Here is a 55,322-nt window from a genome sequence, read left to right on the forward strand (position 1 = left end):
CAGCGTTCAATCTGAGCCATGATCAAACTCTTCAATTTAAGTTTGGTTGCTTCGAAAAGCGGCTCAATGAATTGCTGAATTAACTGCTGCAACTTTCGTTGCTTTGGTCACTTCATCAGACATTGAAAATCAAAAATTGTTTTTGATGCTCGATGCTGTGAGTGCCCACACAGATTGCTTGATTCAAATTGTTAAAGAGCAGGGTCTGAAACTATAACCCTAACCAGCTTGCTTTGCAAGGCTGACCAGACGCGCACTGCGCCGTGCTGATGGAGGCGCATTATAGGGATATGATTCTCGCTGACAAGCGAAAACTCCGTGTTTTTTTGAAAAAGACGTTCAAGTGTTTAACTAACCACCAATCAGGATAAAAAGCACTCCAGCAATAACCCAAAAGAGGCCCACTCCGGCTATTTAGCGTTACCGCCTGGTATGGCCATCCCACTACAGACATGCCAAGACGGCACAGATGCAGAAACGAAAAGGGCCCCTTGGGGCCCTTCGATATCACGGGTATCTCTATATCTCAGATAGAGAAGCTGGAACCACAGCCACAGGTGGTAGTTGCATTGGGGTTGGTCACGGTGAAGCGGGAGCCTTCCAGACCTTCGGTGTAATCCACACTGCCGCCAACCAGATACTGCAGGCTCATGGGATCGATCACCATGGTGACCCCGCTCTTCTCGACCACGGTATCCCCTTCGTTGATCTTCTCATCGAAGGTGAAACCATACTGGAAACCGGAGCAGCCACCGCCCGTGATGTACACCCGCAGCTTGAGCTCGGGATTTTCTTCTTCGGTGATCAGGGTCTTCACCTTGTTGGCTGCCGCATCCGTCATCTGGATGGGCAACGGGGCTTCTGCTACTGCACTCATTACTGACCTCACAACCGTTAAATCCACAAACATGGAAACCGCGAAATTATCCAATACCCGACCATTCAGTTCAAGTATTCACCAAGCTTCTTACTGTGCGGCCGGCACCGGTGCCGGTGGAGCGACCACCAGCGGCTTGATCACCTCGCCCCATTCGGCCAGCAGCTCCTGGGCCGGTTGCCGGCCATCCTTGCTGATGGTGATCCGTACCCGGTCCGGTACAAAGCCTTCCGGCAACTGCCAGTTGCCTTCCAGCAGCTGGAAGTAACGCAGTGCATAGCGCCCCTCTCCTACCTTCATTCCCAGCTCACGGCTGCCGAGGGTTCTGGGCTTGTCACCCTGGCTTCCTTCCACCTTTATCTGTACCTGACCGCGGAACAGCTCGCGCTTCTTGGCGGGCTGGGTCAGCGCCAGCCGATAGTGATAACGGCCAGGGATACTGGTCTCCTGCAGGGTGAGGTTGTCGATCACCACCCCCACCTGCTCGCCGGTGGGACGCATGATCCGCTCGAAGAAAGCCAGCTGGCGCTTCTGCTCCTGCACCTGGGCTTCCTGATCCTTGAGCGCCTGTTGCAACTGCTCGAATGCTGCCTTCTGGGTAGCCAGCAGGGTCTCCTTGATGCCGAGCTCGCTCTTGAGCTGGCCAATGGCCTTGGCCTGGCGTTCCAGCGTCTCCTGCTGAACCGTCAGCAGGCTGCTCTGGGCCAGCTCCTGGCGATTACCGACGAAATAGCCGATGAGCGCCCCCACCATCAGCACTGCCAACCACTTCATTATCTGGGACATAAGGCCTCTTTTGTTACTGCGCATACTGCGGCCACGCTCCCTTCACTATACGCGACACAAGCAGATTCAGGCCGGCAGACAAAGAGTTAACCGGCACTGGCGCCGCTTTCTCCCCGCTTTTGACGCGCCGCGAGCCGTAAAGTTCGCTCCAGGATCTGGGAATAGATGGGGCGGCCCCCCAACCACTGAGCCACCAGGGTCGCACCGACCGTGGTGATCATCATGGGCAGGATCAGCTGATAGTTGTCGGTCATCTCGGTCACCAGCACTATGCCGGTGATGGGCGCACGCACGGTGGCAGCAAACAGCGCCCCCATACCGGCGATGGCAAAGGCGCCCGGTTCGATGCCAAGTTCGGGGAAGGCCGAGTGGAACAGGTGACCAAACACCACCCCGAACAGGGTGCCCAGCGCCAGGGTCGGCGCGAATACCCCACCCGGCGCGCCGGAGCAGAAACAGACCAGAGTGGCGACCAGCCGGATGGAGAAGATGAGGAACAGGGTGGCCATCGCATACTCCCCGCCCATCAGGTGAGGGATAAGCTCGGTGCCGCCACCGGTCACCGCCGGGGCGAACAGCGACAGCACGCCGAAGGTGCCCGCCACCAGCATGCCGATGGCCACGAAGCGATGGCGCTTGTTTTGATGCAGTGCCAGATAACCATCCTGGCAGGCCAGCACCAGCTTGTTGAAGACGAACCCCAGCACGCCGAAAGCGGCCCCCATGAAGAGGAACAGCCAGAGCGCCTTGAGAGCCGGTGCATCGTAGTGAGGCAAGCTGATCACGGCCCCCTGCCCCTTCATGTTCTGCAGCATCAAGGTCGCCATGATGGCGGAGATGCCCACCGCCTTGATGGCCAGAAAGGAGTAGCGAAACTGCGGTCGCATCTCCTCCATCACGAACAGGATCCCCGCCAGCGGCGCATTGAAGGCGGCGGCCAGACCGCCGGCCGCACCGGCCGCCAACAGGGCATGGCCGTGCTCCTTCGGCAGCCGGAAGATATCCGCCACCATCTTGCCGAGGTTGCCGCCGATCTGCACCGAGGGCCCCTCCCGCCCCAGCACCATGCCGGAGCTCAGGGTGCAGATACCGCCGAAGAACTTGACCGGCAACACCCGCCACCAGCGCACCGGCCGCAGTTCGTCCATGGCCCCCTCGATCTCGGGAATGCCGGAGCCCCCCGCCTCCGGCGCAAAAGTATGGGTCAGGAAATAGCCGATCATCCCCAGTAGGGCGCTGAAACCGAAGCCGAGCAGACCGAGCTGCCACCAGGGGCGATCGGCCAGCAGATCGACACGCTGCTGCGCCAGCCAGTGGACGCCGGACTCGAACAGTCCACAGACCAGCCCGGCCAGGGTTCCGACCAGTGCCGCCAACAGCAGCACCAGTAGAGGCATCTTGTCTTGATGAATGATCCGCCGCAGGACGGGGCCACGGGGAGGCGAGAGCGGTTCGGCAGAGGATAAAGCTTGTTGCGACATGAAAAAAACCACATTCGTTTGCTGACGGAGGTGACGACATCCAGCCTGCTGCCCGGCTGCCCAGCACCGGGCCTTTCTGCTATAGTCGGCCCGTTTCATTTAACACGGGGCAGTCCTTGGCCAGGGAGTCAAGAGCGCAAGCATACTCCAGCTCCCCCCGACTGCCGAGCCGCAATCGGCCACCTGCACCTGTGTGACGACCAAAATCCCATTAAGGATGATCCATGTCAAAATCAGATCAGCTGTTTGAACAGGCCCGCCAGACCATTCCGGGCGGCGTCAACTCACCGGTCCGCGCCTTCAATGGGGTCGGCGGCACACCCCGCTTCATCGATCACGCCGATGGCGCCTACCTCTATGACGTGGACGGCCAGGCCTACGTGGATTACATCGGTTCCTGGGGCCCCATGCTGCTGGGTCACAACCACCCGGCCATCAAGGCCGCCGTCATCAAGGCCGTCGAGAAAGGGCTGAGCTACGGCGCCCCCACCGAGATCGAAGTGCTGATGGCCGAGAAGGTACGCCAGATCGTCCCCTCCATGGAGCAGGTGCGGATGGTCAACTCCGGCACCGAGGCCACCATGAGCGCCATTCGCCTGGCCCGCGGCTACACCGGCCGCGACAAGATCGTCAAGTTCGAAGGCTGCTACCACGGCCACGCCGACTCCCTGCTGGTCAAGGCCGGCTCCGGCGCCCTCACCCTGGGTCAGCCCAACAGCCCGGGCGTGCCTGCCGACTTTGCCAAGCACACTCTCACCTGTGTCTATAACGATCTGGACTCGGTACGCGAGGCCTTCAGCCAGTACGGCAGCGAGATCGCCTGCATCATCGTCGAGCCGGTGGCCGGCAACATGAACTGCATCCCGCCGGTACCTGGTTTTCTGGAAGGGCTGCGCGCCATCTGTGACGAGTTTGGCGCCCTGCTGATCCTGGATGAGGTGATGACGGGTTTTCGCGTCTCCCTGCGCGGCGCCCAAGGCCACTACAACATCGACCCGGATCTCACCACCCTCGGCAAGATCATCGGTGCCGGCATGCCGGTCGGCGCCTTCGGCGGCAAGAAGAAGGTGATGCAGCACATCGCTCCGACCGGCCCGGTCTATCAGGCAGGCACTCTCTCCGGCAACCCGGTGGCCATGGCCGCCGGCCTCACCATGCTGGATCTGCTGCTGGAGCCGGGCCTCTATGAGCAGCTGAGCGACAAGACCGCCCGGGTTGCCGAAGGGCTCAAAGCCGCCGCCGCCAAACACGGCATCCCGCTCGCCATCAACTACGTGGGCGGCATGTTCGGCTTCTTCTTTACCGAAGAGCCAGAGATCACCCGCTATGAGCAGGTGACCCGCTGCGACATGGAGCGCTTCAAGCGCTTCTACCATCTGATGCTGGAAGAGGGCGTCTATCTGGCGCCGAGCGCCTACGAGGCGGGTTTCCTGTCGCTGGCCCACGGCGACAAGGAGATCGAACACACCCTGGCCGCCGCCGAGCGCAGCTTCGCCAAGCTGGCCGGCTAAGTAGTCGCCATCTGTCGCACAAGGGCCCTTCACGGGCCCTTTTTCATTCTCCCCTCGCCATGCCCGCTGCCGGTGCAATCTGCCCGTCGGCAACCGTGATTTGTCACCAAACGGTGCAACCCCCACCACAGTCGTTGTCATAAAGCAGGCCCACAATTTGCAGCCGTCAGCAAGACCCACCCTTTGTGAGCAGGTAGGTATGGCGGAAATGAGCCCCATCGATGTGCTGCGACGCTATCAGGAGTACGAAGCCGAACTGGCCCCCCTGCTGCTGGGGCTGCTGACAGCGCCACCCGATTCACTCAAGGATTACCCCTTTATCCTGCATCAGGCGCCCAGCCGGGAACCGCTCGGGATCCTGCCGCCAGTGCCTGCGCCGCAAGCCCGTTTGCATCTGATAGTGAGAGGTCATGGCCGTGAACTGACCCTCTGCCTGAACCAGCTCATCGCCTGGCTGATGGGGGACAGGGAGCGGCGCTGGGCCATGCCCTGGTTCAAGGGGGTTTATGTGGTGCTGAGTCTGGCGCTGTTTCTGATCGTCGCGACGCTCATCTGGCACGGGCTGGAGCAGCTCTATCTGCTGCTGTGCGGGGCGCAGCAGAACCGGCTGGGGGCCTTCAGTGCCATCATCTTCCTGACCCTGGCGCTGGCGGTATTCGATCTGGGCAAGACCATTCTGGAAGAGGAGGTGCTGCTGCATAAGGACATCTTTCGCCACAGCGCCATTCGCCGCACCATTACCCGTTTCATCGCCGCCATTCTGATCGCGGTCTCCATCGAGGGGCTCTTGTTGCTGTTCAAGGGATCATTAGGCCAGAGCGAACTGCTCTGGCCGGCGGTGGGGGTGATGGGGTGCGCCGTGGGGCTGCTACTGGCCCTCGGGCTCTATGTGTTTCTCGGGGCCAGGGCCGAGGCGGCGTTGGTGCAGGCCAGCCTGCGACCTCTGCCAGCCGGGGTTGTGGCGCCCGTCGCGCCGCCCGCCAAGAAGCGGGCATGGTCCAGGAGGTATAGATAACGCTAAAGGCCTGCAATCACATCAATACTCCACGGCCAGCACCGGCACGCGCCGTACTGGCTAACCAGTGACGCCTGCCAGCCGGGGTTGTGGCGCCCGCCGCGCCGCCCGCCAAGAAACGTACCTGGTCCAGGAGGTATAGATAACGCTAAAGGCCTGCAATCACATCAATACTCCACGGCCAGCACCGACTCACGCCGCACTGGCTAACCAGTGACGCCTGCCAGCCGGGGTTGTGGCGCCCGCCGCGCCGCCCGCCAGGAGGCGTACATGGTCCAGGAGGTATAGATGACGATGAAGGCCACCAGCCATTTGAGCATCGCCATGTCCATGGATTTGACCAGCATGGCCGCCAGCACCACGCCGACCGGGCCGAAGATGGCCACCGCCAGCACAGCCTTGGCGTCGAAGGCACCCTTGCGGATGAAGGTGCCCGCCGAGAAGACGCTGAGCACGGCGGTGGAGCCCATCATGATGGGAAATGCCGCCAGCGGATTCATGCCGAGCAGATAGACCAGGGTCATGCAGGGGGCGAACAGGCCGATGCCCACGTTCATCAGCACACCGAAGAGGAAGTTGCCGGCGAGCGCGATCCCGAGCTTGTAACCGGTCAGCCCCATGGCATCGCCACCGAGGGGGAACAGCCCCAGCAGGCCCGCGAAGATGAGGCCAGCCACCACCAGCAGGGAGACCGCCATCACCAGCCGGATGGTCTGGCGATCGAACGAGGCGACGTGGCGCGCCCCCCAGGCCGCACCGGCAGCGGCGGCCACCATCATGCCAATGAGGGTGAGCGGATCCACCTGCACGGCGCCGATGAAGATCAGCGACTGGGTGACCGTCGGCAACACGCACTGGCCGTTGAGGGTGCCCGGCAGCAGCCGATCGTCGATCAGCTTGAACTGCTTGTAGCAGGCGGTCTTCACCGCGAAGCTGCCAACCCCCAGGGTATCGAGAAAATTGGCGACAAAACCGATGGCCGCCACCGGCCAGAAGGGGGTCGACTCCAGCGCACCCTGTTGCCGCTTGTGCCACCAGGCCCATACCAGCATGAAGATGAACGCCAGCGCACAGATGATGAATATCAGGCGCAAAAGATTAATTAACATACAGAGTTCTCCAGCAACGGGCGGCGATTCTAAGGCAGCAAAAATAAAAAATCTTGGCCCTGATCAAGCATTCAGCCCATGCAAACGATTCCTTGGAGAAACTCTTGTTAGGCACGCCCGAACGAATCTGCTAATACTTCTCTATGAGGGCCAGCAGGCCTGGGGCCGTCGGTGGTAGTCATGGTCATTTCGCGACGACCACAGTCACCGGCGGGAAGTAGACAAAAAGAAGGCCGGTATGCACCGACCTTCTTTTTTTATTGCTAACTCGCCGGTGTTTTACCCGCCAGCCACTGCCAGCCCGGCAGGCGTGGCAGCCGCTGGGCGATCCAGCCGACCAGCGCATCCGACAGCCCGGTCGACAGCAGCAGCGGCAGGCAGAGCAGGGTCAAGGAGAGGGCGCCGACATAGACATCCGTCAGCCAGTGGGCGCCGGAGAGGATGCGGGGCGCCGAGAACAGCGGCACCATCAGCAGCGCCGTCACCCCGGCCCAGCGCGGCAGATAGCGCAGGGCAAAACCGGCGAAGATCATCAGGAACAGGGCGTGATCGCCGGGGAAGCTGTCGCTGGACGAATCCTTGGTCGGGATCCCGCTGAGCTGGGTGACCCGCAGTGCATCCGCCACCATCAGGGTCGGGCTGGGCCGGCTGACCGGCAGCAGATGACCAAACTGGTTGATCACCAGGGCCCCCAGCAACATGACACACCCCATGGCCACCAACCGGCGACGCCCCTGCTCGTCCGCACGCCAGAAGCAGCGGGAGAGGATAAGCCCCATGCAGGAGAGCACCGCCAGATCGAACAACCGGTTGTTGGTCACCGCCACCAGATCGGCCCACCATTGGGCCTGACCCAGCCAGCCATTGACCAGATGGAAGACAACGAGATCCCACCGATCCCAGGGGCCGTGCTCAGGCAGAGCGGCCCAGCTGACGGCGATGAGACCACCCAACAGATAACAGGGTATAAATTTGCGCATACGGACTCTCCTCCCCGAAAAATGGGGCCGTATTTTAGAACATAAGAAGCGTGACGTGAATCACACAAATGAGGGGGGGAAGCAAAGTTCATGGGGAAAACAGAGCGGCAGATGGGGTTCCGTTTAAGCCCTTTCTGAAATGTTCCGATCCAGATGGCGGGCTTGGCCGTCCCTGACCTTGCGGCTAGTATGGAGCTCTTCCCTTTCGCGAGATGAACAGCAATATGCGCAGCTACCTCAGGATGATGCTGTTTGCCCTTGGCCTGCTGGCCGGCGTGCAGATCCCGGGTCTGATCGACCTCTACTACCAGCGGCTGGATGCCCGGCTGCAACAGGCCAGCCTCAGCCTTGCCCCCTTTCAGGAGACGGCAGACCAGCACTTCGACGGCGATCTGACGGCCCTGGTCAACCACTACCGCACCAACCCGGATCCGGTCTTCGCCAAGGATGCGGCCAGCCTGCAACTGCTGGTCAGCCAGCGTCAGACCCTGCAGCAGGAGAGCGTCTACAAGGACGCCCCCTGGTACCGGCAGCTCGCCCACCTGCTGCTGCGTGCCGAGCCCCAGCTCTGGCAGGATACCCTGCAAAACTACAGCTACGTGGTACCGCTCAAGCAGGCCGCCATCGTCTGCGGCATGGCGGCGGGCTTGCTCGCGGCCCTTGTCGGCGATCTGCTGCTCGGCCTTCTGCTGCTGCCGTTTCGCCAGCGCCAGCCCAGGGTACGCTACGGCCAGCGCTGATCCCTCAGCCAGTCCCCGCCAACAACAAGGGGGCCGCGGGCCCCCTTGTTGTCTCTTGCTCACCCCTACAGCTCGTAGGGCAAGCGCGATTCGCTGACCAGCCGGTTGAGCGCCTTCACCACCTCGGGATCGAACTGACTGCCTGAGCGCGACATGATGTACTCCATGGTCTGGGCCAGCGACCAGGGCTCCTTGTAGGGGCGTTTGCTGAGCAGGGCGTCGAACACGTCGACCACCGCCACGATGCGGGCCGACAGCGGGATCTGCTCGCCGGCCAGCTGCTCCGGATAACCCTTGCCATCGAAGTGCTCATGATGGCCGCGGGCGATCTCGGCCCCCAGCGACAGATAACTGGTCCCCTCCACCATCTCTCCCGCCTTGTGCAATATGCTGGCACCGATGTCCGCATGCTGCTCCATGATGGCCCGCTCGTCCGGCTCGAACCGCCCAGGCTTGTGCAGGATGTGGTCCGGCGTGCCCACCTTGCCCACATCGTGCAGTATGCTGGCCATGCCGATCATGTCGACGAAGCCGGGTGTCAGCTCGTCGGGATAGGCACCCGCCTGTTGCAGCTCCGCCACGATGGCATCGGAGAGTTTCTGCACCCGCAGCACGTGATCACCGGTATCCGAATCGCGAAACTCCGCCAGCGCCGCCAGCGCCACCACGGTGGCCTCCTGGGCGCGCAACAGCTGGTTGTAGAGATAGAGGTTGTCGTATGCCGCCGAGATGCGCTGACAGAACACATCCAACAGATCGCACTCGAGCGGGTCGAGCGGCTGGGTAGGGGTGAAGTTGAGCACGAACTCGCGCCCGTTCTGGGCGGCGATGTAGAGCGCATCCTGGGGATGCTCGAAGCGGTTGCAGCGATTGGCCAGCGCACTCATCACAGAGTCATGCAGAGCCGGGAAGGTAGTGAGCGGCACGTCACTCAGCAGGGATTCATAGTCGCCGGTAGCGGCCAGGATCTCCAGCTCCTGCGAGCCGGGTCGGCGCTCGGCGCAGATGGCCCCCTCGGTGCCCACATCGAGAATGGCGCTGATCTGCTTGAGCACGCCGGAGGCAAACTCCCGCAGCGAATGCAGGTGATAGAGATCCCCCGCCCCCTCCAGTATCTTGCCGAGCCCCTGCCGGCTCTTGTCGATGGCGCAGAGAGTCTCGTAGGAGCGCAGGGAGGCGATGACGGTGGTGTAGAGCTTCTGCACCGTCAGCTCGGTCTTGGTCTTGTAGTCGTTGATGTCGTAGTCGAGGATCACCCGCTGCTCGGGGGCCTGCCCGGGCTGGCCGGTGCGCAGCACGATGCGGACCAGGCCGTTCTTCATCTCGTTGCGGATCTGGTGCACCAACCGCAGGCCGGCGTCCTCGGTCTCCATCACCACGTCGAGCAGGATCAGGGCGATGCGCGGGTTGGCCTGCAGCATGCGGGCAGCCTCGGCACCGCTGTAGGCGTTGAGCAGGGCTAGCGGGCGGGATTTGTACTGAATGTTGGAGAGTGCCAGCCGGGTGGCATGATGAATGTCCGGTTCGTCATCGACGATCAGCACCTGCCAGGGATTGGCCATCCTGGTCACCACGGCCTCATCGTCATCCAGCTCGATGATGTCGTCATCCAGCCAGATCTCGTCCTTGTCTTGGGCACTGCTCATATCGTTCACGCCTCCAGGCGCTGCATGAGGGTACAGACAGTATGTACCATCAGGCCGCGATGGATCACAAGCCCCGCGCGATCCGCCTGCCACCATCCATGAACAGATGACTCACTCGAACGGTTCGAGATAGGCCTGGATCGCCTTGCGCAGCCAGGCCAGCACCCTGCCGTGATAGGCATTTTCCGACAGATAGACGCCGTAGTCCCGCCACTGCAGGCTGAACTTGTGCTTGAGGGTGATCAGAGAGCCTTGGCGCAGCTGACTCTGGATCAGCGGCGACGGCAGCACGGCCCAGCCGAGGCCGTCGAGCACCGCATCGCGCATCAGCTCGAAACTCGACAACCCGATGTGGTGGCCGCCGATGGGCAGCAGGCTCTTGACCGAGAATTCATCCACGTAGGAGAGGGTGACCTGGGTGTGGCCGGTCAGATCCTGCTGCAGTACCCGCTTCAAGCTGGCCAGCGGGTGGCTCGGCGCCACCACCATCAGGGTGCGGATCGGGTTGAGCACCTCGATGTTGAGGCCGCTGCGCTCCTGCTCCTCGGTGATGAGGCCAAAAGCGGCGTCCACAAAACCCTCCTCCACCAGCGCGGGCAGCTCGGGCGGCGAGGCCAGCACCAGCGAGATGCTGGTGCCGGGAAACCGGTGACGCAGCTGGCCCAGCATCTCCCGCCATACCGCCTCGGGAATGGCATCATCCCGCGCCACCCGCAGCGCCACCTCGGCGCCGGAGGCGTAATGTTCGCACTTGAGCTTGAGACTGTTGGCCGCCTGCAGCAGCCGCTTGCAGTCGTCCAGCACCTGCTCGCCAATCTCGGTCAACCGACTCTGGTTGGCCCCTCGTTCAAAAAGTTCGACGCCAAGCTCCACCTCCAGTGCCGCTATCGCCGTACTGACCGCACTGCGACTCTTGCCAAGCCGGCGCGCCGTGTTGGCAATGGAGCCGCTACTGGCTGATTCCACAAAGAGTTGTATCTGGTAGAGCTTCATGATCCGGGTCGAGAGCTGGGTATCCGATATTCACCTTACCTCGCCCGCTTCTGCCAAGGCAAACTGTCAGCGTCTGAATTGTCGACGCTCAGCGATTCCAGCCTCCCGCCGGGTGGCGGCTATCATGGCCCCCGTCGCAGCAACAAAAGGACATTTTATGTTATTCAATCGCATGCTCCTGGCCCGCATCTTCCTGACGGGCGCCATCCTGACCGAGGTCGCCGGCACCTCCAGCATGGCCATGATCCCGGAGAACGAAGCCGGCTGGCTCAACTACCTGCCCATGTGGCTGCTCATCTCCTTCTCCTACCTGTTGTTGGCCAAAGCCGCCAAAACAATCTCCATTGGCATTGCCTTCGCGCTCTGGGAGGGGCTGGGGATCGCGCTGATCACCGTCGTCTCCGTGCTGTTCCTCGACTACCAGCTGAATGCTCAGGAGTTGATCGGACTGGCGCTGGCCATAGTGGGGATTGTTCTGGTGACGATGGGCGAGCGCCACGATGAACCGGCCGCTCGCACACCCCGTGCCAACGAGGAGGCCGTATGCACCCGCTGATGATAGTGCTGGGCGCGGCCTTGCTGGATATCGGCGCCAACATGGCGATCAACCGTTCGGTCGGTTTTCGTCACAAAGGCTGGGGATTCCTCGGCATCCTGCTGGTGCTGTGTGCCTTCACCCTGCTGTCGGAAGCGGTCAGCACCGGCCAGATCGATCTGGCCGTGGCCTATGCCACCTGGGGTGCCATCGGCATCCTGGGCACCGCCCTCGGCGGCCTGCTGCTGTTTGGCGAGCGGCTCAAGCCCATCGGCTGGGTCGGCATGCTGGTGATGGCCGTCGCGGTCACCCTGCTCACCACCGCCTGATCCCGAGATTGCATCCATGAAAAGCAGCCGCCAGGTACACCGGGCGGCTGCTTGTTTTTGGGCATGGGTTCATGACGGCGAGCGCCCCAGCACTAGGCTTCGTAAAGCTCCAGCGGCAGGCCGTCGGGGTCGGCGAAGAAGGTAAAGCGGCGGCCGGTCAGCTCGTCCACCCGCACCGGCTCCACCTCGACGCCATGGCCCTGCAGATGGGCGATGACCCGGTCGAGATCCGAGACCCGAAAGGCCAGGTGGCGCAAGCCGCACGCCTCCGGCCGGGAGGGGCGCGGGGGCGGCGCCGGGAAGCTGAACAGCTCCAGCTGGCTGCCGTCCGGCAGCGCCAGATCCAGCTTCCACGACTGGCGCTCGGCCCGCAGGGTCTCGGCGATGATGGGCAGCCCCAGCACCTGGTGGTAGAAGTGGCGCGAGCGCGCATAGTCGCTGGCGATGATGGCCACGTGGTGGATGGCATCGAACAGGGGAAGGCTCATGAGCACTCCGGGCAGACGGGCAGCCAGGGCTGCCCGCCGCGGTCAGTTGAAGAAACCGTTGAACCAGTTGTCCAGCGCATTGACCGGGCTGGACACCGGGCTGGCGCAGCCCATGGGCTCGGCCAGTCCGGCCAGCTTGGCCGGTACCTGCAGACTGCCCGGGCAGTCGCTGGTGACCCGGGTGCCGCTGGCACGGGAGAAGCTGGCCCAGCTCACCCCCTGCGGCATGTTCATGGCCAGGCTGTTGACCCCGCGCTGGCTCATGTAGCCGCTGAACAGCTGCAGGGCACCGCTGGCGCCGGTCAGGCCGGCCGGGGTGTTGTCGTCGCGACCGACCCAGATGCTGACCAGCTCGTTATTGTCGAGGCCGGTGAACCAGGAGTCGCGCAGCTCGTTGGTGGTGCCGGTCTTGGCCGCCATGGTGGCACCGGGGAACTTGGCACCGAGCGCTCGCGCCGTGCCCTGGCTCACCGTCTTGGTCATGGCGAACAGGGTCAGCCAGCTGGCCTGTTCGTCGGTCACCCGCTTGGCCGCTTCGTCATGCTGATAGAGCTTGCTGCCGTCGCTGTTGACCACAGCCCGGATCGCCGACAGCGGCTGGGTCAGCCCCTGGTTGGCGATGGGCAGGTACATCTGGTTCACCTCCATCGGCGAGAGGGCTACCGCCCCCAGCACCAACGAGGGATAGGGCTGGATCTCCTGCTCTACCCCCAGCTTGTGCAGAGTGTCCACCACCTTGTCCAGCCCCACCTGCAGACCCAGATTGACGGTCGGTACGTTGAGGGAGCTGGCCAGCGCATCCATCAGCGGCACGCTCTGACGGAACTTGCGGTCGTAGTTTTGCGGGGTCCAGATCTGGCCATCCTTGCCGCGAATGCGGATCGGCTGATCCTTGAGCGGCGTGCCCAGAGTCAGGCCGTTGGAGAGGCCGGTCAGGTAGACCGCCGGCTTGACCAGGGAGCCTATCTGGCGGCGGGCATCCAGCGCCCGGTTGAAACCGGCGTAGCGCGGATCCCGGCCACCCACCATGGCCACCACCTCGCCCTTGTGCCAGTCGGAGACCACCATGGCCGCCTCCAGCTTCTTCTTGCCACGTTGCTTCTCGATGGTGGCCAGACCCGACTCCACCGCCTGCTCGGCGGCGTGCTGGGCGATGGGATCCAGGCTGGTGAAGATCTTGAGGCCGGACTGCTTGAGCAGATCCGGGCCGAAGCGGCTCTGGATCTCCCGCTTGAGCAGCCCCATGAAGGCCGGGGTGCGGCCATAACTCATCTGGCCGCGGGTGATGATGCCGAGCGGCTGCTTGCTGGCCAGTTCATACTCGGCCGGCTGCAGACTGCCGTGATCCATCAGCAGCTTGAGCACCAGATCACGGCGCGCCTTGGCCCGCTCCGGGAAGCGCCAGGGATCGTAATAGGAGGGGCCCTTCACCATACCCACCAGCAGGGCCACCTGATCGATGTCCAGCTCGTTGACCGGAATGCCGAAGTAGAAGTAGGAGGCGAGCCCGAAGCCATAGACCCCCTGGGAGAAGTTCTGCCCCAGATAGACCTCGTTGAGGTAGGCCTCCAGGATCTCGTCCTTGCTGTAGCGATAGTCGATCAGCACCGCCATGTAGGCTTCCTGCGCCTTGCGCCACAGGCTGCGTTCCCGGGTCAGGAAGAAGTTCTTGGCCAGCTGCTGGGTCAGGGTACTGCCCCCCTGCACGGTGCGCCCCGCCAGCAGGTTGGCCGCCATGGCGCGCATGATGGCCACCGGTGAGACGCCGCCGTGCTGGTAGAAGTCCCGATCCTCGGTGGTGAGCAAGGTCACCAGCAGGCTGTCCGGCACCTCGGCGAGGCGCACCAGCAGGCGATCCTCCCGATCCTCGGTGTTGAGGCGATCGAGCAGCACAGGGTCCATCTGGGCGTAACCGAGCTGATGCTGGTTCTCCAGCGACTGGATCCCCTCCAGCCGCGCACCGTTGAAGGTGAGGCGCAGGCCGCGGGCGCCGTCGGCCCCGTCATGGAAGGCAAACGGCCGGCGAACAAGCTCGATGCGATTGCCGCTCACCGCATACTCGCCCGGGGAGTGGGGCTGGCGCACCTGCTTGTAGCTCAGCATGTTGAGCTCGCGCAGCATCTGGGTCTGGGAGAGGCGCTGGCTGGGATAGAGCTCCAGCGGCCGGCTGTAGACCATCACTGGCAACTGCCACTTCTCGCCGTCGAAGCGTTCACGCACCTTGGTATCCAGGTAGATGCCAAACACCACCATGAAGGCCGCTCCCACCAGGGAGAGCTTGAAGCCCAGCCAGAACAGCGTGCGCCAGATGGTGCGTTTGGGCGCGACCTTCTTGGGAGTGCGCTTGCGTCGTTGCGTTGCCATAAATCCTCTTTGCTTCTCTTTCTACTTATGTTGTCGCATTCGCGAACGTCCGATCGGGCCTGACCAATCGAACCGGGATCCTGAGTTTCATTTCGCCAGACAAATGGCTGCCCCCTCATTCCCAACCCTTCTCCCATCTCTTTGAAAAGGGAAAGGAAAAAGGCGCAAACACCCAGCTCGATCGGTTTCCTCTCTGAGAGAGTCAGGGTGAGGGGCGTCTGCTGGCGCTGGGCTTCGCCATGCCCAGCAGCAATCTACAATCCCATCTTCTTCTTGGTGACCCTGGTCGGCATCGCTTCCAGCGGGTTGTCCGGCCAGTAGTGGCGGGGGTAGCGTCCCTTCATCTCTTTTTTCACCAGCTCGTAGGAGCCGGCCCAGAAGGCGGCCAGATCGGCGGTGATCTGCAGCGGCCGCTGGGCCGGGGAGAGCAGCTCTACCACCAGTGCCACCCGGCCGTCGGCTACGCACGGAGTCGTGGCCTGACCGAACATCTCCTGGATGCGCACCGGGATCACCGGCGCCTGACCAGGCTGATAGCGGATCCGCACCCGGCTGCCGGTCGGCGCGGTGAAGTGGCCGGGCAGCGCCTCGTCCAGCCGTCTTGGCAGGGGCCAAGGCAGAGACTGGCGCAGGATGTCGGCAAGGTCGAGCTTTTTCAACTGCTCCAGCCGGGTCATGCCGCTCACCGCCGGCAGCAGCCACAGCTCCAGATTGGCCAGCAGGTTGTCGTCGTCCATGGCGGGCCAACCCTCGTCAGGCAGCCAGTCGGCGGCGCAGCGCAAGCGGGCCAGCAGCCCCTCGCTGGCGTCATCCCAGGGCAGCACATGCAGCCCCTTGCGGCGGATCCCCTGCAGCAGGCAGCGTCCCTTCTGTTCATCGGAGAGATCCGTCAGCGGCCGCTGGCTCAGCACCAGCTCGCCGAGCACCTGCTGGCGTTCGGCCCGCACCCGCTCCTCGCGCTCGTCCCAGTCGAACCACTGGCGCTCGCCGACCAGCTCAGGCAGCTGGCGCACCAGCTCATCCAGCTCCACCGGCTCGGCGATGAAGATGCGGCTGCCGCGCTCGTTCTGGCCCATCTCGATGGCAATGAGCGCCCCCTGCCCCTGACAGGGGTGACCTTCTACCAGATCGCAGCTCACCCCGCCACTGAGCTGATAACGGCTGCCGCTGCGCAGCTTGCCGATGCGATCGGGCCAGGCGAGGGCACACAGCAGCCCCAGCCATTGCCCCTGTGCACTGGTGGGGCGAGCGCCGAGCCGCTCGAACCAGCGCGCTGCACTCTGGCGCAGGGCTCCCTGACGGCGGTGGAATAGTACCGAGAGGCGCTCCGATCCTCGCAGATCTTCTTCCAGCAGCGCCACCAGGAAAGCCGCATCGGCGACAATCCCTGTCAGACCCTCGGCTTCCAGCTCGCGGGCGCGCAGCAGCATGCGGGCAAGCCGGGGATGGGTACCGAAGGCCGCCATGGCGCGGCCGGCCGGGGTAAGTTGTTGCTCACCCTCCGGCTTCATGGCGCCGAGGCACACCAGCAGCCGCTGGGCGCTGGCCACGGCGGCGGCCGGCGGCATGTCCAGCAGCGGCAGATCTTCGACCTTGGCCCCCCACTGGGCAGCGTCCAGCAGCAGGCCGGTCAGCTCCTGGGTGAGGATGTCGGGGGGGCTCTGCTCGGCGAGGCGCTCCTGCACCTCGCTGCTCCAGAGCCGGTAGCAGACGCCGAGGCCGAGACGACCGGCGCGCCCCGCCCGCTGGGTGGCGGAGGCTTTGGCGATGGGGCGGGTCTCCAGCCGGGTGACGCCACTCTTGAGGTCGAAGGAGGCGCGCCGCTCCAACCCGCTGTCGACCACCACCGAGATCCCCTCGATGGTGAGGGAGGTCTCCGCCACATTGGTGGTGAGTACCAGCTTACGACGCCCAGCAGGCGCCGGCTCGATGGCCGCCTGCTGGGCCGCCATGTCGAGGCGGCCGTAGAGGGGGGCGAGGGTCACCTCGTCCGGCAGCCGTCCTTCCAGCCACTGCGCCAGCCGCTCGATCTCTCCCTGCCCCGGCAGGAACACCAGCAGGCTGCCGGCGTGGGCGGCCAGCGCCTCCAGCACCACGGCGCCGACCTGGGGCTCCAGCCACTGCTGGCGATTGGCGGGGCGGTAGTGGTAGTCGATGGGAAAACCGCGCCCCTCGGAGCGCACCACCGGGGCCTCCGGCAGCAAGGTCTCCAGCGCCATACCGTCCAGGGTGGCAGACATCACCAAGAGCTTGAGGTCATCGCGCAGCCCTTGCTGGCTTTCGATGGCGAAGGCCAGCGCGGTATCGGCGTGCAGGCTGCGCTCGTGGAACTCATCGAAGATGACCAGGGAGACGCCGGTGAGTTCGGGATCCTGCTGCAGCATCCGGGTCAGCACCCCCTCGGTGACGATCTCGAGCCGGGTAGCTGAACTGGTGCGGCTCTCGCCGCGTACCCGCAGGCCAATGCGCTCGCCCACCTTCTCCCCGAGCTGGCGCGCCAGAAAGCCCGCTATGTTGCGCGCTGCCAGGCGTCTGGGTTCCAGCATGATGATGCGACCGGGCAGCCGGTTCTGGCGCACCAGTTCCAGCGGCAGCAGGGTCGATTTGCCCGCGCCGGGGGGCGCCTGCAGGATCACGCTGGCATGGTTGTCGATGGCGGCAAAGAGTGCAGGCAGCACCGACACTATGGGGAGGGAAGACAAAGGGATCAGCACCTTCTTGTTGCAAGCCGTAAAACGGCGCCTATTCTGCCACAGCCTGCCCGGCCACCGTGAGTGGATGTCGGCCGGCGAGACAGGAGCGGACGGCTGCCATAGAATGGGCCACCCTGTCTGCATGAAAGAGGCACCCTCACCCGAATGGCCAAACTCTTCTTTGCCCTGCCCGCCGAGGCGCTGGCCACCGATATCGTTGCCTGGCGCGATCAACTGCCCTGGCCGGGCCAGCCGGTCCCCGCCGCCAACCTCCACCTGACGCTGGCCTTCCTCGGCGAAGCGGACGAGACCACCACCGCGCAGCTGATGGCCGCCGTCGAACGCCAGCACTGTCCGCCGCTCACCATAGCGCTCAATGAAACCGGCTGGTTCGGCCGTGCCAAGGCCGCCTGGATTGGCCCGAAAGAGTGGCCCAACGAGCTCACCGTGCTGGCCAGGGCGCTGCGTCGCCATGGCGAGAAGCTGGGGCTTGGCAACGGCGAGCAGGGCTATCGCCCCCACGTCACCCTGTCGCGCAAGGCGAGCGAACCGCCGGCGCTGCTGCCCGCCCCCGACTTTGTGCTGCGGGCCGACCGCTTCTGCCTCTATCAATCCCTCTCGACCCCGGACGGGGTGTGCTATGAGCCCCTCGCCTGCTGGCCGCTGCGGGCCAGAGAGAAGATGGCATCCTGACCGGCTGCCATGCCCAGACTCATCGATTAAGAGAGCCATACCATGATCTTCGATCCCCCCCTGCAATCCGGGCAGCTGGTCGCCCGCTACAAGCGCTTCCTGACCGACGTGCGGCTCGACAACGGCGAGGTGATCACCATCCACTGCGCCAATACCGGCGCCATGACCGGCTGTGCCGAGCCGGGTACCCGGGTCTGGTACTCCACATCAAGCAACCCCAAGCGCAAGCTGCCCCACAGCTGGGAGATCGCCGAGAGCCCGGCCGGTCACTTCATCTGCGTCAACACGGCCCGCGCCAACCAGCTGGCCCGGGAACTGATCGAGCAGGATGCCCTCGCCCCGCTGCGCGGCTATGCCCGGCTGCGCACCGAGGTGAAATACGGCGAAGAGAACAGTCGCATCGATCTGCTGCTGGAAGATGACCACCTGCCTGCCTGTTATATCGAGGTGAAATCGGTGACCCTGCTCGACGAGCGGGAACAAGCCGGCATGGGCTACTTCCCCGATGCGGTAACCACCCGTGGCGCCAAGCACTTGCGTGAATTAATGGCCATGAAGGCGGCAGGGCACAGAGCCGTGCTGTTATTTATGGTTTTGCACTCAGGAATCGTGAGAATGCGCCCGGCAGCGCATATAGATCCGCACTATAGTCTGGTTATTGAGCAAGCAATTGCGGCAGGGGTTGAAATTTTATGCTATCGACCCCATGTTGGGGTGCAGAGCATGGTGGCACAAGATTTTATCCCGTTTGAATCTTGTCACCTGCTACCCGAGGGCAGCGAATAAATGTTGGAGTGGGTAACATTATTGGTACGGCTTGTTTGCCTCCAAGTTACCCTTCTGCTATAGATGTCGCCCTCAATTTATGGATGGCACGGGTAGCGTGCTGAATTAGGAGACAGGGCATGCCAACAGGCGAAAACAGGAAATCTCTGGGCCCCCTGGCCATTGCGGGTGTGGCGCCTTACCAGGAAAAACCGGGTGAGGAGTACATGAATGACCAACAAAAGGCACATTTTCGCAAGATCCTGGGAGCCTGGCGCAACCAACTGATGCAGGAAGTTGACCGCACCGTTGACCACATGAAGGATGAGGCTGCCAACTTTCCGGATCCAGTGGATCGCGCCGCGCAGGAAGAAGAGTTCGCGCTGGAACTGCGTACCCGCGACCGCGAGCGCAAGCTGATCAAGAAGATCGAGAAGACCTTGCTGCTGCTCGAAGACGACGACTTCGGTTACTGCGAACACTGCGGCATCGAGATTGGCATCCGCCGTCTGGAAGCCCGTCCGACCGCCGACCTCTGCGTTGACTGCAAGACGCTGGCCGAGATCAAGGAAAAACAGATGGCCGGTTGATACCGACCTCTGGCATGACACAAAAAAGGGAGCTCGCGGGCTCCCTTTTTTATTGAGCTTTTGGCCGGGTCGTCCCAGAATGCTGCCTCAATGCCTTTTTTATCCGAATGACCATGTCCGTGAATGCCACCCCGTCATCCCCGCCCCTCCCTTATATAGGCCGCTTTGCCCCCTCCCCTTCGGGTCCGCTCCACTTCGGCTCCCTGATTGCGGCGCTCGGCAGCTTTTTGCAGGCCAGGGCACAACAGGGGCACTGGCTGGTGCGCATCGAAGATATCGATCCGCCGCGGGAGATGACTGGAGCCGCCGACCTTATCCTCAAGACCCTTGAGGCCCATGGCCTCGGGTGGGATGGCGAGGTGATGTACCAGAGCCGGCGTCACGCCCGCTACGACGAGATCATCGAGCAGCTCTACCGGGCCGGCGATCTCTACTGGTGCCGCTGTACCCGGCGCGAAATCATGGCGAGCGGCGGCTTTTACAACGGCCACTGCCGCACCCTCGGACTGAGCGCAGAGGGGTGCGCCGCCCGCCTGCGCCAGCATCACCCGGTCTACGATTTCGAGGATGGCTTGCAGGGTCATATCGCGGTGCCGGCGGCGCTGGCCGAGGAGGATTTCATCGTGCGCCGGCGCGATGGCCTCTACGCCTACAACCTGGCGGTGGTGGTGGACGACATGGACTGCGGCATCACCGAGATAGTGCGCGGCGCCGACCTGCTGGAGCCGACGGTGCGCCAGATCGCCCTCTACCAGACCCTGGGGGCGCCAGTGCCCGCCTGGGTGCACCTGCCGCTGGCGGTGCAGGCCGACGGCAACAAGCTCTCCAAGCAGAATCACGCACCGGCGCTGGCACAGGACGAGGTGCGCCCGGCCCTGTGGCGGGCACTGCACTTCCTCGGTCAATGTCCGCCCCCCGAGCTGCTGGCGAGCCGGGTGGACGAGATCATCGACTGGGGCATAAGCCACTGGCAACTGGCCAAGGTGCCCGCCAGCGAGAAGATCCCGCTGGCTGATGGCTGAGCCGAACCGGCCGTGTTTGTCTGATTGAACGTGAATCGCCTGAGGTTGGTCGTGATTTTACCGGGATAATCCGTTTCAAACGGGATCAATTGCCAGCACGGTTTTTCATTTGGTTAGACGTGAGCTATTGAATAGACCGCTATTTTTTGCGGCAATCCTGATTCAAACGGGATCAATTACCAGCACGGTTTTTAATTTGGTTAGGCGTGAGCTATTGAATAGACCGCTATTTTTTGCGGCAACACTGATTCAAACGGGATCAATTGCCAGCACGGTTTTTCATTTGGTGAGGCGTGAGCTATGATAGGCCGCTATTTTTTTGGCCTCCCGTCAATTTGAAGTCATAACGAGGTGTACCATTTTTTCCCAGATCGCAAACTTTTGCCGCAAGGTGCTCGGCAAGGAAGACGGCGAGCAGTCGGTGGAGTCCCCCATTCCGGCCCGTGTCGCCGGGCAACGTCGTACCTTAAGCCGTGACCAGCACCCGATTTCGCGCAAAGAGATCAGCGAGAATGCACTCAAGGTGCTCTATCGCCTGAACAAGGGCGGCTACGAAGCCTACCTGGTCGGCGGCGGGGTACGGGATCTGCTGCTCGGGAAGACGCCCAAGGATTTCGACATCGCCACCGATGCGACGCCGGAGCAGATCAAGTCACTGTTCAGCAACTGCCGCCTGATCGGCCGCCGTTTCCGGCTGGCCCACATCGTCTTTGGTCGTGACGTGATCGAAGTGGCCACCTTCCGCGGTCACCACCATCAGGTCAATACCAGCAAACATGTGTCGGCCCAGTCCGATGAAGGGATGCTGCTGCGCGACAACGTCTACGGCACCATCGAAGAGGATGCCGAGCGTCGCGACTTTACCGTCAACGCCCTCTACTACAGCGCCAAGGATTTCACCCTGCACGATTTCGAGGGCGGGCTGGAAGACCTGGCCGAACGCAAGCTGGAACTCATCGGCGACCCCGAGACCCGCTACCGGGAAGATCCGGTGCGGATGCTGCGCGCCGTGCGCTTCGCCGCCAAGCTGGACATGACCATCAGCCCGCGCACCGCCGCCCCCATCAAGGAGCTGGCGCCGCTGCTGCAGGATATTCCGGCGGCCCGCCTGTTTGAGGAGACCCTCAAGCTGTTCCTGGCCGGCGATGCGCTGGCCACCTACAAGCTGCTGCGCGAGTACGGCCTGTTCCAGCAGCTGTTCCCGCAGGTAGCCGCACTGTTCACTCCGCACGGCAACTCGCCCTACGAGCAGTTCATCGAGCAGGCGCTGATCGATACCGACACTCGCGTTCGTGAAGAGAAGCGCGTCACCCCCGCCTTCCTCTACGCCACCCTGCTGTGGGGCTGCGTCGAGGCCCGCGGCCGGGTGCTGGAGAACGAGAGCGGCCTGCCCTGGTATGACGCCTTCATGCTGGCGATCAACGAGGTGCTGGACAACCAGGTGCGGATCATCGCCGTCCCGCGCCGTTTCACCACCGATGTGCGCGACATCTGGGCCCTGCAGCAGCGGCTGACCCGCCGTCAGGGCCGCCACCCCGAGCGCGCCATGGAACACCCCAAGTTCCGTGCTGCGTTTGACTTCCTGCTGCTGCGCAACCGGGTCGAGCGCGGCCTCGGCGAGCTGGCCAGCTGGTGGGAACGCTACGTGGAGTCCAACCCGGACGTGCGCCCGCAATTGCAACGGGAGGCGACTCGCCGCCCGGCCAGCGGTGAGCGTGGTCAGAGCGGTGCGGCCCGCAGCAACGATGGCGAGAAACGCAGCAGCAACAGCCGCAACCGTCGTCGCCCCCGTCGTCGCAAACCGAAAGCGGCCGAGTGACAACTGACGTGATGACCGAGGTCTTCGTCGCCATCGGCTCCAACCTGGCCGACCCCGTCGGCCAGGCTCGCCGCGCCATCGCCGCGCTGGCGACCCTGCCGGATTCCGTGCTGGTGCAGGCCTCGTCGCTTTACAGCAGCCGCCCCATGGGCCCTGCTGATCAACCGGACTACGTCAATGCCGTGGCCCGGCTCAACACCCGGCTGGCGCCGCTGGCGCTGCTGGATCAACTGCAAAAAATCGAGCTGGAACAAGGACGTGTGCGCAAGGATGAGCGGTGGGGGCCGAGAACCCTGGATCTCGATCTGCTGCTGTTTGGCGATCAAGTGATCAACACAGAGCGCCTCATCGTTCCCCATTACGGCATGCAGGAGCGGGAGTTCGTGCTGCTGCCCCTGGCCGAAATCGCGCCCGCTCTGGTGCTGCCCTGCGGCACGCCGCTCGCACAACTGGTTGCCCGCTGCCCGCGCAATGGTCTTGCCATCATTGCGCCGAGTGCAGACGAACAGGAGCCTCTATGAGCAAGATCACCACCACCAACCTGCTGAAGATGAAGCAGGAAGGCCAACGAATCACCGCCATCACCGCCTATGATGCCACCTTTGCCAAGCTGTTCGACGACGAGGGCGCTCACGTGCTGCTCATCGGCGATTCGCTGGGCATGGTGCTGCAGGGTGGCCAGGACACCCTGGCGGTCAACATGGACGAGATGGTCTATCACACCCGTTGCGTGGTGCGCGGAACGACCAATGCCCTGGTGGTGAGCGACATGCCGTTCATGAGCTATGCCACCCCAGAGCAGACCTATCAGAACGCCGCCCGGCTGATGGCAGCCGGTGCCCGCATGGTGAAGATGGAAGGGGGCGACTGGCTGTGCGACTCCATCCGCCACCTGACCCGCAACGGCGTGCCGGTGTGCGGCCACCTCGGCCTTACCCCGCAATCCGTGCACGTGTTTGGCGGCTTCAAGGTGCAGGGGCGCGACGAGTTCCAGGCCCAGGAGATCTACCGTCAGGCCCTCGAGCTGCAGGCTGCCGGCATCCAGCTGCTGGTGCTCGAGTGCGTGCCCACTTCGCTGGCCGAGCGCATCAGCAAGGCGCTGCGCATTCCGGTGATCGGCATAGGTGCCGGCCCGGCCACCGACGGCCAGATCCTGGTGATGCACGACGCCTTCGGCATCACCTCCGGCTATGTGCCCAAGTTCACCAAGAACTTCCTGGCCGAGACCGGCGACATGCGCGCCGCCATCCGGCTCTATGTGAAGCAGGTGAGCGAAGGGACCTTCCCGGGCCCGGAGCACTGCTTCAACTGATGTGATGCCGTGACGAGAGCGGGGGCCTGCGCCCCCGTTTCGCCCTCCGGGGCAGAGTGAGCCCCCTCTTTTGATGATTCATCCCAAGGTAACCGCCGATGATGATGCCGCGCGTTGACACTTCGCGCTTATCCGCACGGGCTCCTGCCCGCCTCTCTTTGATCTTTTCGAAGGTGAACAGTTGATGTTGGTCGTTAACAATCCCGCCGCTCTGCGTGAACAGATCGGCCAATGGCGCCGTGAAGGGCGCGCCATCGCATTCGTGCCCACCATGGGCAACCTGCACCAGGGCCACCTTACCCTGGTGAAGGAGGCGCACAGCCACGCCGAGAAGGTGGTGGTCAGCATCTTCGTCAACCCGATGCAGTTCGACAAGGCCGAGGATCTCGCCAACTACCCGCGCACCCTGGAGCAGGATTGCGCCGCGCTGGAGGCGGCCGGTGTCGATATGGTGTTCACGCCGACCCCGGAGATCATGTATCCGCAGGGGCTGGCCAGCCAGACCTTCGTAGAGGTACCGGGCCTCTCCACGCTGCTGGAAGGGGCGCTGCGTCCGGGTCACTTCCGCGGCGTCAGCACCGTGGTCACCAAGCTGTTCAATCTGGTGCAGCCTGACGTGGCCTGCTTCGGCCAGAAGGATTACCAGCAGCTGGCGCTCATTCGCAAGATGGTGGCCGACATGGCGATGCCCATCCAGATCGTCGGCGTGCCCACCGTGCGGGCCGAAGATGGGCTGGCGCTCTCCTCGCGCAACGGCTACCTGACCGCCGCCGAGCGGGCCCTGGCCCCTGAGCTGGCGCGCACCATGAACTGGATCGCCGAGCAGATTGAAGCGGGTGACCATCACCTGCCCTCCCTGGTGGCCCAGGCCAGCCAGCGCCTCGACAAGGCCGGTTTTCGGACCGACGCCATCGACATCGTCGATGCCGCCACCCTGGAAGCGGCCACCGACGAGAGCGAGCAGCTGGTGATCCTGATGGCGGCGTATCTCGGCAAGGCCCGCCTCATCGACAACCGGGTGGTGACGCTGGCCCGCCCCTGAGCAGCTGCACCACTGACAACAAAGCCCGCATGCGCGGGCTTTGTTGTTTCTGAGCACTTCCTGCCTACTCGGCGCTGACCGGGTAACCCGCCCCTTTCCAGGCGAAGATGCCGCCCGGCACCCGATAGACCTGCTGATAGCCCTGGGTGACCGCCCAGGCGGCCCCGTTGTGGCTGCGGCCGCACTTGACGAAGCCGCAGTAGAACACCACAGGGCGGGTCTTGTCGTCTCCCAGCAGGGCCAGCAGCTGCTCGGGCGTGCCACTCCCCTCGACGATCTGGCTCCAGTCATCGCCGGACCTGGCCTCCTTCACGAAGGCAAAATTCCTGGCCCCCGGAATGTGCTCCTTCTTGTAGGAGTCCTCGAACGGCATGGTGTCGATGATCACCAGCGCCTCACCTTTGTCCATCCGGGTCTTCAGCTCGGCCACGGTCAGCAGCTGATAGCCCCCCTGCTGGGTCTCCTGGGAGAGCTGTACCGCCGCCTGCTCCAGTTTGGTCTCCTGCTCGAACTGGTTGTCGCCACAGCCACCGAGGGCAAAGCTGGCCGCAATCAGCGAGGCCATCAGGGTGCGGGATTGCAATCTCATCATGTCACTGCTCCTTTGGAACGGTAAAAACGGGGCGGGAGTGGCGCAGCAAGGCGCCAGCAAGCGTCAACAGCAGCAGATCCCGCAAGAGGGCCTGTGGCAGCGAGCCGAGATCAGCCCTGCCAAGACAGCCGCAAGAGATGTCGAGCCCGATGGCGATGCCATAGCCCAACACCGGAATAAACAGGGCGAGCAGCCCGATCACCAGCCACAGTCCCCAGCGCCGGTTGGCGATGACCGCCACGCCTGCGCAGAGCTCCAGCCCGATAAGCCCCCAGACGGCAAGGGGAATGAACGGCGACCAGAGCAGACCGAAGGCGCCGATCTGCTCGGCGAACAGCTCCGGCGCCGCCAGCTTGAACCCGGCGGAGACGACGAAAAATCCCCCCAGCGCCAACCTGGCCAACACCCGCAGATACACGGCCATGGACCACCTCTTTATGGATAGTCGCATATTCTATCAACAACAGATGGGGTCGCAATGACCTGGCTCAGGAGCTACGACAAATCCGATGTTGCTGACTTCGAACCGGTAAGGCAGTCGTTACACCCGGATGCTGCCAGCTTGCCTGGCTGCTGGTTCAGCCTCCTGAGACTGCCCCCGATCGTACTGGTGGGCCAGCAACTCGGCGGCAAGCTCGACGGCACGCTCCAGCAATATCAGCAGGCTCTCCAAAGTCAGGTGATCGAGCCACTCGCGAGTCCATATAAGGGTTTCACCCTGTTTGGTCTGGTCCAATAGAAAGGCCGGTTCGTCACCAAGATGATTGAGCAAAGGAGCATTGGGCATGGCGTGGCCCGGCAACAACAGATAGATCACCAGGTGTCCCTCATCCTCTGCCAGCGTCAATACCAACTCTTCGTTGATGGCGAGGGTGGTGACGGACTGGCCGCTGGCAGGCAAGGGTAAACCCAGTTCGGTAAAGAGGGTGGAGATGAGAGCGTGATACATGAATGAATCTCAGATTAGGGGAGAGAAGGACACCCTATGTGGTCGGCAAGTCGCTGCTTATCACCTAAGGCCAGCTTTTTTTAGGTTAGTGTCGGCTGAGAGGCGAGATATGCCGGAATTGTGAGCTGGCAGGCATCTTTAAAGGGGCTGTCCGAATCCTAAAAAAGGGGGGCCGAGAGTGACAGGGGAGAATGTCGGGCAGGCGTAGGCTGAAGATATACCTCTTTCCAAGTCAGGATCACTGCCATGCCCGAGATGAGAATTGCACCACAGGATTTGAATGCTGCTCGCACCCTGCCCAACGGGGACGAACCAGCTCAGCCAGCAACGGCGCACCTTGGCAACGTCCGATTGCGACTGCTGGATGCCGGCAACCGTGAGTTCGAACGTGGTATCCGTCGCGGGATCGGCCACATGCAGAGCCATGAACTCAAGGCTGTCAAACAAGCCGTACGCCAGTACCAGAATGGAAAGACTCCTTCGTTGGCCGGGCTGACCAAGATCGAGCAAGCGCTACAGTTCTGGATCGATTCAGGCAAAAACCGCTCCCGCCAGCAGGATCCCGTGCTGAAACAACTGGTGGCCGACATTGCCGCCCGTCGTCAGGCGTTGGGACAAACAGGAAGCGCCCCTTCGTTCCAGCTGTCCTGGCTCTGTAACGCACAGGGATTGGTCAATCAACCCATTGAGAGCAACCAGAAGATCCGCCAGTGGTGCAGTGAACTCGCCGGCCTGCAAAAGGAGGGGGCACACGATCTGTTCCATCACGAGCTGCAAAGAGGACTCGACCTGATGTACGGAGTGAGCGAGACCATGACGGCACGGCGGCTGGAGCGGGCTCCCACTCGGGAGGAGGTCGTCGACAGCCATGAGTGGAAGTGCTTCTGCGGCCTCTTGCGGGAGCGCTTCCCTGACGAGCTGACGCTCAAGCCGCAGGCCACCGCCGAGGAAAATGGTCGCGATATCCTGCTGACTCACAGCCAGTTGCTGGAGCTGACCCACCTCAAGGAGGTGTTGGCCCTCAGTATGGAGCAGAAGGTGAGTCAACAGGGAGAGATTGGCCTGCTCCGAACCGAGCTGCTGACGGCATTGGTCGATGGCCTGGATGAACCCTGGCTTGAACGCGAGGCTCAGGATAAAGCACTCTGGCAGAGGGAGGATAAGTCAGGAAAGCACTACCAGACCGGTGGGCGGGCCGAGATCAAGAACCCGCTAGAGACTGCCGGCAAGGAGCTGAAACCGGGCGAGCCAATGAGCCAGAAAGCCTTCAGCGGGCTGGGTCTGGTAAGCGCCAGTGCGCTGGTAGAAGCCTTTGCCAAAATCGAGATCGGCAAGTGGGAAGGTAGCCGTGATACTCCTGTGGGCGAATTTAGCGGCAAGGTAGCACTGACCCAGGAGAACAAGGCGAGTGCCAAGGCCGAGCTGGTGGTGGGCAAGGTGGAAGGCTCGTTGGCATTCAACCCAGCCACCCGCATCCTGAGTGAAACCGACGGTGATCGCTACAAGCCTGGCCCTCATGATGTGAGCCTACTACGCATCGGCGCCAGTGCCGAGCTGGTGAGCAAGCTGGGTCTCTCGGCCGAAGCCAGCTGGACGGTGGGCAATCTGCTCAACCTCAAGTTGGCAGGTACTGCCGAGGCAGGGATCAATGCCAAGCTGGAGGCGGGAGCGGCGGCAATTATGACGCCGGCGGGCCCTATCCTGAGCGCCACAGCCAATGCTTCGGCTTTTGTCGGTCTCAAGGCGGAAGGCAGTGCCCAGCTCAATCTGCTCAAGAGCCAGTATGCCGATGCCTATAGTCTCTCGGCCAAGGTGCGAGCATCAGCCAATGTTGGCGTCGGGGCATCGGCCGGAGCTACCGCGGCAATCGGACCTCAGGGGGCTAAACTCCATACCTCCCTCGGCGTAACGCTGGGGATAGGATCTGATGTGGGCTGGGAAGGCAGCGTCAACGCCATGGCGACCAAAGCCTATGCACTGGAGCTGGCGGCCCGCGCGGTGAATGCCTTTGATCAGCGCAAAGGGGAGATGCTTGAGGGGCTGGCGATGGCTTCCGGCAACGACCACCGCCTCTTCGAGCTGGCTCAACGAGTCGAAAGCCGGATCGACACACTCACGTCACAGCTTGACGAGTTGCAACTGGCAACCAGTGCAAACCGGATCAGGATGCAGGAAAGCCTTATCGATCCCGATATCGCCGCAGGCCGCAGCGCCATGGCCCAGGCCATCGATGACACCTTCGGGCTTGAGCGGGTCGATGAGCATGGGATCGTCACCGTGCCGGAGCGGGCAATTGAGCGCAATGAGAAACTTGAGCTCACCGCCCGGTTGCTCAAGGAGCATGCCATCAAGGTATAACGGTCCGCTAATGACAATGAACAAGAGGGGCTACCGCACGGGAGCCCCTCTGCTCTTCAGGTGATGGGATAGCGGGCCAGTTCGCAATACTCACCGTCTTCGTCACAGCGAAAGACGGCGGCGGTTTCGCCGCGCTGGCACCACTGCTGCCACTCCTCGGGCGGACAGTGCAGGCGGATGGCGAGACCGCAGCCGGCGCTGAGCCGGCGCGGCACGTCGCAGACCCGAAACGGGTGGGGCTGCTGCTCCAGCCGCTTGCGCAGCCTGAGTGTGCCGAGGGTGGAGTGGAACAGGTAGAGGAACTCTGCGTTCATGATTTGCCTCCCGTGCGGGCACGCGCACCGAACAGGGCCGCCCCCAGCGCACCGGCAAACTGGGCGTCCGGGTGGGTGGCCACGTCGCAGCCCAATCCTTGCGCCAGATAGTGGCGGAAGGTGGCGCAGTGGCTGACGCCGCCAGTGAAGAGCACTGTGGGTCTGGCACCAAGGCGGCCGATGAAGTTGGCACTGCGCCGGGCCATGGAGCGGACGATGCCGGCCAGGATCGACTCGGCGGGAATGCCCGCCGAACGCAGGCTGATCGCCTCCGACTCGGCAAACACGGTGCACATGCTGCTGATGTCGTGGGGCTCGGCCCCTTGCAGCAGCTCGTCGAGCTGTTCGACCCGCGCCCCCAGGGTGCGGGTGATCACCTCGAGAAAGCGGCCGGTACCGGCGGCGCACTTGTCGTTCATCAGAAAGTCGGTGAGGTTGCCCTCGCCATCGAGCTGGATCACCTTGCTGTCCTGGCCGCCGATGTCGATGACGGTGTGCACCGACGGACAGAGCAGGCGTGCCCCCAGCCCATGACAGGAGATTTCGGTGACCCGCCGATCGGCGAACGACGCCAGATCGCGGCCATAACCGGTCAGGGTCAGATGGGGGCGCTCCGGCAGCCCGGCCGAGAGCGTCTCCCAGCCTTGCTCGATGGCGGCCAGCGGACGAAAGGGGGTCGGCACCAGAAAGCGGCGGACGATGCGCCCGCCCTCTCTGTGGTCGAACAGGATCCCCTTGGTCGCGCTGGAGCCCGAGTCAATCCCGATGGTGAGTGACACGGCGCCTCCTCACAGCATCTCGATAAAGGCGGCCAGCCGGGTGGCCAGCTGTCCCTTGTCGGCGCTGGAGTAGTCGGTCTCGACCGCCATGTAGGGGATGCCGTGGCGATCGCGCACGTGGCGCTTGATGGCCAGCGACTCCACCGCATAGGTGTGACAGGCCTGCAGGATCACGTCGATCACCCCGTCCGCCTGATACTCCTCCACCATCTGGCTCAGCAACGTCATGCGCTGGTGGTTGGGGGAGATGCAGGAGCAACCGATGGCCAGATACTTGTCGGTCAGCGCATCGAACGGATCGCCCTCCTCGCTGACGCACTGCTCGGTCGCCTTGGCGCCGGTGCAGTTCTCGTAACCCACCACCCAGCCATCGTGCTCCTCGATGATACGCACCACCTTGTCGGCCGCGCCGCCGATGGGGCAGCCGGTGATGAGGATGCGCGGGCGGGCATCGAGCCGCTTGCCGTCGGCATAGTCGGCCTTGATGCGGCGGGTCATCTCCTGCAGCTCGCTGATGAGCTGCTCCTTGTCGAAGCGGAAGGTGGCGCCATAGACCACCTTGAGGATGTCGGTACCGCTCAGCGCCGGTGGGTTGAGCTGACCCAGCCGATAGAAGTCGGCCAGCGCGCGGCGCTCGCGGTTCTTCAGCACGATGGCGTCGCGCAGCACCTGCTCGCTGATGGGGTTGCCGAACTGCTGCTCCAGCAGCTCCTTGAAGCGGACGATCTCGCTGCGCCACAGGGTGCGGGAGGCCTCGTCATCGGCACGGTTGGGCAGCTGCATCACGTGCACCGGTTTGAACTCGGCCATGTACTCGTACATCTTCTTCTTGCCGTCGCAGGTGGTTTCCCCCACCACCAGATCGGAGAAGTAGAAGTAGGGGCACTTGTCGGTCTTGCCGAAACCGTAGCTGCTCTTGATGAGCGGACAGAGGTTGCGGGGCAGATCCTTTTCGGCCTCCTCGATGGTCTCGTCGCTGGTGGAGCAGAGCGAGACCACCACGGCGCCGGCGGCCATGGCCACCTCCTGCGGCATGAAGGTGCAGTAGGTGCCGACCAGGGGGATCTGTCGCTCCTTGAGTGCCATCACGGCCAGAAAGCCCTGCCGGCGGGCATCTGAAAAACTGTCGAAAATGGCTGGCAACTCGGTGATCAGTGACATAGGCGATCCTGCCCTGGTGAGAAAAAGAAGAGACGGAGGGCCCATTTTGCAGACCTTCCAACCGCGGGAATTATACCTTTGGGGGTAATCTGAAAATTGCGGTGGATCACAAGGTGCCGGATAAAACCTTGATATGAGGGTGGTTATTGACCCTGTTCGAGATGGGTCAGCGCAGGAGAGGTAAAAGAGGCAACAAAGAAACGGGCACCCCAGGGTGCCCGTTGCATTGCATCAGTGGCGCAGCCCGGTGCCGCGGGAGATGAGCCACCAGGCCAGACCGTAGAGAGCCACAATGAAGCCGATGATGATGAGGTAGGCGGTGCCGAGCGGCACGTCGGAGATCCCGAGAAAGCCGTAACGGAACGCGTTCACCATGTAGATGATCGGGTTCACCTGGGAGACCCCCTGCCAGAAGGGTGGCAGCAGGCTGATGGAGTAGAACACCCCGCCCAGGTAGGTGAGCGGCGTCAGCACGAAGGTGGGGATGATGCTGATGTCGTCGAAGGTCTTGGCAAACACCGCGTTGATGAGCCCCCCCAGCGAGAAGAGGATGGCGGTCAGCAGCACGGTGAAGCAGACGCTGAACAGGTGGTGGATCTGCAGCGGCACGAAGAACAGCGACACCAGGGTGACGATGAGGCCGACACAGAGGCCGCGCGCCACGCCGCCGCCGACGTAGCCGGCGATGATGACGTAGTTGGGCACCGGCGCCACCAGCAGCTCCTCCACGTTGCGCTGGAACTTGGCGCTGAAGAAGGAGGAGGCGACGTTGGAGTAGGAGTTGGTGATGACCGACATCATGATGAGGCCGGGCACGATGAACTCCATGTAGCTGAAGCCCCCCATGTCACCGATGCGGCCACCGATGAGGTTGCCGAAGATGACGAAGTAGAGGCTCATGGTGATGGCAGGCGGCACCAGGGTCTGGATCCAGATCCGGGTGAAGCGGCTGATCTCCTTGGCCAAAATGCTCTTGAAGGCGATGTAGTAAGTGGTCAGGTTCATGCTTTTCTCCCCTCCTCGACCAGGCTGACGAACAGCTCTTCCAGCCGGTTGGCCTTGTTGCGCATGCTCAGTACCTGCACCTGCTGGCTCGATAGCTGATCGAACAGGCTGTTGAGAGACTGGCTCTTGTCCAGATCCACCTCCAGGGTGCGTTCGTCCTGCATGCGGCCGTTGAACTCCGGCAGGTTCGGCACGGCGGAGCCCGGCGCCAGATCCAGCATGAAGGTCTCGCGGCCCAGCTTGCCCAGCAGCTTCTTCATGCTGGTGTTCTCGATGAGGCGGCCCTTGTCGATGATGCCGATGTTGCGACACAGCATCTCCGCCTCTTCCAGATAGTGGGTGGTGAGTATGATGGTGACGCCCTGCTCGTTGAGATCCTTGAGGAAATTCCACATGGAGCGACGGATCTCGATATCCACCCCGGCGGTCGGCTCGTCGAGGATCAGCAGCTTGGGCTCATGCATCAGGGCGCGGGCGATCATCAGCCGGCGCTTCATGCCGCCGGAGAGGGTGCGAGCCGGCATGTCGCGCTTGTCCCACAGGTCGAGCTGGCGCAGGTACTTCTCGGCGCGGATCTTGGCCTCGGCCCGCGGCACACCATAGAAGCCGGCCTGATGGGTGACGATCTGGATCACCTTCTCGAACTGGCTGAAGTTGAACTCCTGCGGCACCAGTCCGAGCTGGGCCTTGGCCTCTTCCAGGTGGGTGTCGATGTCGTAGCCGAACACCTTCACCTTGCCGGCACTCTTGTTCACCAGCGAGCTGATGATGCCGATGGTGGTGGACTTGCCCGCCCCGTTGGGGCCGAGCAGGGCGAAGAAATCCCCCTGTTTGACAGTGAGATCAATGCCTTTAAGGGCTTCGACGCCCCCCTGATAGGTCTTCTTCAGGCCGCTGATTTCCAGTGCGTTCATTGCAACCCCTGTGATGGCTCATCCCATCTCGAGACAGAAAAGGCGGCCAAGGCCGCCTGCAGACAGAAAATGGCGCTCTGCCACCTTGCCCGTTATATTCCTGAACCTTGCTTACTCTTGCGGTATTACCTTGCCGATGAACGGCAGATTGCGGTACTTCTGGGCATAATCGATGCCGCAGCCCACCACGAATTCATCGGGAATGGAGAAACCGATCCAGTCCACCGGCACCTGTACTTCACGGCGGGACGGCTTGTCCAGCAGGGTGCAGATGGCCAGGGATTTCGGCTCGCGCAGAGAGAGGATCTCGCGCACCTTGTTGAGGGTGTAGCCGGTGTCGATGATGTCTTCGACGATCACCACGTCCTTCCCTTTGATGTCGTCATCCAGGTCTTTCAGGATGCGCACGTCGCGGGTGCTGTGCATGCCGGAGCCATAGCTGGAGGCGGTCATAAAATCCAGGGTGATGGGCAGCTGGGTCTGGCGGCACAGGTCGGCCAGGAAGACGCAGGAGCCGCGCAGCAGGCCGATCATGACCACTTCATCAGAGCCCTGGTAACGGGCGGTGATCTCTTCACCCAATTTGGCGATCCGGGCGGCGACTTCAGCCTCGGAGATCATCACCTCGACAGTGTGTTTCATCACTTACTCCATAATGGCCAAAGCAAATTTGGCCGTTCATTAACGTCAAAACCGATGATTCTACCATTCAAGCCGAAGGGCGTCAGGCATACGTGATGCTTTTATCGGCTTATTTTAATTGATAGAGTTAGCAGGCCCTCGGGCATTATCGGTGACAATACTATAAACACCATAATCAATAACTATTAGATGAAAAAACTATGGAACCACGCGCAGAAATTAGACGTCGAACCCGGCTTTCGCCGGAGGCCCGACGCAATCAATTGATGGAATGTGCCATCGAGGTGTTCTCCCGTCGCGGCATCGGCCGTGCGGGTCACGCCGAAATCGCAGAACAGGCCAAGGTCTCGGTTGCTACCGTGTTCAACTATTTCAACACCCGTGAAGAGCTGGTGGATGAAGTGTTGGCCGAGATCGAACGTTTCGTGCATCAGATGCTGGAACAGGCCTACTCCGGCCAGGGCCCGGTCAGCGACAGCATTCGCCGCCACGTGAAGCTGTTTGTTGACGCCGCCTACGATCAGCCTGACCACGCCAGCATCTGGCTGGAGTGGAGCTCATCGGTGCGGGAAGAGGTCTGGCCCCGTTACGCCAAGCTGCTGGACAAGGCTCTGGAGCGCATTGCACCTCACCTGCAACGCGCCATGGATGCCGGCGAGATCCAGAGTGTGCTGTCGGCGCAGGATCTGGCCCGCTCCCTGACCGGCTTCGGCTACGTCATGATGCAGATGATCAATCAGCCACAACGCCCGAGCCGGGAAGAGGTGACCGATTTTCTGTTCAAGTACGTAACCGCCCCCATCCAGGCAGCCTAATCCGCTCCAGCAAAAAAGCGGCGCCGAACTGTTCAGGTCGGCGCCGCTTTTGTTTGTCCGCTATCCGCTCATCTCACCCTTTGGCGTAGCCCCAGCGGCGGGTCAGCGCGTGCTCGATCCCCAGATGATCGAGGATCCGCGCCACCATGAAGTCCACCAGATCCGCGATGCTTTTCGGCTCATGATAAAAGCCCGGCGCCGCCGGCATGATGGTCACCCCAAGGCGGGCCAGTTTCAGCATGTTCTCCAGGTGGATCGCCGAGAAGGGGCTCTCGCGGGGCACCAGAATGAGCTGGCCGCGCTCCTTGATCACCACGTCCGCCGCCCGCTCCAGCAGGTTGTCGGAGGTGCCGTTGGCAATGGCCGAGACGGTGCCCATGGAGCAGGGGCAGACCACCATCTGTCTGGGCGCTGCCGAGCCCGAAGCCACCGGCGAGAACCACTCCTCCTTGCCACAGGCGACGATCTGCCCCTCCTTGGCGCCATATTGGCGACAGAGAAAGGCAGAGAGCTCTTTCGGCGAGCCCGGCCACTCCTGCTGCTGCTCGGTCTTGAGCACCACACGAGCCGCCGAGGAGGCGAGCAGGTAGACCCGATAGTCCGCCTGTACCAGGCATTCCAGCAGGCGCAGGGCATAGGGGGCGCCGGAGGCACCGGTCAGCGCCAGGGTGATCGCTTTGTTCATAGCTGGCCGTGATAGTCCTTGAGGCGGGCGATCAGCTTGTCATGAATGCCGCCGAAGCCGCCGTTGCTCATGATCAGAATATGATCGCCATCGCGGCACTCGGCCACCAGCCGGTTGATCAGGGTCTCCAGATCGTTGAACACCTTGGCCGGTCGGGTCATGTGGGCGGTCACCTCGCCGAGATCCCAGCCGATGTTGGGCGGCTGGAAGAAGAACACCTCGTCGGCGCCATCGAAACAACCTGCCAGCTCTTCCTTGTGCACTCCCAGCTTCATGGTGTTGGAGCGGGGCTCCAGCACCGCCAGGATGCGGGCCTTGCCCACCTTGGCGCGCAGGCCGCCGAGGGTGGTTTCGATGGCGGTGGGGTGGTGGGCGAAGTCGTCATAGATGCTGATGCCGGCCACTTCCCCCTTGAGCTCCATCCGCCGTTTGGGAGACTTGAACTGGCAGAGGGCCGCAATGCCGTGCTCCACCATGACACCGGCATGGCGGGCGGCGGCGATGGCCATCAGGCCGTTGTTGACGTTGTGCTCGCCGATGCACTCCCAGTGCACTTCGCCCTGTTTCACGCCATCCAGCCACACCTCGAAGGCAGAGCCGTCGTCGGCCAGCTTGACCGCCTTCCACTTGGCATCGTCCTGACCCACCAGCTCCACCTCGCTCCAGCAGCCCATCTTGCGAACGGCGGTGAGGTTCTCGTCCCCCTTGGGGAAGAGCACTCGACCGTTGCTCGGCACGGTGCGCATCAGGTGGTGGAACTGACGCTGGATGGCGGCCAGATCCGGGAAGATATCCGCGTGGTCGAACTCCAGGTTGTTCATCACCAGGGTACGCGGGTGGTAGTGGACGAACTTGGAGCGCTTGTCGAAGAAGGCGCAGTCATACTCGTCAGCCTCGATGACGAAGAAGGGGGCGGAGCCGAGGCGGGCGGAGACCGGGAAATTGCCGGGCACGCCGCCGATGAGGAAGCCGGGCTCCAGCTTGGCGTATTCCAGTACCCAGGCCAGCATGCTGGCGGTGGTAGTCTTGCCGTGGGTGCCGGCGACGGCCAGCACCCAGCGATCCTGCAGCACGTGCTCCAGCAGCCACTGGGGGCCGGAGATGTAGGGCAGATTGCGGTCCAGCACATACTCCACACAGGGGTTGCCGCGGCTCATGGCGTTGCCGACTACCACCAGATCCGGCGCCGGATCGAGCTGGGAAGGGTCGTAGCCTTCGGTCAGTTCGATGCCCTGTTGCTCGAGCTGGGTACTCATGGGGGGATAGACGTTGGCGTCAGAGCCGGTGACCCGATAACCAAGCTGTTTTGCCAACACCGCCAGACCACCCATGAAGGTGCCGCAGATCCCGAGAATGTGAATATGCATACCGCTTCCTTTCGCAGTAAAGGGAAGTGCGCATTCTAACAAGGTGACGGCAATTTGGCAGACCCAAGCTGCACGGTATCCACCAACTCTGTCGCAGTGGCCCTGAAATATGGTCATTTGACGCGACATCGCTATAATATCGGCCTGCAAACTTGACTCCAACACTCAAAGGAAACGTCATGAGCCTGAATCTGGTACCGGCTGGCAAGAGCCTGCCCGACGACATCTACGTCATCATCGAAATCCCGCAGAACGCCGACCCGATCAAATACGAAGTCGACAAGGACAGCGGTGCCATCTTCGTTGATCGCTTCATGTCTACCCCGATGTTCTATCCGTGCAACTACGGCTACGTGAACGCCACCCTGTCTCTGGATGGTGATCCGGTTGACGTGCTGGTTCCGACTCCCTACCCGCTGCTGGCCGGCTCCGTCATTCGCTGCCGCCCGGTTGGCGTGCTGAAGATGACCGACGAATCTGGCGAAGACGCCAAGATCGTGGCCGTTCCGCACTCCAAGCTGACCAAGCAGTACGACCACATCCAGGATGTGAACGATCTGCCCGAGCTGCTGCGCGCCCAGATCCAGCACTTCTTCGAGCGCTACAAAGAGCTGGAAGCTGGCAAGTGGGTCAAGGTTGAAGGCTGGGGCGACAAGGCCGCTGCCGAAGCAGAGATCAAGAGCTCTGCCGAGCGTTACGCTGCCAAGTAAGCATAACCTTCGTGAAAAAGGCGCCTCAGGGCGCCTTTTTCGTGGGCTGTTGCTGGGGCTGACCCGGCGTCACACCGCTGGGATCCCCCTGTATATAGATGTCGCGTCCATCCTGCTGATAGGGCCGGTAGTAATTCCCCCCGCAGCGATAACTGCCACCAGCATCGCTCATCAGCTCGCAGTTCACCGGCAGCACCTCAAGCCACTTGATGGCCTGCTGAAAGCGCAGCCACTCCTGCCACTCATGTTCCTTCGCCAGCTTGTCGCGCAGGGCAAAGGTATCCGCGCTGGACATTCCCTGGTTGACGATGACAGGCCCCGCCGCGGCCGGCAGCGTGGCCAACAGCAGCAACAAGGGTGTGATTCGCTTCATGACGGTTTCCTGCATGACTTATTTCCAGAATTAAATTAAAAGCCCGATCAATCTGTTATCAAAATCACAAATGTCAGACTCATCCAAAGTCGGCCAGCTCACCTAGTTGTTTATTATCACCCCGAGCAGGATGCATATCATGAAACTGGCACAAGGTCTGTTGTTGAGTCTAGTGTTCGCGTCCATGGCCGGGGCCAACGAGGTCACCCTGAGCTGGCAGTGGCAATCGAGCGACGGTCAGCAGAAGCATCTGCAACTGAACGCAGACGAACGGGTCATCGCCGCCAGCCGCCACGAGATGACCCTGCTCGATGCCTCCCTCAACTATCCGCTGGAAACCCTCTACTCCTACATCAGCCCGCGGCTATACAACAGCATCAACCTTATCAATCAGACCAGCCCGGAGACCGCCACCAAGTTTCGCAATCTGGAGCAGGCCTTCACCCTGCACGACGACAGCATGGAGTCGACCCTGTTCTGGCAGGCCTATCAGCAATATCAGGACGACGCCTTCTATCAGATGCGGGTGGTGCCCTGCGTCCATCCTGCCAACCGCAAGCTGCCCTGCGTGCGCCCCAACTATTCCCAGCTGTTCTACCAGTTCAAGGGCGACCTGAGGCCCCTGGCGAAACAGTTCCTAGCCAAGGATCTCGCCACCAGTGTCGGCCTGCTGCAGGAGTGGCTGAGCGGCATTCCCACTCCGCCCGAACAGATGGACCACTTCGCACCTCCGCTGCAGGCCTTGCAGAACAACAAGGCGGACAGCGACGAGAAGGCGCTGCTGATGGCAAGCCTCTTGGCCGAGCTGGCCCCCCAGTACATGCTCAGCATCATCTATCCGAACATCAGCATTGGCAGCGTCTCGCCAGCCTGGCTGGCCATCACCGCCGACAGCGGCCTGAAAGGGGATACAGTGGTGATCGGCAATCAGCGTCACATACTGCTGACCGGCTCGCCCCTGCTGGCCCAGCAGATGACCATGGCCAAGATCCCGCTGGTGAGCGAGCCGCTCTACTGAGGCCTATCCCCTTCCTCAAGTCTGGCTGCAGAGCGCGGCCAGACTCCTCAAACCAGTTGATAAGCAATTGATTTTTATCGACTGCGTGCCATCCTAGCCGCCTTTGCCAGCCAGCCCCTGTGCTGGCTGGCAGTCGAACGCCTCAATGTCGGCTTTTATTTAACACTTTTTAAACAGATCCGATCAGTTTAGGATGAGTTCGGCCCCATTCCCTCAATGCAAAAATCGTTATAACATAACAAAAGGAGTGTCATCAGGATGAAACATCTCGTACTTACTCTGGCGCTGCTGCCAACGCTGGTCCTGGCTCACAACATCAAGGAGTCGGCCCAGGTGCCGCTGGTCAACATCGGCGACAAGGGTGAGCTGGTACTGAAAGAGAAAGAGATCGGCTATCAGCCCTGGCAAAGCAAGGTACTGACCGGCAAAGTTTTTCTGATCCAGCACATCGCCGGTCGCTCCAGCGCCAAGGAGCTCAACGCCCCCATGATCGAAGCGATCAAGGCGGCCAAGCTGCCCCACGACAAGTACCAGACCGTCACCATCATCAACAGCAATGACGCCATCTGGGGCACCTCCGGCTTCGTGAAGAGCAGTGCCGAAGACAGCAAGAAGGAATTCCCCTGGTCCGCCATGGTGCTGGATGCCAAGGGCATGGCCCGCAACGCTTGGGATCTGGCGCCGGAAAGCTCGGCCATCATCCTGCTGGACAAAGAGGGCAAGGTGCTGTTCGTCAAGGACGGTCAGCTCGATGCCAACAATATCGCTACCGTGATGGGGCTCATCCAGTCCCATCTCTAAGCCAGAGAAAAGGGGCGCTGATGGCGCCCCTTTGATAGGGGTCTATGGGTCGTACCAAGCTGAAAATCTGGTTGCTGCTGCTGGGCTGGTTGTGGTTGCAACCCGTGCTGGCACAACATCCGCTGGAAGCCGACCTGCCCGGCCACAACCACGCCTGCGTCCTCTGCGCCCTGCATCTGGATGGCAAGCTGGCACTCACCCCGACCCTGATCATCCCCTCGTCACAGGTCGTCATCGGCAAGCTCCTTGATGCCGCCTTGCCCAAACCTCATGCCACCCCCTCAGGTCAGTGCCGCATCCGCGCACCGCCACAACTTCATCGCTTATCCGGCTAAATCCATTTTTCAATAAACTTTTCAAAGGATTAACGATGAAAGCAGTCACCCTGTTACTGGCGGCCGCCGCATTTGGCGTGCAGGCAAACCACGATGAACACGACAGTCACGGCCACGGCGCCCACGAGCACGGCCACGGCCACCTCAACCTGGTGCTTGATGGCAACCAGCTGATGATCGAGCTGCAGGCCCCCGCCGCCGATCTGGTGGGCTTCGAGCACGCCGCCAAGAGCGATGACGAGAAGGCGCAATACGCCAAGGCCATGGCCCAGCTCAAGCAACCCGATGCCCTGCTGCGCTTCGACCCGGCCGCCGGCTGCACGCTGACCCAGCAGGCGCTGCAGGCCGCCAAGGAAGATCACGACCATGACCATGACCATGACCATGACCACCAGAAGTCTGACGGCAAGCACGACGAACACCAGCACGACGATGCCGGTCACGCCGACATGGGGGCCATGTACACCTACACCTGCGCGGAGCCAGCCAAGCTGACCGGGCTGGAAGCCACCCTGTTCAGCGTCTATCCGAGCCTGGAGAAGCTGAGCGTGCAGGGCATACTGCCCAGCGGCCAGACCGCGGCCGAGCTGACCCCCTCCGCCAACAAACTGAGCTGGTAACGCCATGAAAAATGCCGTGGTTGAGATCCGCGATCTGGCCTTTGCCTGGCCAGGTCACGAGGTTGTACTCGATCTGCCCGCCCTCACCATCGGCGAGGGGGAGCGGGTATTCATCAAGGGACCGTCCGGTTCGGGCAAGTCGACCCTGCTCGGCCTGCTGGCCGGGATCCAGACCGCCAACCACGGCACCCTGGAGGTATTGGGCCAGCCGCTGGCCCGACTCTCTGGCCGTGCCCGCGACCACTTCCGGGCGGCCAATCTGGGTTACATCTTCCAGCAGTTCAATCTGCTGCCGTTTTTATCCGTGCAGGACAACGTCACCAGCGCCCTCACCTTCTCCCCCGAGAAGCGGGCCCGGCTGCAGGGCAGCCCGGCCGAGGAGGCGCGCCGCCTGCTGCGGGAATTGCAACTGCCCGAGGAGGCGCTGCACAGGCCCGTCCATGCCCTCAGCATCGGCCAGCAGCAACGGGTAGCCGCCGCCCGCGCGCTGATCGGCTCACCGCCGCTGGTGATCGCCGACGAGCCCACCTCGGCGCTGGATACCGACAACCGGGCCGCCTTCATCAAGCTGCTGTTCGAGGAGTGCGACAAGCAGGGCTCGACCCTGGTCTTCGTCAGCCACGACCCCTATCTCGAGCCGCTCTTCCCGCGGGTGGAAAACCTGCAACAACTGAACAGGAGGGCAACATGCTGAAACTCGCCCTGCAAAGCCTCTGGGCCCGCCGCCTTACCGCCGGGCTCACCCTGCTGGCGGTCGCCATCAGCGTCACCCTGCTGCTCGGGGTGGAGCGAGTGCGCAACCAGGCGCGCGAGAGCTTCGCCAATACGGTGTCGGGCACGGACCTCATCGTCGGCGCCCGCTCCGGCCAGGTGAACCTGCTGCTCTACTCGGTGTTTCGCATCGGCAATCCCACCAACAACGTGGGCTGGGACGCCTATCAGGCCATCAAGCAACAACCCGGCATCGCCTGGACCATCCCGCTTTCCCTTGGTGACTCCCACAAGGGGTTTAGAGTGCTTGGCACCAATGGCGACTACTTCACACACTTGAAGTACGGCCAGCAGCAGGCACTGGTCATGCGCGAAGGGCGAGCGTTCGACACGCCGTTCGAGGCGGTGCTCGGCGCCCAGGTGGCCGAGAAGCTCGGTTATCACCTGGGGCAGTCCATCGTCATCGCCCACGGCGCTGGCAACACCTCGTTCAGCCAGCACGACAACCTGCCGTTCAAGGTGGTGGGGATCCTGGCACCGACCGGCACCCCCATCGATCGCACCATCCATGTGCCGCTGGCCGGTATCGAGGCGATCCACCTGGGCTGGGACACCGGCCGTCACAGCAAGAACGTGACCGCCGAGCAGGCACTGGCACAGGATCTCACCCCCAAGACCATCACCGCCTTCATGGTGGGGCTCAGCAACCGGATCCTGGCGTTCCAGCTGCAGCGCAGCGTCAACACCTACCGGGGCGAGCCGCTGATGGCGATCCTGCCGGGGGCCGCCCTGCAGGAGTTGTGGAGCCTGATAAGCGTGGCGGAGACGGCGCTGTCGGTGATCGCCGGCTTCGTGGTGGTGGCAGGCCTCATCGGCATGCTGACCACCCTGCTGGCCGGCCTCAACGAGCGGCGCCGGGAGCTTGCCATCTTGCGCTCCCTCGGCGCCGGCCCCTCCCACCTGTTCCTGCTGCTGGCGCTGGAGGCGATGGCCCTCACCACCGCCGGCATTGCGCTCGGGGTGGCCGCGCTCTACCTGGGCCAAGCCCTTGCCACCCCCTGGCTGCTCGGTCACTATGGCCTGCAATTGAGCCTGGGGCTGCCAAGCGCCCACGAGTGGCAACTGCTGGGGCTGGTCTGGCTGGCCGGCATGGTGATAGGCCTGTTGCCCGCCGCCCGCGCCTATCGCTACAGCCTGAGCGATGGCATGAGCATTCGCGTCTAGCCAGGCGCCCATAAAAAACGAGAAGGACAGATGATGAAGTGGAAAATCGTGGCGCTGCTGGCCGCCCTGCTGACGCTGCCGGCCATGGCCGCCGACTACAAGACCATCGACTGGGATGTACTCATTCCGGAAGGTGAAAAACTGCTGCCCCCACCCCAGGTGAGCCACGATGGCAATCTTGCCTCAGTGCCGCAGCCGGTGGGCGGGGTCAACAAGAAGCTGGACAACCAAGAGGTGCGCATCCCGGGCTTCGTGGTGCCGCTGGAGGGGGACGCCAAGAAGATCACCGCCTTCCTGCTGGTGCCCTACTTCGGCGCCTGCATCCATGTGCCGCCCCCGCCCACCAACCAGGTGGTCTATGTGAGCTACCCCAAGGGAGCGCCGGTGGACGACCTGTGGGACGCCATCTGGGTGAAGGGCAAGATGCGCACGGTCAGCTCCAGTCACGAGATGGCCACCGCCTCCTATTCGCTGGAGGCGGTCGAGGTCAGCGTCTACGAAGAGCAGTAACCAGGCACACACGGCCTCCCACGGGAGACCGTTTTGTTATCCGCGACGGCAAGAACCCGGCCAGTCCCTGCCTGAGGGATTGCCCGCCATCCCGGTTGGAGTAACATTCAAGGCTAGACCTTGCGATCACGGAGCCAGCATGGCTGACCTGCCCCCGCCCAAGAAAGAGAGTTCCATCCTGAGCAGCCAGGAGCAGACCCTGCGCCTGGCCCGCAGCCGCGGCATCGACGGCATGCTCACCCGCAACAGCGACAGCACCTTCGAGCAGCGCGCCGCCTTTCGCCAGCTGGCGGATCAGGCCGCCCGCCAGCGCAACCTGGAATCCATCATGGTGATGGCCTCCCGCCACTGCGAGGAGACCGCCGCCGGCGGCGAGATGGACAGCGACTGGCTGACCCACTTCCTGCAACTGGCGGAAGACATCAGCATGGTGCCCATGCAGCAGCTGTGGGGCCGCATCTTCGCCATCGAGATCGCCACCCCGGGCCGCTTCTCCATCCGAGCGCTCACCACCCTCAAGGAGATGACCCAGCGCGAGGCCCAGCTGTTCCAGCGCATCTGCTCCCTCTCCTGCCACTACGTGGGCAGCGACGAGCAGCGGCTGCTGCTGGGGCTGCACAAGGGGGCCAGCCTGCTCAGCCGCGCCCGGGTGACCCGGCTCGGCCTTGGCAAATACCGCATCCCCTACAACGCCCTGTTGCAGCTGTTCGAGCTCGGCCTGCTGCACCGCGGCGAGCTGGAGTCTGGCCCGCTGCCCGCCGACGGGGTGGAGCTGGAGTTCGGCGATCAGCGCTGGCGCCTGCAGCGCAAGCAGGCCAACATCACCCTGCTCTACTACCGGTTGACCCCGGTCGGCAACGAGCTCGCCCAGCTGCTGCAGGAGCCGCCGCTGGAGGAGTACCTGCAGGATCTGAAAACCGTGCTGGTGCAGGGGCTGCAGATCGAGACCATGATGCTGACCCCGCCCGCCGGGCCTGAGCCGGCCCCGGCCGAACCGACCCCCTGATCCTCCGGAGCCCGTCAGGGCTCCGCTGTTTTGCGCCTGCCGCCGCCGCTCGCGAAATGGCGCCGCCGTTGCCAAAACGGTTCCTGAAATGCAAATCCGCCGCCTCTGACTCGCCAGCCCCACACCCGCAGATCCGCTCGCTACCGGCCATCGCCCCCCGCCGTACCGCATGAGTGCCGCATGATCGACGATTTTCCCCCCCGCTGGTGCAGCCCTTGCATTGGTGATGACTCCTTCCCCACAACCCGGTTTCGGAGCACACCATGAGAGTCAATCAGCCTGTCACCCAGCATGAGCGTCGCTATCCCGAACACCAGCACCTCATCTCCACCACGGATCTGGAGAGCCGTATCACCTACGCCAACGAGGAGTTCTGCCAGATCGCAGGCTTCACGCTGGAGGAGCTGCAGGGGGAGCACCACAATCTGGTGCGCCATCCGGATATGCCCAAGCAGGCCTTCGCCGACCTCTGGCACCATATCCGGGCCGGCAAGAGCTGGATGGGGCCGGTGAAGAATCGCTGCAAGAACGGCGATCACTACTGGGTCAGCGCCTTCGTCACGCCGATCAAGGATGCCCACGGCAAGGTGGTGGAGTATCAATCGGTGCGTACCGCCCCCAGCGAGGAGATCAAGCAGCGGGCCGAGCGCATCTATGCCGGGCTGCGCGCCGACAAGGCGCCGCTGGCGCTCAGGCTGCCGGCCTTCTCCCACACGCTGGCAATCACCCTCTGCCTGCTGCCGAGCCTGGTGGCCATGATGGCGCTGGGGTATGAGCAGGCCTCCGGCTGGCTGCTGGCCCTGGCCGTGCTGCCTTTGCTGCTGGTGGCCATGATCACCCAGGCCCTGAACCGTCGCCTCGGCAAGCTCGACAAGCTGGCCCGCAGCCGCTTTGACAACCCGCTGATGCAGCTGCTCTACACCAACAAGGTCGACAACATCGCCGCCATCGAGCTCGCCATGCTGATGAATCAGGCCGAGTTCAACGCCGTGCTGGCGCGCACCCAGCAGACCTGCAGCCGGATCCTGCACTCGGCGGAAGGCGATCTGCGCAATGCCGAATCCATCACCAGCAACCTGCAGCAACAACAGGCCGAGACCAATCAGGTCGCCACCGCCATCACCCAGATGGCCGAGTCGATCCGTGAGGTGTCCCACAGCTCCACCGCCGCATCCGACCTGCTGGATGAAACCGCCGACCTGTTCCGGGAGGGCAACCGCAGCGTGCAGGAGACCATAGGGGCGGTCGAAGGAATGCACGGCGAGATCGCTACCTCCAAGACGGTGATCCACACCCTGGCGACCCAATGCCGGGATATCGACGGCATCCTGGACGTCATCAACAGCATCGCCAACCAGACCAACCTGCTGGCCCTCAATGCGGCCATCGAGGCGGCCCGTGCCGGTGAGGCGGGCCGTGGTTTCTCGGTGGTGGCGGACGAGATCAGATCCCTGGCCATCAAGACCCAGGCCTCCACCGGCGAGATCCAGAAGATGATCAACCTGCTGCAAACCAGCGCGGCCAACGCCGAGCAGGCGATGGAAAAGGGGGGGGATCTCTCCGCCAGCTGCCAGCAGAAGGCCTCCGCCACCGGCACCATACTGCAGCAGATCAACAGCATGTTGCAGCAGGTCGCCTCCGGCAGCAGCCAGATAGCCCAGGCCGTGCAGGAGCAGTCCCAGGTCACTGCCGACATCGACCGCAACGTGCTCAGCATCAAGACCCTGGCCGATGACTCAAGCCAAGGTAGTCAGCATGCCGTCCACGGCATCAACCAGCTGGTGCGGCAACTGAGTGACCTGGATCGGCTGGTTCGCCAGTTCCAGCAGCAACCCGCCTCTCCACAACCCGCCAACCCCAGCCCCGCCGGCCAGGTGGTGCTGGCCCGCTGATCCCGAGACCGTGCGCTAACCACAAAAAAGGGCCCCTGTCGTCACCGGCAGCGGGCCCATTTATCTCTGGTGGGAAACGCAGATCTGACCGGGCCGGGATGCCCATACCATCACTGGCCCGGCCTTGATGTCATTACCTTGGCATCTGCTCTGCAACTCATTCAACAGAGTGGCATCCCGCAGTTCATTCCCCCCGCCCAAATACGCAGCGAGCATTGAGAAAGTACGGACGCTGAGATACCTCTATCGCCCGCCCCCCCATGGCAGCTCAATTTATTGATCTTGCCCGAAAAATCACCCACTCCCCCTTCCCTAACCAGCTCCGTTCGGTAACATGGCCATCAGATCCCCTCTTGTCGCAGTCAGCCATGTACCAGACCAGAGCCACACCGCAGGGAAAAGCAGCAAGCTGGAGGCTGGAATTCAGGGGCGGTAGCCTTGCCGATGATTCCCACAACCAACTCCCTTACTGTTTCTTTATTCGGTAGTAATGGAGGCGCTAAAAGAGGACGTAAAGTGACGTCATTAAGCCTCAAAGAGGTAAAGTTAAACCATTTATTAAAAACATCATTTTCATTCCTGGCATTAAGGCCGGGTAGTATTATATGTAAGGCGGTTATAACGTGTTAGTACCGTCTTACATCTCACCACTATTATGAGTATTTTATATTTCACGGACAGGAGCCAGTTTTGTTCAAACTTTACTATTATCCGAACAATGCGAGTTTAGCTCCTCATTTTTTACTTCATCATGTGCAAGCAGATTATGAGCTGTTGTTAGTCGATAAAAAGTCTAATACTCAGAAGTCAGCTGACTATTTAAAGTTAAATCCAGCAGGTCGCATTCCAACATTGGTCGTTGACGGCCAGGCCATTTTCGAAAGCCCTGCGATTTGTATCCATATTTGTGAGTTGCATCCTGAATACAAATTAATCCCTCTTATTGGCGATCCGAAAAGACCATTATTTTTCCAATGGCTGTCATTCCTAAATAATACCCTCCAAGCCGAATTGATGGTTCGCTACTATCCCCATAAACATACAACTGATGAAGCTTCAATCCCTAGCGTGATAGCTGCACAGGATGAGCGTATAGCGGAAGCCTTATCTATTATCAACGACCAACTAGAAAACAATGAGTATTTGTTGGGTGATAAATTTTCAGCATGTGATTACTTTCTATTTATGCTTGCAGGGTGGTCCCTGCCAATCAAACGTTCACCAATGACCTTTAATCACTTAGCGCTGTACTTACAGCGTCTTAGCGAGAATACAACGGTAAGAGCAGTTTGTGAACTTGAAGAAATAAACCTGACTCCCTTTGAGTCACACTCATAACCAACGCCTCAAGAGGGACTGTCAACGCGTGACGATTCAGACCATGACCACAGTGGCTATCGTTGTTGCTACTGCGTTTAGCTGTCGTGCGTTACCAGCCCCTTGGCGGGCATTATAAATCACAAGGACGTGTCATGAAAAAATTATATATTGGAACCATATTCTTACTTAGCTCAAGTGTCTTAGCCAATCCATATAAAAGTGAATTTGTTGATGTTTCAATTCAAGTGCAAGAAGGTAAAGAAACTTTTCAACTAATCTGTCAGCCTAAAGTCACCATAGGGGAATTACCAGGAAACTGGGTCGATGTTTGCAATGATATTGGCAAGAAAATTTTGGAGTTAGCTGTCGAAAGTGGAGTGAAAGTAGATCCCGTTGAAAAAGCATTTGGTTTGGCTGGCGATTTTGTTCAAAAAGCGTCTAGTGACTTGCCAGAGAATGTTATCCCCACACAAATTATTAGCCGTGAATTTGGTGGTTAATCGCTGATAACAAGGCGCGAATGCCAATAAAAGCCAGGCTGGGGCGGTTTTCACTACGCGTCCTCAGCCCTTTATCCATTCAAGAGGAATGAAGGTTTCAGCACCGATTAACATACTGCCTCTATGATTACTATCAGGAAATAAGATGCAAGTCCGCGTAATATCTTTACTCTTGCTCATGTTGACCTGCTCGGTAAGCGCAACAGAGATCATGACTCGCACTGCCAGCAGGGATGATGGTTCGCCTATCTCCTATTACTTGGTCCAACATTCCCATGATACAGATACCTTGCTATTGATTCTGCAAGGTTCTGATTGCAACAGCGTGCTTAACATTGATTCGATACTCTCTGACTATAAAGATGTTTGGCCAGAAGCTGATATTCTGCTAGTCGAAAAGTACGACATTGACAGAAAATTAAAATACAGTACCGATCCGGCACGCAAGGATTGTCCTGCTCAGTACCTTGAAAAGGACAGCCCTGCACAGCGGGTCGCGGATATCGAAACTGTGCTCGATATCGTTCGAAAAGATGGGCAATACAAAAAGTTCATCCTATTGGGCGGCAGTGAAGGGGCCGTTATTGCCAACCTAGTGACCGCAGCAGTTGACTATATCGATGCCACCGTCGCCTTTAATGGCGGTGGCCGCTGGTTTATCGATGACGTCTCACACAGCATCGCTGCAGAGCATAAAAATCTCGAAACGGCGAGAAAAGAGATCGACGGTTTTAAAGGGTTTGCCGAACATGTTCTTAACAGCAAACCATTTGAACTTGAAGTGAGCGGACACGGCTATCATTGGTGGCAGCAGATGCTCTCCCTCGATCAACTTGATACCCTGCAAAACATAAAATCTCCTTTGCTGATCATTCAGAGTGGAATGGATACTTCGGTATCACCGCAAAAAACAGATGAGTTGATGCAACGCCTTAAAGAGCTCGGGAAGAACAATATCGAATATCGGCGTTACGAAGCACTGGATCATGGGTTGAAAAACAGTGACGGGACAAGCCTTCGCAAAGAAGTCATCGGCGATATGAATTTATGGTTACAGTCCAAGCTAGGCGACCCGAAGAAGTTCAATCCCCACTGATTTAGACCTGCTGACAATGCATTGATGTAAAGCTTTTTATAACGACTATCAGGATGGAGTGCAGTCATAAAGTAACCCCCCTCCTTCCAATCATGGTTATGCGAACAACTAATAGAGATATAGGAGTGGTAATGGAACAGGAAAGTTTAGTTGAGATAGCGATTGAGTATTTCAAGAAAGTAGATGCAGGTGATCCCAGTTATCTTGATCTTTTCTCGGAGAATGTTGATTTTTTCTTCCCCAAATTTGGTCAAGCTAAAGGAAAGGATGCATTGGTTGAGTTTGGCAATAGAATTGGTAGCTCGCTCACCAGCATCTGGCACGACATAAATGGCTTTAAGATAACGACTGCTGGCAACACCGTGATTGTCGAGGGGCAAGAAGGGGGAGTAATGAGTGATGGTACCTCTTGGCCGGATAATAATATATCCATGGGCCGTTTTTGTAGTGTATTTGAATTTACAGGCTCGCTGATAAGCCGCATGTATGTGTATGTTGACCCTGACTTTCCGAGTAGAGATGTGGCAAGGATTGCTGTGTTGTCAGGGACAAATTAATAGCTGTTATATGCTCGGAGTAGAAATGAACAACATTCTAGATTTGGCCATGGAAGAGCTGAAAGGAAAGTATGCACCTCACACAATCATTCTTTATGGCTCTTATGCCCGCAATGATGCAACCGAAACCAGTGATATCGATATAGCCTGTTTCTGTGATCACACGAACGAACAAAGGGATGCGAGATTATTTCATGGCATCTATCTTGATGTATGGGTTTACCCAACCGATTATCTAAGTTCAATTCCAAAAGAAGCCCTTCGCTTCGGTGACGGAAAAGTCATTTATGATACAAAAGGTTTAGGGAGCAGCTACCTGGCTCGCGTTAAGCAGAAGCTAGCAGATGGCAAACCAGCAACGTCGGAGATGGATAAGGCACACCTTCAACAGTGGGTGATGAAAATGCTGGAGCGTGCGCATGATAAAGACATAGATAGTCATTATCGTCGTACCTGGCTTCAACATGACCTTCTGGAGATATATTTTGACATGCGCGACTTGTGGTATCTAGGCTCAAAGAAAAGCTTTCATTATTTGCAGCAGCATGACCAGCCGACTTTTAATCTATTTGAGAAAATGTATAAAGAGCCGTTAAATATTGATCTATTGGCAGCCTTGGCCAAGCAGGTTGCACGTATATAACAATGTCCGAGAGCAATACATAGCGCGTAAGATTTTCACGATGAGTTTTTAAACTCAATTGCCACCGGCTGGTGAGCCAGTTTAAGAAATCACCCTCTGCCTCACCACAAAGTACCGCTTACAGACGCCGTACCGGTACACCAAGCCAGATAACCATCGCACACAAACTACCTCCGCAGAAAAAACCTATGGGTCAGCAGGCTCATAGGTTTTTTTAATGCTCGCCAACAAGATAGCGAGACTGTCGTTTCACAGTTCAATTTCCCTCTGCGCTGATGGCCACCACAGTTGCACGGCCATATCACGGCCCATTATTGATGAGTTTGTTGATCTTGCTCAGAAAACCGCCCGCTTGCGCTTTTCACTCCAGCCCCGTTCGGTAACATAGCTGCTTGGCAACCTCTCGCAGGAGTCAGTCATGAGCCAAGCCTGCACAAAAGTACAGGTAAAATGCCGCGAATCCACGTGCAAGAACTTTGCCATCCGAGTTAGATGTGTAATCGGCAACCAGCTACGAATCACTCAACATGGTGATGATCCCCATTCCCTTCGTTCTAAGACATAGGATGCCCAATGAAGCTGCAAACCCTCCGCCTATCGAGCTTCCAGTCTTTCGGGGCAGCACCCACCGAAATTCCATTGGAGGAGATGACTTACCTCATTGGGCCTAATGGCTCCGGCAAAACAGCTGCACTGCAGGCCTTGTGTCGGTTGTTTGCCTTTGATCCATCACTGCGTCGAATACTGCGCTCAGACTTTCATGTCCCATTGAACGAAGAAGTGCCTCCGGCGGAGCGCCAGTTATGGATCGAAGCTGACTTTGTATTCCCTGAATTAAAAGATGGCGAAGACAACAGCACGGTTGCACCTCATTTCGGTCATATGCGCTTCGACGAGATCGATGGCACACCACGCATTCGTTTTCGCCTTAACGCAACCATGGGGTTGGATGGGGATATAGAGGAAAACATGGTCTATGTGTTGGACATCAATCCAGATGGCTCACCACTTACCACCACCCAAGTACCCCGAGCTGAACGTAACCATATACATATCCACTACCTCCCCGCACGCCGTGATCCCGCCGATCACATTGCCTACGGAGCCAATGCATTACTGGGGCGCATGCTGCGCGCGGTGAACTGGGATACAGAGCGCACAGTCATTAAGGGACTGACCGACCAAATCAGTGACAGCTTGGCGGGCAATCCATCAATCAATGCGTTCAGCGCAAGTTTGAAAAATGCATGGGGCACATTACACAAAGGCAACTTCTTTACCGACCCCAAGCTAACTTTTGCTGCGTCCGAGATCGAAGCCTTGTTGCGGCACATGTCGGTGTCTTTCACTCCTGGCCATGGGGAGCAGTTGGTCGATTTCTCACGACTTAGCGACGGCCAGAAGTCGATGCTGTATCTGTCACTGGTACACTCTTCGCAGGCGATTGGCCGTGCTGTACTGGCGGCTGAAGATACTTCATTCGATCCGGACAAGCTGCGCCCACCAGTCTTTACGGTGGTCGCTCTCGAAGAGCCAGAAAACAGTCTCTCGCCACACTACCTTGGGCGAATCGTCAATGCCCTCAATGGAATGACCGGACAAGGTGACGCACAAGCGCTCATCGCTACCCACGCACCATCCATGCTGCGGCGCGTTGCTCCGGAACATATCCGTTATCTGAGGTTGACCGAAGAGCGAACATCACGAGTCACGCATATCCTGCTGCCAGACACAGCTGATGAAGCGCACAAGTTTGTGCGTGAGGCAGTACAAGCCTTTCCCGAGGTTTATTTCTCGCGACTTGTTGTTCTTGGAGAGGGTGATAGTGAAGAAATCGTATTACCACGACTTCTTAAAGCGAAGGGATCTCCTGTTGATGAATCTGCGGTTTCAATAGCCCCCTTGGGGGGACGTCACGTAAATCACTTTTGGCGCCTACTTTCCACACTGCAAATTCCATATTTGACATTATTAGACCTCGATGTATCTCGCTATGCTGCTGGTTGGGGACGAATCAAGTACGTGAATGATCAACTCTTTAAGTTTGAACCGGCAAAAATACTTCCTGCCGCTTTAACTTTGCCGAAATGGGATACAGCCGATACACCAGTCCGAACACATCACTATTTTGATGGAGGAACGAAAGACGTATTTCTTGAGCTGGAGAGTCGAGGTGTATTTTTCTCGGCTCCTATGGATCTCGATTTCGCCATGTTACTTGCTTACCCAGATGCGTATGGCGTAGTTAAGGAAGATCCTGAGGCATCCACGATCAAAGCTGTTTTGGGTAAAAGTCACCACGATGCAAGCCAGTACAGCAAAGATGAGCAGAAGCTATTTAACACTTACCATCAGCGCTTCAAGCTTGGTAGCAAACCCGCAGCCCATATTGATGCATTGGCTCAGCTGACTGATGCAGAACTACTGACCAACATGCCCGCATCCCTGAGCAGATTGGCAGATGCCGTCATCACCAAACTCGCGGTTCTGCCGGAATGATAACCGTCGAGACTTGGGAACCTGCAGATGGGCTGACACTTGAGCCCAACGCCCTAATTGCAGCCAAGGAGCAAACACGCAGCCTTGCTCTTACCGCAGGCCCAGGCGCGGGAAAGACCGAAATGCTTGCACAGCGGGCAGATTTCCTATTGCGCACAGGTACCTGCCGCTATCCCAAACGGATTCTGGCCATTTCGTTCAAGGTCGATGCCAGCAGTAACCTGAAAGAACGGGTCAAGCGACGCTGTGGTTCAGAACTTGCTACGCGGTTTGACAGCTATACCTTTCACGCATTCGCCAAGCGCATCATCGATCGTTTCCGTCCTGTGCTAACTGGTGAGTATGCGTTGGATGCTGGATACCAAATTGCAGATCGGAAACTTGGCCCATCACGAACGTTGATCACGTTTTCCGATCTGGTGCCATGGGCAATTGAGATTCTAAGAAAGTCCCCTGTCGCGCGACATGCCATCCGTCAAACCTACAGCGATGTCTTCCTCGACGAATTCCAGGACTGTACAAATCGTCAATACGAACTCCTCAAGCTCGCTTTTCAAGGTACGAACATTCGCTTGACCGCCGTGGGCGACACCAAGCAAAAGATCATGGGCTGGGCAGGCGCTTTGGAAGGCATCTTTCAGGACTTCGTTGCTGATTTTGCAGCAACTCCGCTCAATATGTACCGAAACTTCCGCTCTCAACCACGTTTGCTGCGCTTGCAGAACGAGATCATTCGCAAGCTGGATCCAGCTTCTATCATGCCTGATGAGCAACTTGCAGGCGACGAAGGAGAGGTATTCGCGTGGTGCTTTGAAAACAGTCGTCAAGAAGCAGACTACCTCGCAGATTTGATTGCAGGTTGGATAAACACAGAACAGCTGCCACCAGCAGAAATTGCGGTCCTGATTCGTAATCAGCTTGACCTGTACGCTGATCACCTTATGACGGCACTGGAGGCTCGTGGCATCCCCTTTCGCAACGAGCAGCAGATGCAAGACATCACAGTCGAGCCTGCAGCACGTTTGATCGTGGACTATCTTTCCTGCCTCTATGGTCAGCGCGAGCCCAAATCATGGATTCGGCTCATGAACCAGCTAATCCCGTTTGCAAATGACGAGACTCCGTCGAATGCGCGCAAAGACCTTGATCGGCTGATCAAGCAGCAACGAAAAGAAATAGCCCTTAACGAGCTGGTTGCCCCCCCTTTCTCTGGCTGGTGGGTGTTTGTTCAAATATTTCTGAAGCAAATCAGTGTTGAAACACTAATGTCGCTTTCCCCTGATTACGAGTCTCGTGACCGGCTAAACGAAGTAATCCGTGATACTAAGACCAAGATTGAAGAATTACTAACGCTGGAGCCTGACTTGCCCCAAGCCCTTAAGCGCTTCTCAGACGATCAAGCCGTACGAATACTGACCATCCATAAGAGTAAGGGCCTTGAGTTTGATTCGGTCATCATCATGGCCATCGAAAACGAGAACTTCTTTGGAAATCAGGATGAAAACCGCTGTGCTTTTTTTGTCGGTGTCTCACGTGCCAAAAAACGCCTAGTCCTTACTCATGCGGATCAGCGAGAACGTCCAGCTGGACATACGAAGCGCTGGGATGTGCATCGCACACCTCAAACTGAATATTTCGGCTATACCATACCGTTTGTAAAACAAGAACCATAAGCAAAATAGGGTCGTCATACCCGCAATATTGGTTGACGCTTAATAGCCCGACAATTAGGCATTGCGATGCAATGCACTACGCTTATTGCATCCTAAGATATCAAAAACGTTCAACGGATAAATGGTTGTAGCGACACATAAATCGTTGCGGGGAAATAGGGAAATAAAGAGGGGGCCAAGGCCCCCTCTGCTATAGATGATCAGTGGCGAACATCGACCTCAGTCTGTCAGCCCTCTCTGCCTTAGCGCCGTCAGCAGTTCATCCACCATGGCCTCTACCGGCTTGCCGGCGTTCAGCAGGTGAATTTCTGGCTGCTCGGGTGCCTCGTAGGCCGAGTCGATACCGGTGAAATTCGTGATCTCCCCTGCCCGCGCCTTCTTGTAGAGCCCCTTGGGATCGCGCTCTTCGCAGACGGCGAGCGGGGCATCCACAAACACCTCGACAAACTCCCCTTCACCCACGAGATTGCGCACCAGCGCACGCTCGGCACGGAACGGCGAGATAAAGGCGGTGAGCACGATAAGTCCCGCATCCACCATGAGTTTTGCCACCTCGCCAACCCGGCGGATATTCTCTTGGCGGGCGGCGTCGTCGAAGCCGAGATCGCCACAGAGGCCGTGGCGCACATTGTCCCCATCCAGCAGATAGGTGTGCTTGCCTTGCGCGGCCAGCGCCTGCTCCAGCGCCCCCGCCAGGGTGGATTTACCTGCCCCGGAGAGCCCGGTGAACCAGATCACCAGCGGCTTTTGCCCCTTCTGCTCGGCCCGGCTCTGTTTGTCCACGGCATGGGCATGCCACACGATATTGCTCATTCACACTCCTTGCTTGGCGCGCGCGCCTCAATGCTGAAACGGTCTGGCTCCCTGGAGCTCAGCCTCTGGCCACTCGCCACTGACGGGTGCCATGGTCATCGTGTATTCCTACTTCCCTGCAAAGCCCAGTTGCACCGCCTTAAAACGGGAACAACAGGGGCACCATGACGATCACCCCGATGCTGTAGGCCAGGGAGACCGGCAGGGCCAGCTTGAGGTAGTCCGGCATCTTGTAGTTGCCCGCGGCATAGACCATCAAATTGGTCTGGTAGCCGTAGGGCAGGATAAAGCTGGAGCTCGCCCCGAACAGCACCGCCAGAATGAACGGCATGGTCGAAACATCCATGCTGAGCGCCAGCTGGTAACCCATGGGGAAGGCCAGCGCCGCAGCGGCGTTGTTGCTCATCAGCTCGGTCAGCACCAGGGTAAACAGGTAGATGCCGATAAAGGCGATGATGGGGCTAGCGCCGTTGAACTCCCCCATCAGCCAGTCGGCGATGAGCTTGGCCAGCCCGCTCTGCTCCAGCTGATCGGCGATGGCCAGCGCTCCGCCCACCACCAGCCAGATATCCAGCGGAAAGCGGCGGCGGATCTCGTCCAGGGTCAGGATGCGGGAGAAGAGCAGCACCACCAGCATCACCAGCAGCCCC

The 55,322-nt window shown here is 60.4% G+C and carries 56 protein-coding genes and 1 pseudogene (1 of these 57 running past the window's edge); 32 read left to right on the plus strand and 25 right to left on the minus strand.

Annotated elements, in window-relative coordinates:
• Nucleotides 1-526: 526 nt before the first annotated feature.
• The 3 genes from erpA to clcA all read right to left on the minus strand — a co-directional run bounded on the left by erpA (nt 527) and on the right by clcA (nt 3,144).
• Entirely contained in the window at nt 527-877 is a 351-nt protein-coding gene (gene erpA, locus AB5Y94_RS05930; protein ID WP_005304404.1) for an iron-sulfur cluster insertion protein ErpA, read from the minus strand.
• A gap of 90 nt (nt 878-967) precedes the next feature.
• Complete coding sequence (locus AB5Y94_RS05935) at nt 968-1,663, minus strand: DUF6776 family protein (RefSeq protein ID WP_242762363.1); 696 nt, start codon at nt 1,661-1,663, stop codon at nt 968-970.
• Between the two features lie 86 nt (nt 1,664-1,749).
• The gene (clcA, locus tag AB5Y94_RS05940) at nt 1,750-3,144 is read right to left on the minus strand and encodes a H(+)/Cl(-) exchange transporter ClcA (RefSeq protein WP_368205172.1); all 1,395 of its coding nucleotides are present in this window, start codon (nt 3,142-3,144) and stop codon (nt 1,750-1,752) included.
• 224 nt (nt 3,145-3,368) lie between these two features.
• Here clcA and hemL point away from each other — a divergent pair, with 224 nt between their 5' ends.
• Together hemL and AB5Y94_RS05950 are read left to right on the plus strand one after the other, a co-directional pair.
• A complete protein-coding gene (hemL, locus tag AB5Y94_RS05945) occupies nt 3,369-4,655 on the plus strand; it encodes a glutamate-1-semialdehyde 2,1-aminomutase (protein WP_211049082.1) in 1,287 nt (428 codons plus the stop codon).
• A 199-nt stretch (nt 4,656-4,854) separates the two neighbouring features.
• Nucleotides 4,855-5,670 carry a hypothetical protein gene (locus tag AB5Y94_RS05950; protein WP_368205173.1) on the plus strand — a complete coding sequence of 272 codons (816 nt, stop codon included), beginning with the start codon at nt 4,855-4,857 and terminating at the stop codon, nt 5,668-5,670.
• A gap of 60 nt (nt 5,671-5,730) precedes the next feature.
• Here the strand turns inward: AB5Y94_RS05950 and AB5Y94_RS05955 are convergent.
• The 3 genes and pseudogenes from AB5Y94_RS05955 to AB5Y94_RS05965 form a co-directional block, all read right to left on the minus strand.
• A pseudogene (locus AB5Y94_RS05955) lies at nt 5,731-5,844 on the minus strand (permease); the annotation flags it as partial.
• Between the two features lie 32 nt (nt 5,845-5,876).
• Complete coding sequence (locus AB5Y94_RS05960; protein WP_368205174.1) at nt 5,877-6,779, minus strand: sulfite exporter TauE/SafE family protein; 903 nt, start codon at nt 6,777-6,779, stop codon at nt 5,877-5,879.
• A gap of 263 nt (nt 6,780-7,042) precedes the next feature.
• Complete coding sequence (locus AB5Y94_RS05965) at nt 7,043-7,759, minus strand: phosphatase PAP2 family protein (RefSeq protein ID WP_368205175.1); 717 nt, start codon at nt 7,757-7,759, stop codon at nt 7,043-7,045.
• Between the two features lie 212 nt (nt 7,760-7,971).
• Here AB5Y94_RS05965 and AB5Y94_RS05970 point away from each other — a divergent pair, with 212 nt between their 5' ends.
• Complete coding sequence (locus AB5Y94_RS05970) at nt 7,972-8,499, plus strand: DUF2937 family protein (protein WP_024942507.1); 528 nt, start codon at nt 7,972-7,974, stop codon at nt 8,497-8,499.
• A 65-nt stretch (nt 8,500-8,564) separates the two neighbouring features.
• Here the strand turns inward: AB5Y94_RS05970 and AB5Y94_RS05975 are convergent, their stop codons facing one another.
• Nucleotides 8,565-10,145 carry a response regulator gene (locus tag AB5Y94_RS05975; RefSeq protein ID WP_017766313.1) on the minus strand — a complete coding sequence of 527 codons (1,581 nt, stop codon included), beginning with the start codon at nt 10,143-10,145 and terminating at the stop codon, nt 8,565-8,567.
• 111 nt (nt 10,146-10,256) lie between these two features.
• Nucleotides 10,257-11,138, minus strand: a complete 882-nt coding sequence (locus AB5Y94_RS05980) for a LysR family transcriptional regulator (protein ID WP_201971335.1) — start codon at nt 11,136-11,138, stop codon at nt 10,257-10,259.
• Nucleotides 11,139-11,295: 157 nt separating this feature from the next.
• On the opposite strand from AB5Y94_RS05980, the gene AB5Y94_RS05985 reads away from it, so the two are divergent.
• Both AB5Y94_RS05985 and AB5Y94_RS05990 read left to right on the plus strand, forming a co-directional pair.
• Nucleotides 11,296-11,694: an SMR family transporter gene (locus AB5Y94_RS05985; protein WP_005304437.1), complete on the plus strand. Its 399-nt coding sequence runs from the start codon at nt 11,296-11,298 to the stop codon at nt 11,692-11,694.
• Nucleotides 11,682-12,002: an SMR family transporter gene (locus tag AB5Y94_RS05990; RefSeq protein WP_017766311.1), complete on the plus strand. Its 321-nt coding sequence runs from the start codon at nt 11,682-11,684 to the stop codon at nt 12,000-12,002. The genes AB5Y94_RS05985 and AB5Y94_RS05990 overlap by 13 nt, the downstream gene beginning before the upstream one ends.
• Nucleotides 12,003-12,094: 92 nt before the next feature.
• Here AB5Y94_RS05990 and AB5Y94_RS05995 read toward each other — a convergent pair whose 3' ends face one another.
• From AB5Y94_RS05995 to hrpB, 3 genes are all read right to left on the minus strand, one after another.
• Nucleotides 12,095-12,490 carry a VOC family protein gene (locus AB5Y94_RS05995; protein ID WP_017785098.1) on the minus strand — a complete coding sequence of 132 codons (396 nt, stop codon included), beginning with the start codon at nt 12,488-12,490 and terminating at the stop codon, nt 12,095-12,097.
• 42 nt (nt 12,491-12,532) lie between these two features.
• A complete protein-coding gene (gene mrcB, locus AB5Y94_RS06000; RefSeq protein WP_368205176.1) occupies nt 12,533-14,854 on the minus strand; it encodes a penicillin-binding protein 1B in 2,322 nt (773 codons plus the stop codon).
• A gap of 254 nt (nt 14,855-15,108) precedes the next feature.
• On the minus strand, nt 15,109-17,556 hold the full coding sequence (hrpB, locus tag AB5Y94_RS06005) for an ATP-dependent helicase HrpB (protein WP_368205177.1): 2,448 nt from the start codon (nt 17,554-17,556) through the stop codon (nt 15,109-15,111).
• A 156-nt stretch (nt 17,557-17,712) separates the two neighbouring features.
• Between hrpB and thpR the strand changes: the two genes are divergently transcribed.
• From thpR to panC, 8 genes are all read left to right on the plus strand, one after another.
• Nucleotides 17,713-18,240, plus strand: a complete 528-nt coding sequence (gene thpR / locus AB5Y94_RS06010) for an RNA 2',3'-cyclic phosphodiesterase (RefSeq protein ID WP_368205178.1) — start codon at nt 17,713-17,715, stop codon at nt 18,238-18,240.
• A gap of 42 nt (nt 18,241-18,282) precedes the next feature.
• On the plus strand, nt 18,283-19,026 hold the full coding sequence (sfsA, locus tag AB5Y94_RS06015) for a DNA/RNA nuclease SfsA (protein WP_368205179.1): 744 nt from the start codon (nt 18,283-18,285) through the stop codon (nt 19,024-19,026).
• Nucleotides 19,027-19,145: 119 nt separating this feature from the next.
• On the plus strand, nt 19,146-19,595 hold the full coding sequence (gene dksA, locus AB5Y94_RS06020; protein WP_005304459.1) for an RNA polymerase-binding protein DksA: 450 nt from the start codon (nt 19,146-19,148) through the stop codon (nt 19,593-19,595).
• Nucleotides 19,596-19,708: 113 nt separating this feature from the next.
• Entirely contained in the window at nt 19,709-20,617 is a 909-nt protein-coding gene (gluQRS, locus tag AB5Y94_RS06025) for a tRNA glutamyl-Q(34) synthetase GluQRS (protein WP_368205219.1), read from the plus strand.
• Nucleotides 20,618-20,936: 319 nt separating this feature from the next.
• On the plus strand, nt 20,937-22,436 hold the full coding sequence (gene pcnB, locus AB5Y94_RS06030; protein WP_099359928.1) for a polynucleotide adenylyltransferase PcnB: 1,500 nt from the start codon (nt 20,937-20,939) through the stop codon (nt 22,434-22,436).
• 11 nt (nt 22,437-22,447) lie between these two features.
• Nucleotides 22,448-22,957 carry a 2-amino-4-hydroxy-6-hydroxymethyldihydropteridine diphosphokinase gene (gene folK, locus AB5Y94_RS06035; RefSeq protein WP_368205220.1) on the plus strand — a complete coding sequence of 170 codons (510 nt, stop codon included), beginning with the start codon at nt 22,448-22,450 and terminating at the stop codon, nt 22,955-22,957.
• Nucleotides 22,954-23,748: a 3-methyl-2-oxobutanoate hydroxymethyltransferase gene (gene panB, locus AB5Y94_RS06040; RefSeq protein ID WP_005304470.1), complete on the plus strand. Its 795-nt coding sequence runs from the start codon at nt 22,954-22,956 to the stop codon at nt 23,746-23,748. The genes folK and panB overlap by 4 nt, the downstream gene beginning before the upstream one ends.
• Before the next feature lie 184 nt (nt 23,749-23,932).
• Nucleotides 23,933-24,790, plus strand: a complete 858-nt coding sequence (gene panC / locus AB5Y94_RS06045; RefSeq protein WP_065017865.1) for a pantoate--beta-alanine ligase — start codon at nt 23,933-23,935, stop codon at nt 24,788-24,790.
• Between the two features lie 64 nt (nt 24,791-24,854).
• Here panC and AB5Y94_RS06050 read toward each other — a convergent pair whose 3' ends face one another.
• The 3 genes from AB5Y94_RS06050 to AB5Y94_RS06060 all read right to left on the minus strand — a co-directional run bounded on the left by AB5Y94_RS06050 (nt 24,855) and on the right by AB5Y94_RS06060 (nt 26,331).
• On the minus strand, nt 24,855-25,382 hold the full coding sequence (locus AB5Y94_RS06050; protein WP_017780523.1) for a rhodanese-like domain-containing protein: 528 nt from the start codon (nt 25,380-25,382) through the stop codon (nt 24,855-24,857).
• 1 nt (nt 25,383) lies between these two features.
• Nucleotides 25,384-25,806, minus strand: a complete 423-nt coding sequence (locus AB5Y94_RS06055) for a MauE/DoxX family redox-associated membrane protein (protein WP_368205180.1) — start codon at nt 25,804-25,806, stop codon at nt 25,384-25,386.
• Between the two features lie 117 nt (nt 25,807-25,923).
• A complete protein-coding gene (locus AB5Y94_RS06060; protein WP_021463752.1) occupies nt 25,924-26,331 on the minus strand; it encodes a CesT family type III secretion system chaperone in 408 nt (135 codons plus the stop codon).
• A 246-nt stretch (nt 26,332-26,577) separates the two neighbouring features.
• Here AB5Y94_RS06060 and AB5Y94_RS06065 point away from each other — a divergent pair, with 246 nt between their 5' ends.
• Entirely contained in the window at nt 26,578-28,689 is a 2,112-nt protein-coding gene (locus tag AB5Y94_RS06065; RefSeq protein ID WP_368205181.1) for a hypothetical protein, read from the plus strand.
• Nucleotides 28,690-28,745: 56 nt separating this feature from the next.
• Here the strand turns inward: AB5Y94_RS06065 and AB5Y94_RS06070 are convergent, their stop codons facing one another.
• From AB5Y94_RS06070 to hpt, 6 genes are all read right to left on the minus strand, one after another.
• Nucleotides 28,746-29,003: a DUF3343 domain-containing protein gene (locus AB5Y94_RS06070; RefSeq protein ID WP_274438173.1), complete on the minus strand. Its 258-nt coding sequence runs from the start codon at nt 29,001-29,003 to the stop codon at nt 28,746-28,748.
• The gene (locus AB5Y94_RS06075; RefSeq protein WP_368205182.1) at nt 29,000-29,782 is read right to left on the minus strand and encodes an acyl-CoA dehydratase activase; all 783 of its coding nucleotides are present in this window, start codon (nt 29,780-29,782) and stop codon (nt 29,000-29,002) included. Before AB5Y94_RS06075 ends, AB5Y94_RS06070 begins: the two co-directional genes overlap by 4 nt.
• 9 nt (nt 29,783-29,791) lie before the next feature.
• Complete coding sequence (locus AB5Y94_RS06080) at nt 29,792-30,943, minus strand: double-cubane-cluster-containing anaerobic reductase (protein WP_368205183.1); 1,152 nt, start codon at nt 30,941-30,943, stop codon at nt 29,792-29,794.
• Nucleotides 30,944-31,174: 231 nt separating this feature from the next.
• Nucleotides 31,175-31,948: an ABC transporter permease gene (locus AB5Y94_RS06085; protein ID WP_005304632.1), complete on the minus strand. Its 774-nt coding sequence runs from the start codon at nt 31,946-31,948 to the stop codon at nt 31,175-31,177.
• Nucleotides 31,945-32,862 (minus strand): ABC transporter ATP-binding protein, encoded by a 918-nt coding sequence (locus AB5Y94_RS06090; protein ID WP_005304633.1) that lies wholly within the window; start codon nt 32,860-32,862, stop codon nt 31,945-31,947. Before AB5Y94_RS06090 ends, AB5Y94_RS06085 begins: the two co-directional genes overlap by 4 nt.
• 111 nt (nt 32,863-32,973) lie before the next feature.
• Complete coding sequence (gene hpt, locus AB5Y94_RS06095; RefSeq protein ID WP_005304637.1) at nt 32,974-33,504, minus strand: hypoxanthine phosphoribosyltransferase; 531 nt, start codon at nt 33,502-33,504, stop codon at nt 32,974-32,976.
• A 200-nt stretch (nt 33,505-33,704) separates the two neighbouring features.
• Between hpt and AB5Y94_RS06100 the strand changes: the two genes are divergently transcribed.
• Nucleotides 33,705-34,319: a TetR/AcrR family transcriptional regulator gene (locus tag AB5Y94_RS06100; RefSeq protein WP_005304640.1), complete on the plus strand. Its 615-nt coding sequence runs from the start codon at nt 33,705-33,707 to the stop codon at nt 34,317-34,319.
• 73 nt (nt 34,320-34,392) lie between these two features.
• Here the strand turns inward: AB5Y94_RS06100 and AB5Y94_RS06105 are convergent, their stop codons facing one another.
• Nucleotides 34,393-35,004: a flavin prenyltransferase UbiX gene (locus tag AB5Y94_RS06105; protein WP_139432620.1), complete on the minus strand. Its 612-nt coding sequence runs from the start codon at nt 35,002-35,004 to the stop codon at nt 34,393-34,395.
• The gene (mpl, locus tag AB5Y94_RS06110; RefSeq protein ID WP_010636250.1) at nt 35,001-36,371 is read right to left on the minus strand and encodes a UDP-N-acetylmuramate:L-alanyl-gamma-D-glutamyl-meso-diaminopimelate ligase; all 1,371 of its coding nucleotides are present in this window, start codon (nt 36,369-36,371) and stop codon (nt 35,001-35,003) included. Before mpl ends, AB5Y94_RS06105 begins: the two co-directional genes overlap by 4 nt.
• Before the next feature lie 179 nt (nt 36,372-36,550).
• On the opposite strand from mpl, the gene ppa reads away from it, so the two are divergent.
• Nucleotides 36,551-37,081 carry an inorganic diphosphatase gene (gene ppa / locus AB5Y94_RS06115; protein ID WP_005304649.1) on the plus strand — a complete coding sequence of 177 codons (531 nt, stop codon included), beginning with the start codon at nt 36,551-36,553 and terminating at the stop codon, nt 37,079-37,081.
• A 25-nt stretch (nt 37,082-37,106) separates the two neighbouring features.
• Here the strand turns inward: ppa and AB5Y94_RS06120 are convergent, their stop codons facing one another.
• Nucleotides 37,107-37,469 carry a hypothetical protein gene (locus tag AB5Y94_RS06120; protein ID WP_017780517.1) on the minus strand — a complete coding sequence of 121 codons (363 nt, stop codon included), beginning with the start codon at nt 37,467-37,469 and terminating at the stop codon, nt 37,107-37,109.
• A 124-nt stretch (nt 37,470-37,593) separates the two neighbouring features.
• On the opposite strand from AB5Y94_RS06120, the gene AB5Y94_RS06125 reads away from it, so the two are divergent.
• From AB5Y94_RS06125 to AB5Y94_RS06200, 16 genes are all read left to right on the plus strand, one after another.
• Nucleotides 37,594-38,472 (plus strand): hypothetical protein, encoded by an 879-nt coding sequence (locus AB5Y94_RS06125; RefSeq protein ID WP_005304657.1) that lies wholly within the window; start codon nt 37,594-37,596, stop codon nt 38,470-38,472.
• Between the two features lie 258 nt (nt 38,473-38,730).
• Nucleotides 38,731-39,273 carry a YtfJ family protein gene (locus tag AB5Y94_RS06130; RefSeq protein ID WP_213344490.1) on the plus strand — a complete coding sequence of 181 codons (543 nt, stop codon included), beginning with the start codon at nt 38,731-38,733 and terminating at the stop codon, nt 39,271-39,273.
• Nucleotides 39,274-39,317: 44 nt separating this feature from the next.
• On the plus strand, nt 39,318-39,608 hold the full coding sequence (locus tag AB5Y94_RS06135; protein ID WP_019840507.1) for a hypothetical protein: 291 nt from the start codon (nt 39,318-39,320) through the stop codon (nt 39,606-39,608).
• A gap of 35 nt (nt 39,609-39,643) precedes the next feature.
• Nucleotides 39,644-40,228, plus strand: coding sequence for a DUF2796 domain-containing protein (locus tag AB5Y94_RS06140; protein ID WP_368205184.1), 585 nt, complete (start codon nt 39,644-39,646; stop codon nt 40,226-40,228).
• A gap of 4 nt (nt 40,229-40,232) precedes the next feature.
• Nucleotides 40,233-40,922 (plus strand): ABC transporter ATP-binding protein, encoded by a 690-nt coding sequence (locus tag AB5Y94_RS06145; protein WP_139399524.1) that lies wholly within the window; start codon nt 40,233-40,235, stop codon nt 40,920-40,922.
• Nucleotides 40,916-42,163 (plus strand): ABC transporter permease, encoded by a 1,248-nt coding sequence (locus tag AB5Y94_RS06150; RefSeq protein ID WP_368205185.1) that lies wholly within the window; start codon nt 40,916-40,918, stop codon nt 42,161-42,163. The genes AB5Y94_RS06145 and AB5Y94_RS06150 overlap by 7 nt, the downstream gene beginning before the upstream one ends.
• A 30-nt stretch (nt 42,164-42,193) precedes the next feature.
• Nucleotides 42,194-42,673: a DUF3299 domain-containing protein gene (locus AB5Y94_RS06155; RefSeq protein WP_017787621.1), complete on the plus strand. Its 480-nt coding sequence runs from the start codon at nt 42,194-42,196 to the stop codon at nt 42,671-42,673.
• A 139-nt stretch (nt 42,674-42,812) separates the two neighbouring features.
• Complete coding sequence (locus tag AB5Y94_RS06160; RefSeq protein ID WP_005304693.1) at nt 42,813-43,679, plus strand: TIGR03899 family protein; 867 nt, start codon at nt 42,813-42,815, stop codon at nt 43,677-43,679.
• Between the two features lie 263 nt (nt 43,680-43,942).
• Nucleotides 43,943-45,571, plus strand: a complete 1,629-nt coding sequence (locus AB5Y94_RS06165) for a PAS domain-containing methyl-accepting chemotaxis protein (protein ID WP_368205186.1) — start codon at nt 43,943-43,945, stop codon at nt 45,569-45,571.
• A 690-nt stretch (nt 45,572-46,261) separates the two neighbouring features.
• Entirely contained in the window at nt 46,262-46,909 is a 648-nt protein-coding gene (locus AB5Y94_RS06170; protein ID WP_080689625.1) for a glutathione S-transferase family protein, read from the plus strand.
• Between the two features lie 134 nt (nt 46,910-47,043).
• Nucleotides 47,044-47,391: a hypothetical protein gene (locus AB5Y94_RS06175; RefSeq protein ID WP_338714371.1), complete on the plus strand. Its 348-nt coding sequence runs from the start codon at nt 47,044-47,046 to the stop codon at nt 47,389-47,391.
• Between the two features lie 145 nt (nt 47,392-47,536).
• Nucleotides 47,537-48,487: an alpha/beta hydrolase family protein gene (locus AB5Y94_RS06180; protein WP_368205187.1), complete on the plus strand. Its 951-nt coding sequence runs from the start codon at nt 47,537-47,539 to the stop codon at nt 48,485-48,487.
• A 131-nt stretch (nt 48,488-48,618) separates the two neighbouring features.
• Nucleotides 48,619-49,044 carry a nuclear transport factor 2 family protein gene (locus tag AB5Y94_RS06185; protein WP_362848079.1) on the plus strand — a complete coding sequence of 142 codons (426 nt, stop codon included), beginning with the start codon at nt 48,619-48,621 and terminating at the stop codon, nt 49,042-49,044.
• Nucleotides 49,045-49,069: 25 nt separating this feature from the next.
• The gene (locus AB5Y94_RS06190) at nt 49,070-49,687 is read left to right on the plus strand and encodes a nucleotidyltransferase domain-containing protein (protein ID WP_362848076.1); all 618 of its coding nucleotides are present in this window, start codon (nt 49,070-49,072) and stop codon (nt 49,685-49,687) included.
• Nucleotides 49,688-50,260: 573 nt separating this feature from the next.
• Nucleotides 50,261-52,186: an ATP-dependent endonuclease gene (locus AB5Y94_RS06195; protein WP_368205188.1), complete on the plus strand. Its 1,926-nt coding sequence runs from the start codon at nt 50,261-50,263 to the stop codon at nt 52,184-52,186.
• Complete coding sequence (locus tag AB5Y94_RS06200; RefSeq protein ID WP_368205189.1) at nt 52,183-53,859, plus strand: UvrD-helicase domain-containing protein; 1,677 nt, start codon at nt 52,183-52,185, stop codon at nt 53,857-53,859. Before AB5Y94_RS06195 ends, AB5Y94_RS06200 begins: the two co-directional genes overlap by 4 nt.
• A 219-nt stretch (nt 53,860-54,078) precedes the next feature.
• Here the strand turns inward: AB5Y94_RS06200 and cysC are convergent, their stop codons facing one another.
• Together cysC and AB5Y94_RS06210 are read right to left on the minus strand one after the other, a co-directional pair.
• Entirely contained in the window at nt 54,079-54,672 is a 594-nt protein-coding gene (cysC, locus tag AB5Y94_RS06205; RefSeq protein WP_368205190.1) for an adenylyl-sulfate kinase, read from the minus strand.
• Between the two features lie 139 nt (nt 54,673-54,811).
• A protein-coding gene (locus AB5Y94_RS06210; RefSeq protein ID WP_043171269.1) for an SLC13 family permease crosses the window boundary here: on the minus strand, nt 54,812-55,322 show its 3' end. It continues 1,214 nt past the right edge of the window; only the last 511 of its 1,725 coding nucleotides appear in the window; the start codon falls outside the window, past its right edge; it ends in the stop codon at nt 54,812-54,814.

Origin of the sequence: Aeromonas sp. s5, assembly GCF_040907865.1 — a bacterium.
Classification (GTDB): Bacteria; Pseudomonadota; Gammaproteobacteria; order Enterobacterales; family Aeromonadaceae; genus Aeromonas; species Aeromonas dhakensis.

Bases quoted from the DNA above. Each gene is read 5' to 3' on its own strand.
- AB5Y94_RS06080 (WP_368205183.1), bottom strand. From the start codon at position 30,943: ATGTCACTGATCACCGAGTTGCCAGCCATTTTCGACAGTTTTTCAGAT.
- AB5Y94_RS05975 (WP_017766313.1), bottom strand. From the start codon at position 10,145: ATGAGCAGTGCCCAAGACAAGGACGAGATCTGGCTGGATGACGACATC.
- AB5Y94_RS06120 (WP_017780517.1), bottom strand. From the start codon at position 37,469: ATGCAGGAAACCGTCATGAAGCGAATCACACCCTTGTTGCTGCTGTTG.
- erpA (WP_005304404.1), bottom strand. From the start codon at position 877: ATGAGTGCAGTAGCAGAAGCCCCGTTGCCCATCCAGATGACGGATGCG.
- AB5Y94_RS06065 (WP_368205181.1), top strand. From the start codon at position 26,578: ATGCCCGAGATGAGAATTGCACCACAGGATTTGAATGCTGCTCGCACC.
- AB5Y94_RS06180 (WP_368205187.1), top strand. From the start codon at position 47,537: ATGCAAGTCCGCGTAATATCTTTACTCTTGCTCATGTTGACCTGCTCG.
- hemL (WP_211049082.1), top strand. From the start codon at position 3,369: ATGTCAAAATCAGATCAGCTGTTTGAACAGGCCCGCCAGACCATTCCG.
- AB5Y94_RS06085 (WP_005304632.1), bottom strand. From the start codon at position 31,948: ATGAACCTGACCACTTACTACATCGCCTTCAAGAGCATTTTGGCCAAG.
- AB5Y94_RS05980 (WP_201971335.1), bottom strand. From the start codon at position 11,138: ATGAAGCTCTACCAGATACAACTCTTTGTGGAATCAGCCAGTAGCGGC.
- AB5Y94_RS06200 (WP_368205189.1), top strand. From the start codon at position 52,183: ATGATAACCGTCGAGACTTGGGAACCTGCAGATGGGCTGACACTTGAG.
- dksA (WP_005304459.1), top strand. From the start codon at position 19,146: ATGCCAACAGGCGAAAACAGGAAATCTCTGGGCCCCCTGGCCATTGCG.
- AB5Y94_RS06165 (WP_368205186.1), top strand. From the start codon at position 43,943: ATGAGAGTCAATCAGCCTGTCACCCAGCATGAGCGTCGCTATCCCGAA.
- hpt (WP_005304637.1), bottom strand. From the start codon at position 33,504: ATGAAACACACTGTCGAGGTGATGATCTCCGAGGCTGAAGTCGCCGCC.
- AB5Y94_RS06160 (WP_005304693.1), top strand. From the start codon at position 42,813: ATGGCTGACCTGCCCCCGCCCAAGAAAGAGAGTTCCATCCTGAGCAGC.
- mpl (WP_010636250.1), bottom strand. From the start codon at position 36,371: ATGCATATTCACATTCTCGGGATCTGCGGCACCTTCATGGGTGGTCTG.
- AB5Y94_RS06070 (WP_274438173.1), bottom strand. From the start codon at position 29,003: ATGAACGCAGAGTTCCTCTACCTGTTCCACTCCACCCTCGGCACACTC.
- clcA (WP_368205172.1), bottom strand. From the start codon at position 3,144: ATGTCGCAACAAGCTTTATCCTCTGCCGAACCGCTCTCGCCTCCCCGT.
- AB5Y94_RS06055 (WP_368205180.1), bottom strand. From the start codon at position 25,806: ATGGCCGTGTATCTGCGGGTGTTGGCCAGGTTGGCGCTGGGGGGATTT.
- AB5Y94_RS06050 (WP_017780523.1), bottom strand. From the start codon at position 25,382: ATGATGAGATTGCAATCCCGCACCCTGATGGCCTCGCTGATTGCGGCC.
- folK (WP_368205220.1), top strand. From the start codon at position 22,448: ATGACCGAGGTCTTCGTCGCCATCGGCTCCAACCTGGCCGACCCCGTC.
- sfsA (WP_368205179.1), top strand. From the start codon at position 18,283: ATGATCTTCGATCCCCCCCTGCAATCCGGGCAGCTGGTCGCCCGCTAC.
- AB5Y94_RS05990 (WP_017766311.1), top strand. From the start codon at position 11,682: ATGCACCCGCTGATGATAGTGCTGGGCGCGGCCTTGCTGGATATCGGC.
- AB5Y94_RS06100 (WP_005304640.1), top strand. From the start codon at position 33,705: ATGGAACCACGCGCAGAAATTAGACGTCGAACCCGGCTTTCGCCGGAG.
- AB5Y94_RS06125 (WP_005304657.1), top strand. From the start codon at position 37,594: ATGAAACTGGCACAAGGTCTGTTGTTGAGTCTAGTGTTCGCGTCCATG.
- AB5Y94_RS06140 (WP_368205184.1), top strand. From the start codon at position 39,644: ATGAAAGCAGTCACCCTGTTACTGGCGGCCGCCGCATTTGGCGTGCAG.
- AB5Y94_RS06130 (WP_213344490.1), top strand. From the start codon at position 38,731: ATGAAACATCTCGTACTTACTCTGGCGCTGCTGCCAACGCTGGTCCTG.
- AB5Y94_RS06150 (WP_368205185.1), top strand. From the start codon at position 40,916: ATGCTGAAACTCGCCCTGCAAAGCCTCTGGGCCCGCCGCCTTACCGCC.
- AB5Y94_RS06135 (WP_019840507.1), top strand. From the start codon at position 39,318: ATGGGTCGTACCAAGCTGAAAATCTGGTTGCTGCTGCTGGGCTGGTTG.
- AB5Y94_RS06155 (WP_017787621.1), top strand. From the start codon at position 42,194: ATGATGAAGTGGAAAATCGTGGCGCTGCTGGCCGCCCTGCTGACGCTG.
- cysC (WP_368205190.1), bottom strand. From the start codon at position 54,672: ATGAGCAATATCGTGTGGCATGCCCATGCCGTGGACAAACAGAGCCGG.
- AB5Y94_RS05935 (WP_242762363.1), bottom strand. From the start codon at position 1,663: ATGTCCCAGATAATGAAGTGGTTGGCAGTGCTGATGGTGGGGGCGCTC.
- AB5Y94_RS06060 (WP_021463752.1), bottom strand. From the start codon at position 26,331: ATGTATCACGCTCTCATCTCCACCCTCTTTACCGAACTGGGTTTACCC.
- gluQRS (WP_368205219.1), top strand. From the start codon at position 19,709: ATGTCCGTGAATGCCACCCCGTCATCCCCGCCCCTCCCTTATATAGGC.
- AB5Y94_RS05960 (WP_368205174.1), bottom strand. From the start codon at position 6,779: ATGTTAATTAATCTTTTGCGCCTGATATTCATCATCTGTGCGCTGGCG.
- AB5Y94_RS05970 (WP_024942507.1), top strand. From the start codon at position 7,972: ATGAACAGCAATATGCGCAGCTACCTCAGGATGATGCTGTTTGCCCTT.
- AB5Y94_RS06145 (WP_139399524.1), top strand. From the start codon at position 40,233: ATGAAAAATGCCGTGGTTGAGATCCGCGATCTGGCCTTTGCCTGGCCA.
- AB5Y94_RS06190 (WP_362848076.1), top strand. From the start codon at position 49,070: ATGAACAACATTCTAGATTTGGCCATGGAAGAGCTGAAAGGAAAGTAT.
- AB5Y94_RS05985 (WP_005304437.1), top strand. From the start codon at position 11,296: ATGTTATTCAATCGCATGCTCCTGGCCCGCATCTTCCTGACGGGCGCC.
- panC (WP_065017865.1), top strand. From the start codon at position 23,933: ATGTTGGTCGTTAACAATCCCGCCGCTCTGCGTGAACAGATCGGCCAA.
- AB5Y94_RS05995 (WP_017785098.1), bottom strand. From the start codon at position 12,490: ATGAGCCTTCCCCTGTTCGATGCCATCCACCACGTGGCCATCATCGCC.
- panB (WP_005304470.1), top strand. From the start codon at position 22,954: ATGAGCAAGATCACCACCACCAACCTGCTGAAGATGAAGCAGGAAGGC.
- mrcB (WP_368205176.1), bottom strand. From the start codon at position 14,854: ATGGCAACGCAACGACGCAAGCGCACTCCCAAGAAGGTCGCGCCCAAA.
- AB5Y94_RS06185 (WP_362848079.1), top strand. From the start codon at position 48,619: ATGGAACAGGAAAGTTTAGTTGAGATAGCGATTGAGTATTTCAAGAAA.
- AB5Y94_RS05965 (WP_368205175.1), bottom strand. From the start codon at position 7,759: ATGCGCAAATTTATACCCTGTTATCTGTTGGGTGGTCTCATCGCCGTC.
- AB5Y94_RS06195 (WP_368205188.1), top strand. From the start codon at position 50,261: ATGAAGCTGCAAACCCTCCGCCTATCGAGCTTCCAGTCTTTCGGGGCA.
- AB5Y94_RS06090 (WP_005304633.1), bottom strand. From the start codon at position 32,862: ATGAACGCACTGGAAATCAGCGGCCTGAAGAAGACCTATCAGGGGGGC.
- thpR (WP_368205178.1), top strand. From the start codon at position 17,713: ATGGCCAAACTCTTCTTTGCCCTGCCCGCCGAGGCGCTGGCCACCGAT.
- AB5Y94_RS06175 (WP_338714371.1), top strand. From the start codon at position 47,044: ATGAAAAAATTATATATTGGAACCATATTCTTACTTAGCTCAAGTGTC.
- AB5Y94_RS05950 (WP_368205173.1), top strand. From the start codon at position 4,855: ATGGCGGAAATGAGCCCCATCGATGTGCTGCGACGCTATCAGGAGTAC.
- AB5Y94_RS06105 (WP_139432620.1), bottom strand. From the start codon at position 35,004: ATGAACAAAGCGATCACCCTGGCGCTGACCGGTGCCTCCGGCGCCCCC.
- ppa (WP_005304649.1), top strand. From the start codon at position 36,551: ATGAGCCTGAATCTGGTACCGGCTGGCAAGAGCCTGCCCGACGACATC.